Origin of the sequence: Caballeronia arationis, from assembly GCF_001544975.2 — a bacterium.
Taxonomy (GTDB): domain Bacteria; phylum Pseudomonadota; class Gammaproteobacteria; order Burkholderiales; family Burkholderiaceae; genus Caballeronia; species Caballeronia arationis.
The window spans coordinates 1-53,478 of the sequence record NZ_FCOG02000042.1 but is presented as its reverse complement, the minus strand read 5'-3'; the positions used below and the strand labels follow the sequence as shown (position 1 = coordinate 53,478).

The following is a 53,478-nucleotide window of genomic DNA, read 5'->3' as shown; positions in this document are numbered from 1 at the left end:
CTGCGCAAGGTGATCAAGACCCGCAGCTCGTTTCCGACCGACGACGCCGTGACCAAGCTGTTTTACCTGGCGCTGAACAACATCAGCAAGAACTGGACGATGCCAATCCGCGATTGGAAGGCAGCTTTGAACCGCTTTACTATCCAGTTCGAGGACAGGCTGATGCCCCGTTAAACCACAACCTGTTTACACAAAATTCGGGACACCCCCCCTTCTGTCTGCCAACCCGCCGCGATCCGAACCGCGTCGAATCAACCTGGGGTCACCTCACATCATCCCGCAAGCCACCGCCGCCGCAATCGACGCCCCCACGAGCACCAGCCCCACCGTCCGGCGCTTGTTCAACTCGGTCCACAGCAGCACCCCGGTCAGCGACAGCAAGATAATGCTGCCTGCGAGCGTATCGATCAGCAGCACCCAGCCCACACTTAGTCCCACGCCCTTATGCAGGTTGTTCATCGTCGCGAGGAAACTGTTCTCCGAACGCTTCACCGAAACGAAACCATTTCCCACCCAGTACTCCGCCGATACACCGCCACTCGGCGACGCAAGCATGACGGTCCATTGTTCGGGCTGCATCGTCGTCTGATCGCCCCAGGCGACCGGGCGTGCCGCTTCGCGCTTCACGCGTCCGAGATTCCCGTCGATCTTCAACTCGCGCTTGAGCCATCCGCCGAGTTCCTTCGGTGAGTGAAGTCCTCCAGCGGGCACGGCGAGCTGCATTTGCGACACCTGCGGTTCGCCGGTCGAAATCCTGAGCGGGCCGCCGCGATGGTTCAGCAGAAATCCCGTCGTGCCGAACAGAAGCCCGAGCACCGCACCCCACAGCCCGACCCAGCCGTGCACCTTGCGCAGCCACTTGATGAACGTCGCGCGCCGCGAGCGGCCGCGGCGCACGGCCTGCTCCGCGTCGTCGATGAGGCGATGCGTGCCCGGCTCGGTGTGTGGCTTGTACTGCTTCGCGGATGCATTCGATGGCGCTTGTTGCTTGATCTGGTCGGGCGCGTTCACGCGTCTCTCCGTTCTTCGGCGGGGAAAGGGAATGGGACCGGAGCGGTCGCCGCCGCCCCGGTCCTGATACGTAACAAATGAGAATCGTTATCATTACATGGCGAATGAGTTTGTTCAACCCGCTGAAATTCGCCGTAATAAAACGAAGGGAGGTGAAACGACAGGAAAGGGAGTCAGACGGGCCAGAGCGGCCCTTCGTCCATTGCGGCGACCTGCTCGCGCAATTCGAGGATGCGATCTTCCCAGTAACGCTGCGTGTTGAACCACGGAAACGCCGCGGGAAACGCGGGATCGTCCCAGCGGCGTGCCAGCCACGCCGAGTAGTGGATCAGCCGCAGCGTGCGCAGCGCCTCGACCAGATGCAACTCGCGCGGCTCGAAATCGCAGAAATCCTCGTAGCCGGCGAGCAGGTCGGCGAGCGCGCGCGATGCCTCCGCGCGCTCGCCCGGCAGCAGAAGCCAGAGATCCTGGACGGCCGGGCCCATGCGGCTGTCGTCGAAATCGACGAAATGCGGGCCGGCGTCGGTCCACAGCACGTTGCTCGGATGGCAGTCGCCGTGCAGCCGGATGGCGCGGATTTCGCCCGCCCGCTCGAAGCAGCGTTCGACGCCTTCGAGCGCCATCCGCACGACGCTCTCATACGCCTCGCGCACGTCGCGGGGTATGAAATCGTGCGTCAGGAGAAAGTCGCGCGGCTCGAAGCCGAAGCTCTGGATATCGAGAATCGGCCGCTCGCGATACGTCTCGATGGCGCCCACCGCGTGAATCCGCCCGATGAAGCGCCCGAGCCATTCGAGCGTTTCGCTGCTGTTGCGGCCGTCGATGTCGGGCGCGCGGCCGCCGCGGCGCTCGAAGATCGAGAAGCGAAAGCCGTCGAAATGATGCAGCGACGCCCCGTTCAACATGCGCGCCGGCACGGCCGGAATCTCGCGCCGGGCGAGTTCCGCGACGAACGCGTGTTCTTCGAGAATGGCATCGTCGGACCATCGGTTCGGCCGATAGAACTTCGCGACGACCGGCGGCCCGTCTTCCATGCCGACCTGATAGACGCGGTTTTCGTAGCTGTTGAGCGGGAGCATGCGCCCGTCCGTGCGTTCGCCGGCGGGCAGGAGGACGCTGTCGAGGGCGTCGAGGACGCACTCGGGCGTGAGGCCGGCGAAGGGCGGCACGGCTTGCGTGGACTGCGCGTCGCCGGGAGACGAGGCGCCGGGTGCTTCTGACTGGTCGTGGTTCATCCCGGCATTGTGCCGCGCATTGACGCGGCAGGCACGCACCGTCGAGTGCCGACCGGGCGCGGCTTCGCCTGCAAAAACTAGTGAACGACCGAATTCGCCGGCCGCACGACGTCGCCGGTATCGATGAGATCCTCCAGGAAGAACGGTTCCGTGTTGAGCAGCTGCGACACACCGGGCTCGCCCGCATACCACGCGACCATAGCCATGTCGCCAAGAATTCGCATCACGATGCCGCGCGCGCCCTGAGGCACGGCGATATGCACGGAGCGGACAATCGAACCGATTTGCATGATGAATCCCCGTCAGAGTGCCGGCTGCGGACGTCTCGCGCCGGTCAAATTATCGTTACCAAGCACGGGCTTTCCAGGGCCGGTGCACCAGACTGCGGCCGCTTGCGCGCGTTGCCATGCGCAACCGCGGGCGGCTTCGTTGCTCGTATTGCGCTTCTACTTTAGCGCATCGAGGTGCGCGCGGTCCAAGTGTCGCGTCTCCAGCATCCAACGAATCGCGATCCGGTTACGTGCGCGTGACAACGCGCGGCGTCATGAAAGGACGACGAAAGCGCATGAGGCCCAGCTCGGCACAATGCTTGCATTTGGCGTAAGGTAAGGGGCTTTTGCGTTCCCGGAGGTTTGTCGTGACAGCTTCGCCGGCGCCGCACCGGCCCTCGTCTTCCAGTACCCGCCATTCTTCTTCTCCCGATTCCCCGCCTTATCTCGAACGCGGTTCGCGCGCTTACTGGCACGCCTCGCTTGCGCTCTTGTTCGCCGGGTATGCGACTTTCTCGCTGCTCTATTGCGTGCAGCCGCTCCTGCCCGAATTCACCGCGGCCTTCGGCGTCAGTCCGGCGCAAAGCGCGCTGTCGGTGTCGGTCTCGACCGCGTCGCTGGCCATTGCCATCTTCGTCGCCGGCTTCGTTTCCGAAGGCTGGAGCCGACACCGCCTGATGACGATGTCGCTGACGGCGTCGTCGATCCTCACGATCGTCGCTGCGTTCCTGCCGAACTGGCACGCGCTGCTCTTCGTTCGCGCGCTCGAAGGGCTCGCGCTCGGCGGCGTGCCCGCCGTCGCGATGGCGTATCTCGCGGAGGAGGTCGAACCAGAGGGCCTCGGACTCGCGATGGGGCTTTATGTCGGCGGCACCGCGATAGGCGGCATGGCCGGCCGCGTGATCAGCGGCGTGCTCGCGGATTTCTTTTCGTGGCGCGTGGCGATCGGCGGCATCGGCGCCCTCGGACTGCTTTCGACACTCGCGTTCCGCGCGCTCCTGCCGCCCTCCCGACGCTTCGTGCCACGGCGCGGCATGGGTTTTCGCCATCACCGAAGCGCGCTTGCCATGCACATCAGGAACCGCGACCTGCCGCTCCTGTTCCTGATGGGCTTCGTACTGATGGGCAGCTTCGTCACGCTGTACAACTATGTCGGCTACCGGCTGATCGGCGCGCCGTTCAGGCTGAACCAGACGCAGATCGGCGCGATCTTCACCGTCTATCTGACGGGCGTCGTCGCCTCGCCGTGGTCCGGAAAAATGGCCGACGTCTTCGGGCGCGGGCGCGTCCTGATCGCGAGTCTCGCGCTGATGATGGGCGGCGTGCTGCTGACGATATCGACGTCGCTGCCGGTCATCGTCGCCGGGATTGCGTGTCTGACGTTCGGCTTTTTCGCCGGGCATTCGGTGGCGAGCGGCTGGGTCGGCCGCCTTGCCCTGCACGCGAAAGGACAGTCGGCCGCGCTTTATCTGCTCGCGTATTACATCGGGTCGAGCGTGATCGGCTCGTATGGCGGCCATTTCTGGACGGCCTTCGGCTGGGGCGGCGTCGTCGGATTGATTGCGGCGCTCCTCTTTGTCGGACTTGCGGGCGCGGTCTATCTCAACCGGCGCGAGCGCGGTCTGGCGGCGTGAACGCAATCGTCATTCGAAAGCGAATCGAAACCTGGGGAATCTAAGGGTTTTTCCGTGTCCGCTTAATTCGGCGTGCCGCAAACGCTTGACTGGCAAGGGCAAGCGTCCGTCGGGCCACACAGCGTGCGTCATATCGTGCGGCATGTCGCGAAAGCGCGGCCTATACTCGAATCGTCCGTACAGCGCCGAGCGAAAATCCGGCTCGGCGCTCATAAGACGAAGGGAGACGAGCAATGACGACGTACTTCACTATCGGCGACTTCATCCTGATCATCCCGATGGCGCTTGCCGGCGCACTTTTTCTCGGCGCCATTCCCTGCGCATCGCATTTCAAGAACAACGTGCTCCGAGCGTTCGGCGCGCTGGTTGGCGTGCTGGTTGCGTTCCTGCTCGTCGAAGGATTGCCAGCGCTTATATAATGCCCACGGCGGACGCTTTGTGCGTCTGCCGGATTGTCTTGCCTTGCAGTGCCGTCTGCCTGCGGCGCATCTACGCGCGGACACCTCTCTCGATGCGCGCGCGATTTCAACGTTCGCGTTGCGTCTGATCGCATCGGCTTTCCCCCGCCCCTGACATCCCCGACGCTCCTCCGCGCCGCTCTGGCACGCGCGATGCTCGCGCATGCCTCGCATCCGCCGCGATGGCGGCTGCGTATGCACATCGACGATCCATCGAGGCTTCCATGTCGCCACTAGCCGCAGCCGCTCTTGCGTTCGCCGCGCTCATCGTGGTGTTTGTCGCCGTGTGGGCGTGGCAACTGCAATCGCGCAACGCCGGGATGATCGATCCCGTGTGGGCCTTTTCGCTCGGCGGCGTCGCGGTGCTCTACGCCGCGGTCGCGAACGGCGATCCGCAGACGCGCCTCATCGCGGGAATCGGTGCGATGGTGTGGGGCGCGCGGCTCGGCGTTCATCTGTGGCGCCGCAACGCGGGCCGTGCGGAGGACGCGCGATACCGGAAATTGCGGGACGAGTGGGGCGCGGCCGCGAATCGCAAGATGCTGCTGTTCTTTCTGCTGCAGGTCGTGATTTCGATGCTGCTTTCGGTTGCGTTCCTCCTGCCGGTTTATCGCCAGGCGCCGCCTGCGGCCGGCTGGGTCGCGCTCGCGACGCTCGTCTGGGTAACCTCGATCGCGGGCGAAGCGCTCGCCGACCGTCAGTTGCGCGAGTTCAAGGCCGACCCCGCCAACGAAGGCAAGGTCTGCCGAGCTGGCTTGTGGCGCTATTCGCGGCATCCCAATTACTTCTTCGAGTGCGTGCACTGGCTCGCGTACATTCCGCTCGCCATCGGGCCGGGCGGCGCGGGATCGTGGACGTTCGCGATGCTGCTGCCACCCGTGCTGATGGCGTGGCTGCTGCTGCGCGTCTCCGGCGTGCCGATGGTGGAAGCGGAATCGGCGAAAAAGCGTCCGGGTTACGCCGACTACATGCGCACGACAAGCGCGCTGATCCCGTGGTGGCCGCGCCACTCCTCCTGAACCGGAACCCGCGACCATGAGCGAAGCCACGCTTGCGCAACGAACTTCTCCGGACGGCTTCCTGATCGACTGGTGCGAGCGCGGCCGGATTCCCGATTCGCTCGTGCGCCTCGGCATGCGCCAGTTGATACGCAGGCGTCTCGCCGACGAATCCGCCGGCGACGACGAAGCGCGCGCTCAACGTTTCACGCGGCTCGTCGACGAATTGCGCGCGAGCCCGATCGCAATCGAAACGCACGCCGCCAACGCACAGCATTACGAGGTGCCGGCGGAGTTTTTCCGGGCGCATCTCGGGCCGCACCTGAAGTACTCGTGCTGCCTGTACCGCGAAGGCACGATGACGCTCGCCGAAGCCGAGCGCGCGATGTTCGCGCTCTACGCTACGCGCGCGCGACTCGCCGACGGCCAGCGCATCCTCGACCTCGGCTGCGGCTGGGGATCGCTGTCGATGTGGCTGGCTGAGCGCTATCCGCGTGCGCGCATCGTCGCGTTGTCGAATTCGCGCGGGCAGCGCGAGTTCATCGAGGCCCGCGCCGCCGAGCGCGGCTTGAGCAATCTGCGCGTGGTGACGGGCGATGTCGTCGATTTCGAATTCGATCCGGCGCTGCTCGGCGAGGGCTTCGACCGCATCCTCTCGGTCGAGATGTTCGAGCACATGAAGAACTACCGGCTTCTGCTGAAGAGGGTCGCCGGCTGGATGCGCGACGACGCGAAGCTTTTCGTGCATGTCTTCGCGCATCGCACGCTGGCGTATCACTTCGAGGTGAAGGATGGCAGCGACTGGATGTCGAAGTACTTTTTCACCGGCGGGACGATGCCGTCGGAATCGCTGCTGCTGTATTTCCAGGACGATCTGGCGATCGACCGCCACTGGTGCGTGAGCGGCACGCACTACGAGCGGACCGCGAACGACTGGCTCGTCAATCTCGACGCGGCGCGCTCGCGCCTGCTGCCGCTATTGATCCAGACCTACGGCCCCGCCGATGCGCCGCGCTGGTTTCAGCGCTGGCGCATGTTCTATATGGCGGTGGCGGAACTATTCGGTTTTCGCTCGGGCGAGGAGTGGGGCGTCGCGCATTATCTTTTCACGCGACGCTAAAGCGGCTAGCGCAGATGCTCGCCGAGGAAGGTGAGCGTGCGGCCGTGCGCAAGTGCCGACGCACGTGCGTTGTACGACGCGCGATCTCCGCAGTTGAAACCGTGGTCGGCGTTCGGGTAGACGTGGACTTCGGCGTCGTTGCGGCCGGCGAAACGCGAGCGCACTTCACCCACCGCTGACACCGGAATGTGCGCGTCGAGTTCGCCGTAGTGGAACTGCATCGGCACCTTGATGCTGTCGGCGTGGTCGAGCTGGTTCTGGATGCCGCCGCCGTAATAGGCGACGCCCAGGTCGATCGATCCCTGCGCGGCTGCCAGATACGCAAGTCGTCCGCCGAAGCAATAGCCGATAGCGGCGACCTGGCCGCTCACTTCGGGCAAGGCGCGCAGCGCGCTCGCGGCCGCGCCGACGTCGGCGACAGCTTTCTCCAGGTCGGTTTTCTGCAGCAGTTCCATCGCCTTTTCACGGTCGGCGCCTGCATAGCCGAGCTCCACGCGCGGCTGCGTGCGCCAGAAAACGTCCGGCGCCAGCGCGACATAGCCATCGGCGGCGTACTGGTCCGCGACGCTGCGAATGTGCGAATTCACCCCGAAGATCTCCTGCAGGATGATGACGCCCGGGCCCTTGCCCGTCTTCGGCAGCGCGAGATAGCCCTGGAAGCTGTCGCTGTCGGCGGGAATGTCGATCCATCGTGAAGTCACGGTCGTGGTCACGTCGATGCTCCTTCTAGTGCGTGTGAGAGGTCGGGCCAAGGAGTTTGCCACCATTCGAGCGCCCCTGCTGGCGCGGCGCTCCGGCCGCTACGGGTGTCTTTCAGCACGGTCCGGACGTAGCGCAAACGAAAGAAAACGGCGCGTCGCGGGGAGCAGGCACGGCGTTTGACGGCGTCGCTGAATTAGAGCAATGCATCTACAAATAAGCTTTTAAAAACAAGCCAATAAGAATCGCGATCGGCGATTAACGGCGCGTAATCGAGAAACTTGAATCGATTAGCGTCCGCGCGGCGGCATCTGCTCCGGAACCCGCATGTACAGGGGCTTTGCACGAATGCCAGCACATTTGGCAAGGGTTCTCAAGAACACTTTGATCAGTAGTCGCACCAGTATCCCAAAAAACTTCCCTAAATTAATTTGACAACCCTACACTTGCGCGCAGTGCGGATGGCGGCTGCCAAAAGCGGCCGCGCTGAAGGACTTGCCAAGTGCATGACGATGCATCCGGCGTGGTCGTCCACGGGACTGAGCGATCGTGATGAAAGACGGGGCACAGGGCGATTACGTTGTTTTTGGGACCGAAACTGGAGACTTACATGAAGACCAAGCTTCAAAAAGTGTTGCCGATCAGCGCCGCAGCAATGATGTTCGCAGCGTTGGCAACATCCGCAGCAGCCGATGAAACCGTCAAGATCGGTCACGTCGCACCGTTGACCGGCGGCATTGCTCACCTGGGCAAGGATAACGAAAACGGCGCGCGACTCGCAGTCGAAGAAATCAACGCGAAGGGCCTCACGATCAACGGCCAGAAGATCACCCTGGCGCTGGACCCGCAAGACGACGCGGCCGACCCGCGTACCGCCACGCAGGTTGCGCAGAAGCTCGTCGACGACAAGGTCGTTGCTGTTGTCGGCCACCTGAACTCGGGCACCTCGATCCCGGCATCGAAGATTTACAGCGATGCGGGCATCGTCCAGATCTCGCCGTCGGCCACGAACCCGACCTACACGCAGCAAGGCTTCAAGACGACCTACCGCGTCGTCGCGACCGATGCCCAGCAAGGCCCGGCGCTCGCCAACTACGCCGCGAAGCAACTGAAGATCAAGAGCGTCGCGATCGTCGACGACTCGACCGCCTACGGCCAGGGTCTCGCCAACGAATTCGAGAAGACCGCCAAGTCGCTCGGCCTGAAGGTCATCTCGCACGACGCGACGAACGACAAGGCCGTCGACTTCCGCGCGATTCTGACGAAGATCAAGGGGGAAAATCCGGACGCCGTGATGTTCGGCGGCATGGACGCGACGGGCGGCCCGTTCGCCAAGCAGGCGAAGCAGCTCGGCCTGCGCGCCAAGGTGCTGGCCGGCGACGGCGTGTGTACCGAGAAGCTGTCGGACCTGGCGGGCGACGCCACCGACAACGTCGTGTGCTCGGAAGCCGGCATGGCGCTCGAGAAGATGGAAGGCGGCGCGGCGTTCGCGGCGAAGTACCAGAAGCGTTTCGGCCAGCCGATCCAGATCTACGCTCCGTTCACGTATGACGCGGTGTATATCGTCGTCGACGCGATGAAGCGTGCGAACTCGACCGATCCGGCCAAGATCCTCGCCGCGATGCCGAACACCGACTACAAGGGTGTGATCGGCCAGACGACCTTCGATTCGAAGGGCGACCTGAAGCACGGCGTGATCTCGCTGTACGACTACAAGAAGGGCAAGAAGACGCTGCTCGACGTGGTCAAGATGTAAATGCCGTGTGAGAAGCGATTCCTGACGGAGTCGCTTCGCGGTTCGAGAAAGGCACGCCTCGCGCGTGCCTTTTTTTATATCTTCAACCGCCTGAGAATGCGTGGCGCCACGAGCGCGATCAGTGCGCAGCACGCCGCCACCACCGACAAGCCGATCGGCAGCGTGCTCACCTGCGCCACCCCGCCGATCAGCACCGGCCCGATCAGCAAGCCGAAATAGGCGAGGCCCGCCACCTGCGCAAGGCCTTCGGCGGCGCTCACGCCCTTCACGTGCGTCGCGGCAGCGAACAGCACCGGCATCATGTTCGCGAGGCCGAGCCCCATCAGCGTGAAGCCGGTCATCGTCGCGAACGTGTTCGGCAGCAATAGCGCCATCAGCATGCCGACGAACGCCAGCGCCGCGCTGCCGAACACCAGTTGCGGCGCGCCGAACCGGGCGCGCACGAAGTCGCCGCCAAAGCGTCCCGCCGCCATGCCGCCGGTGAACGCCGCGTACGCCGCGCTGGAAAGCGCGGGGCTCGCGAGCACGACGTCGCGCATGTAGACGGTGGCCCAGTCGTACATCGCGCCTTCGGCGATCAATGCAATCAGCGCGACACCACCGAGGGCCCAGAGCGCAGACGAGCGCCACCGGTTCGACGACGACGCCTTCGCATGCGCCTCGTGATGCGGTACGTGCGGAAGCACCGCGGGGATGGAAACCAGCAGCACGATCACGCTCGCGATGGAAGCGAGCGCGAGATGCACGGCGGGCGCCATGCCGTGCGCGAGCAATGCGCCGCCCGCCGCGGCGCCCGCCATGCCGCCGATGCTGAACATGCCGTGCAGCGACGACATGATCGGCCGGCCGAGCGCCTGTTCGACCGCGCTCGCCTCGGCGTTCATTGCGACATCGAGCGTTGCCATGCCGAAGCCGAACACTGCCAGCACGGCGAGCAGCATCCAGTAGGACGGCGCGACGAGAATCAGCGCGCAGCAGATCGTCATCGTGATGCCGCCCGCGAGGCAGGCGGCGCGGGTGCCGGCGCGGGCGATCCACGAGCCGGTCGTGAGCATCGCGAAGATCGAGCCGCCCGCGACCGCGAGCAACGCGAACGAGAGCATGCCGGGACTCAACTCGAACTTGTCGCGCACGGTCGGCACGTGCACGCCCCACGACGCGTAAAGCATGCCTGCGATGAAGAAAATGGCCATCGTCGCGTAGCGGGCGCGTTCGCGCGCGGCAAGCGGCAACTTGCGATGCGCCGCGAGCGACGCGTTGTGGTCGATGGGAGTGGAGGCGGATGTCGATTCGGACACGTAAAGCTCGTTCGGAAGAGGCGGGTGGAAGCGCGAAACGCCGTTAAAGCGCCGCCGGGAAGCTTTCGATTCTATCGAACGGTCTGAAGACATGCTCAGGCGCGGTGCATTAAGATCGATCGGGGTAGACGGCGCTGCCGGCCGTCCAGCTGCCTGATCGCCCATCGCGAAAGAGGAATCGAGCCGTGAACATTCCGCCGCATGCGCCGCTGCATCTGCTGCATCGAGTGCCGGATGGCACGCTTGCCACGCATTCCCGCGATCCGTGCGGGTTTCCCTATCCCACCGCGCTGCCGTTCGTGCCGACCGCGCGCCACATGCCGATGCTGCTCATCAGCCATCTCGCCGAGCACACGCGCAATCTCCACGCGGATTCGCGCGCCGGCTTTCTGGTCGCGCATGCATCGGACGGCAACGTGCTCGAAGGACAGCGCCTCACGATGCTTGGCTCGTTTTCTCCCGCGCCGCCGGAGGAATCGTCTGATCTTGCGCGACGCTATCTGAGATATCACCCGGACGCCGAGCGCTATCTCGGATTAGGCGATTTCACGTTCTGGACCATGGTGCTGGAACGAATGCGCTTTATCGGCGGTTTCGGCGCGATGGGCTGGCTGGCTGCGGACGCGCTCGACCCATTGGAGCCGCTTTCGGCAAATGAGGAAACGCTGCTGTGCGCGTTTTTCGATGATTTTGACGAACGTCCGTCTACCCTGGAGTTATTGGGTTTAGACCGATACGGATGTGATTTCCGGCAGAACGGTCGTCGCAATCGTTTTACGTTCGATAAACCCAAAGTCACGGTAACGGAGTTGAAAGCCGCGTTGTTCGACTGGGTGGAGCGGCACCAGTAAAATCGCCGAAGGCACTGGGCTCGGAGAAATTTGTTGCGTCCCGAATATATTCGCGGCGGTAAGGAAAATGTTGCCGCGCGGCCAATTCCTGCGAAACTCTCACGCCATGAAATCTCGTACTCGTTCATATTGCGCCGCTTTCATGCTGCGGCAACTTGGCGTCCGTGTCCTTATCCGGAATTAAGAAAATTCGCCGGCGCGTGTTTCGGATTCAGCACCAATTGTTACGAGGAAAACTTCCAATTGGCTTTTTAGTGTTCGCGCCCACATGCATTCCTAAATCGATTTGTGTTAATCTGCGCTTCATCCCGAGGCCACACCGATAAATGGAAGCGAGCGATACGACTCGCATGTTTTGCAAACCACAAAGGGAATTACCATGTCTTCATACAAGGAACTCCTCGCCCAGCGCGAGAATCTGGAACGACAGATTGAAGAGGCCAAGTCGCGGGAATATGCCGAAGTACTTAATGAGATCAAGCAGAAAATGGCTGATTACGGCATCACTCTTCAGGAACTGGCTGGCGGTCGTAGTGCCAAGGGAGCAAAAGCCCCGCGCGCTCGCGCAGGCGTCGCCCCGAAGTACCGGGACCCGCAGAGCGGCAACACGTGGTCCGGGCGGGGAAAGCCGCCGAAGTGGATCGCCGGTCAGGAGCGCGACAACTTCCTGATCCAGAAATAAGAGAAGCTCGCTCCGGATGGAGGCCGCGCCTGATGGCGCGGCTTTTTTTTGGGCGCGCGCTCTGGTCTTTTTCGTTTCGCTCTCGGCGGAACCGGGAAAGGCGCAGAACGAGAACGCGTCCTGTTCATTAACTCAATGATTTTTAAGGAATTTCTCTTCGATTTCCGAGCACCTTTAGTGACCACTTGATAAAATGAAGTATTGGATTTAATCAGACACAACTCATGTCGCTCTCTGTCCCACGTCCGGCGGAAAAGCAGGGAATCGCTCGAAGGACGACGTTCGTGAGTATCGCGCTGAACGCGGTTCTCATGACGGCGCAGGTTTTGGTGGGAATAATCGCGCACTCGCAGGCGCTGATTGCCGACGGCATTCACTCGCTTGCCGATTTAGTGTCGGATTTTGTCGTACTGGTTGCGAATCGGCGGGGCGCCGCTGCGCCCGATGTCGATCACAACTACGGTCACAGTCGCTATGAAACCGTCGCTTCATTATTTCTCGGCGGATTGCTGATTGCCGTCGGTGTCGGAATGTTATGGCGTGCGGGCGAACGTATTGCGAACCTTCAGGATATTCCACCCGTCCATTCGACCGCGCTAATTGTTGCGCTCGTCGTGCTTGCTTCGAAAGAAGCCTTATTCCGATACATGCTGCGCGCGGCCGAGCGCGTCAGGTCGGCGATGCTCATTGCCAATGCATGGCACGCGCGATCGGATGCGGCGTCGTCGCTTGTCGTCGCGCTCGGCATTATCGGCAATATGGCGGGCTTTCAGGTGCTCGATCCAATTGCAGCGGCTATCGTCGGTTTCATGGTCGCCAGGATGGGCTGGATATTCGGCTGGGACGCCTTGCAGGATCTCTCGGACCGCGCGCTCGACCAGGCCACCGCCGACGACCTGCGCGCGCTCGTTCTTTCCACACCCGGCGTGCGCGAGGTGCACGAACTGCGCACGCGGAAAATGGGCGACCTCGCGATCGTCGATGCGCACATCCTCGTCGACCCGCTGATCTCGGTGTCGGAGGGGCACTACATTGCGGAATCGGCGCGCGCGCAATTGCTGACCGACTCGCGGGTCGTCGACGCCCTGATTCACGTCGATCCTGAAAATGACGAGGTCAATCCGCCGCCCGGGCAGTTGCCGATGCGTCCGGTCGTCGCCGAGGCGGTGCGTGCGGCGCTCGGCGCACAGGGGCTGTCGTTCGACGCGATGAACCTGCACTATCTGAGTCGGGGCTTCGACGTCGACCTGCTGCTGCCGGCGCTGGCAAGCGCCGAGGAAAGCGCACAGGCGGACGAGCGCCTCGCAAAGGTCGATTTCGAAGCGCTTCGGCGACGCCTCGGCGCGCGCGAAATACGCGTGGCACGCGCGGTGCGCTCGCCGGGCGGGTCGATTCAGGCGGCGCGCGGCGCGAAGGAAACGGCTGCGCCGCGCTGAATTCTCACAGCGGCAACTGCGTGTCGAATTTGATTTCCCGCAGCACGACGCTCGTTCGCACCTGGGCGACCGCCGGAATCTTGAAGATGCGGTCGTGCAGGAATGCGTCGTAGGACTTGATGTCGGGTGCGACGATCTTGAGGATGTAATCGGATTCGCCGGTCGTGCTGTAGCACTCGGTCACTTCCGGACACGTGGCGATTTCGCGCTCGAACTGCTCGACGCCGCCTTCCGTATGTCGCGTCAGGTGAATATGCGCGAGCGCGCAGACGTGCAGGCCGAGCTTCTCGCGATCGAGCAGCGCCGTGTAGCGCTGGATCACCCCGGACTGCTCCATGTCCTTGATGCGCCGCCAGCAAGGCGTGCTCGACAGCCCGACCTGGTCGGAGATTTCCTGCACCGAACGGCGCGCGTCCAGTTGCAGGAGACGCAGGATTTTTTGTGAGAATGTATCGAGAGTCAACTGCGCCTCCGGTTTGGTCGCGACCTGACTCTCATGGTAGAGGCGCCGGAAAATAAACGCAATGCGAAGCGCCCGAACTGAGGGAGATTCCCTAACGCACCGTCAAGACTGCGCGTTTTTACCTTCCGGATTCGTCTGCTCGCTGGCGTCGCCAGTGGCTTCGGCACTGTTTGCCGGCAACGGCGCTTTCGACGCCCGCAACTCCGCCAGCATGTTGCAGAAGAGGGCGCCCTGTTCGATGGCGTCGTCGAGCGCCACGTGCGTGTGCGGCAGTTCGTCGAACCAGTGCTTCGGCAGGCGCGGCTTGATCGCCTTGCGGTACGGCAGGCCGGTCATTGCAAAAGCGAGCGTCTTGATGTCGAGCGCGGACCACGAAAACGGGCAGCGCTCGGCGAAGCGCATCATGTACCAGAACATGTAGGTGAAGTCGAAACCCGCCGGATACGCGACGAATACCGGCTTGCCCGGCAGCGCCTCGACCCATTCGACATAGGCGCGCAGTGCGGTTTCCGGCTTCTGCAGGTCGGTGCGGCAGGCGGCCCACGCGTCGGGCTGCGTCTTCCACCAGGCGGCCTGCACCGGATGCGCCGTCGCACCGTCGAGCGTCTCCAGATTCGCGGAGAACGTGGCAACCAGTTCCTTGTCCGCCGTATAGGCCGCCGATGCGAAACTCAGCATCGAATGCGGGCCGGGAATGGGGCCGTCCGCCTCGACGTCGGTGCTCACATAGATCTCGGGGATCGCGTTCATGCGGGCACTCCGTCGCCGACGTAAGGGTTGGTGCGGCGCTCGTCACCGAACGTCGATGCGGGCCCGTGGCCGGGCACGAACGTGATGTCGTCGCCGAGCGGCCACAGCTTTTCGCGGATCGCACGGATCAGGTCCGCATGATTGCCGCGCGGGAAGTCGGTGCGCCCGATCGACCCGGCGAACAGCACGTCGCCGACGAACGCCAGCCGATGCTTGCGGCTGAAGAAGATCACATGCCCCGGCGTATGGCCGGGACAGTGGTAGACCTCGAGCGTCTCGTCGCCGAACTCGACCGTTTCGCGGTCTTCGAGCCAGCGCGCCGGGGTGAACGCCTCCGCCGACGCGAAACCGAAGCGCTTGCTCTGCTCAGGCAACTGGTCGATCCAGAACGCGTCGTCGCGGTGCGGGCCTTCTATCTTCACACCGTAGTGGTCTGCGAGCGCCTGCGCGCCGCCGCAGTGATCCAGGTGCCCGTGCGTGAGCAGGATCTTTTCGACGGTGATGCCCTGCCGCTCCACTTCTCCGATGATTCGCTCCAGATCGCCGCCCGGATCGACCACGACTGCGCGCTGCGTCGATTCGCACACGACGATCGAACAATTCTGCTGAAAAGGCGTCACAGGGACGAGGGTTACGTTCATGGGCTACAACCAGCGCGTAAAAATGTCCATTGTACCGGGGCCGGAGCAGGCTCGTTGCGCCGCCGCATCGGGGCCAAAAACGGCCTCGAAATCGGCAATTCTTGCGCTCATAGTGAAAATCAATGACGAAATTCACAGTTCCGGGTAGCCAACTAATGTTTTTGGCTATAATGGCATCACTTGTGCATGTGTTCTTCCATGCAATCAATGGGTGATTCGTCAGACGCCAGCGCGTTTTTACAATCACTATCAGTACGCTGTTGGGGGCCAGAAGCCCCCTAACTGCAACTCAAGCATCGACTCCGTTCGATGCGCACGTCTTGTCCAGCCAGGTGCGATGCGCCTGCTGCGGCCGAAGCTGCCGCGACGCTGGATGGGGCCTACGCCGCCGTTCCTGCGCTGTCTATCGCGCGAGAACGTGATTGCCACGTTCGATGGCGGCATGTGGGGTCTGGTCAGGCTGCCGGGGACAGGTTGCGCCAGACGTGAAAATTAACCGGGCAATTGTGGCGAGGTACGCCGCAGCCGTGCATCCATCGGCCGTTCGCAAGATCGAACGGCGCGTTGCTTTGCGCGGAAAAAAGCCTTGAGCTGCCATCAGGCGCGCGCTCTTCGCGTCCCGGGCGGCTCTGCAACCGTTGATACACGTCTATGAATGCTCGACTTACTCGACATATTGGGAGTCTCTTTGCCGTTGCGATCCTGGCTGGCTGTGCTGCGCCGGGTTCCAGCGACCAGAGCGCCTCCACCCAGCAGCCGGGGAACAATTTCCTCAGCAGTAATGGTGCCCACGCGGTCGCGCCGCTCGCCTACGAATCGAAGCTGAATTCGACGCCGGCGGCTCCCGCACAGACGGAAGATTCGAAGTCCCTCGCTGACGCGGAGCCGATCACCAGCGGCCCGAACGTCGGCAACTTCGAACAGCAGGGGCGCGCCTCGTGGTACGGTCGCCCGTTCCATGGTCGCAAGACCGCCAGCGGCGAACGCTACGACATGCACGCGCTCACCGCTGCGCATCGCACGCTCCCGCTCGCGTCGTGGGTTCGCGTGACGAACACGGCCAATCAGAAGGTGGTTGTCGTAAAGATCAACGACCGCGGTCCTTACGCACGCGGGCGGGTCATCGATCTGTCGTACGCGGCGGCGGCTGCCCTCGGCATGCGCGGCGCGGGTACGGAGAAGGTGAAGATCGAAGGTCTGACGCAACAGGAAGCGCGTGTCGCGCGCGCCCAGTATGCGTCCGACAGCCAGATGAACTAATCCGCGCAGCCGCGCAGGCGTCATGCCAAAACGGGCCGTTTCGACGGCCCGTTTTTATTCCTCTTCCGATTTGGCGAGATGAAGCGCCCGCGCATACAACGCGTTGCGCGGCGCCCCGGTGAGCGTGGCCGCGAGCCGCGCCGCGCTGCTCACCGACAACTCCTCCAGCAGCGTCGACAGCAATGCGTCGTGGGCATCCTCGGCGGCGTCCTGATGCGGCGCTCCTTCCACCACCAGCACGAATTCGCCGCGCTGCCGGTTCGGATCGCCCGCAAGCCACGTTGGCCCTTCGGCCAGGGTGCATCGATGCAGGCTCTCATGTAACTTCGTCAGCTCACGAGCGATCAGCAACTGCCGCTCGCTGCCGAGTGCATCGGCGAGCGCCTGCACCGTCTCGACGATGCGATGCGGCGCCTCGTAGAAAACGAGCGCACCGGCCTCTTTCGCGAACGACTGGAGTTGCGTCGCGCGCTGCTTCGGTTTGGACGCGAGAAAGCCCACGAACGTGAACGTCTGCACCCACGCGCCGGCTGCGCTCAGCGCGGTGGTGAGCGCGCTCGCGCCCGGCAGCGGGATCACGGGAAATCCGGCCTCGCGCACGGCATCGACGAGCTTTGCGCCCGGATCGGAGATGCCCGGCGTGCCCGCATCCGACACGCACGCGATGCGCTCGCCGTTGCGCAGGTGCTCGATCACGCGTTCGGCGGCGCTGCGCTCGTTGTGCTCGTGCACGGAGATCGACGGCTTCGAGATGCCATAGCGCGAAAGCAGTTGCGCCGTGTTGCGCGTGTCTTCGGCGGCGACGCGGTCGACGAGTCCCAGCACGTGAAGCGCGCGCAGCGTGATGTCGGCGACATTGCCGATCGGCGTCGCGACGATGTAGAGCGCGCCCGCCGGATAGTGCTGACCCTGTGCGAGGTCGGTCAGATGTTGCGTCATGAAGGCGTACGTGCGAGGAAGGACGTCATTGTGCCATGCGTGTTGTGAGGGGCAGCGCGCGACGCTTTCGCGTCCGCACAACTTTTAGGGAGGAGCAGTGTCCAAATCGGTCGGCGATGCTTTCGAAGCGCACGCGCTCGTGTACCTTCAGCGACAACGCATGCGGCTCGTGGCCCGCAACGTCACATGTCGCGGCGGCGAGATCGATCTCGTGATGCGCGATCGCGACGGTGCGCTCGTGTTTGTCGAAGTGCGCGCGCGCAAGAGCCGGCAGTACGCCGGTGCCGCAGGAAGCATCGGCACACAAAAGCGCGCGCGACTGGTTCGCGCGGCGCAGCACTATCTGAGCACATGGCGGGGCGAAGTGCCGCCGTGCCGCTTCGATGTCGTCGCGTTCGACACGGGCGCATCGTATGGCTTGCCGATGCGTTTCGCGCCGACGAAGCCTGAACCGGCTGCCCGCGTGCATGCATGCGGTAAACTGCGCGGAGCCTGAATTTCATGCCGACGTCGAGCGCGCCGCTCTCGAACGTCGCACGCAACGAACCGCCGCGCGCGACGCGGCACAACTCAAGACTCGATGTCCGTCGAACGTATCCAACAGCATTTCCGCGACAGCGCGGCAGTCAAACTCGAAGCACTCGAAACGCTGGCGGTCCCGATCGCGGCCGCCGTCGATGCGCTCTTCGGCGCGGTCGCCAACGGCTCGAAGATTCTGGTGTGCGGCAACGGCGGATCCGCCGCGGACGCGCAGCATTTCGCGGCAGGGCTCATCGGCCGCTTCGAACGCGAGCGCCCTGGCCTGCCCGCCATCGCGCTTACGACGGACTCGTCGATCCTGACCGCCATCGGCAACGACTATGCGTTCGAGGAGATCTTTTCGAAGCAGGTCCGCGCGCTCGGTCAGGCGGGCGACGTACTGCTCGCGATCAGCACCTCGGGGAACTCGGTCAACGTGCTTGCGGCGATCCAGGAGGCACACGAGCGGGAGATGATCGTGATCGCGCTGACGGGCAAGGGCGGCGGCGTGGTCGCCGAAGTGCTCGGTGAAACCGATATCCATATCTGCGTGCCGTCGGAGCGTACGGCGCGCATCCAGGAAGTGCATCTCTTGACCATCCATTGCCTGTGCGACGGCATCGACGCGATGCTGTTGGGCGAAGACTGACAGGCCTACCCAGATTCATTAAGACTGACCAACGAAGGGGAACGGATTTGATGAACAAGACACGCGTCAAGACGACGCTTGCGCGCGCCACGCTGATGGCGAGCCTGCTGGCGGGCGCCGCGCTGACGCTGCAGGGATGTCCGCTGCTGGTGGTGGGCGGCGTGGCGGGCGGCGCGCTCGTCGCGACGGACCGTCGCACGCTCGGCGCGCAGACCGAGGATCGCGAGATCCAGGTGAAGGCGGCTTCGCAGATCAACCAGAACCTGCCGGACCAGGCGCACGTCAACGTGACCGTGTTCAATCGCCGCGTGCTGCTGACGGGCGAAGTGCCCGACGAGGCGTCGAAGCAGAAGGCCGAAGAGGTCGCGCGCGGCATCAACAACGTGGGCGGCATCGTGAACGAGCTGGCCGTACAGGGCGCGAGTTCGATTTCGTCGCGTGCCAACGATTCGTATCTCGAAGGCCGCGTGAAGACCGCGATGGTCGGCGAGAAGGATCTGTCGGCGAACTTCTACAAGGTTGTGTGCGAGCGCGGCGTCGTGTATCTGATGGGGCTCGTCACGCCGGACGAAGGCGCGCATGGCGCCGATGTCGCTGCGCGCGTGCCGGGTGTCGCGCAGGTCGTGAAGGTGTTCCAGTACATCAAGCCCGAAGAGGCCTCGGCGCTGAATGCGGCTGCGGCATCGGGCGCAAGCGCGGCGAGCGCCGCGGCTCCTGTGCAGACGGAACCGACGGTCGGCGCTGTGCCGGATTCGTCGGTGAGTTCGCGTCCGCTCGAGCAGCAGACGCCGGCGCCCGTCAAGAACTCGGATGTGCATCCGGGCAATCCGTCGAAGCCCGCAACCAAATGAAGCGGGTGCGTTCGACAATGTGCGCCGGCCTGGCTGGCGCGTTGCTGTGTGGTGTGGCGGGTGCGCCGGCGTGGGCCGCGGACCAGCCGGTCGCGGCCGCCGATGCGAACGCGATCGCGCGCAGGAACGCCTGCATGGGCTGTCACGCGGTGGATCGAAAGCTCGTTGGGCCGTCGTTTCAGCAGATCGCGGAGAAGTACAAAGGCGACGCGTCGGCGCCGGGCAAACTCGCGCGGAAAGTGAAGAACGGCGGCGCGGGCGTGTGGGGCGCGATCCCGATGCCGTCGCATCCGGCGATGAACAGTGGCGACATTCAGACGGTGGTGAGCTGGGTGCTGGCGGGCGCGCCTTCGAAGTGAGCGCGCGTATTCGGGTCCCGACCACTTGTCAGGCCATCCAGGGGCTGTGCTAGAATCGAAATTCGTCGGGGGGGTAGCTCAGCTGGGAGAGCGTCGCGTTCGCAATGCGAAGGTCGGGAGTTCGATCCTCCTCCTCTCCACCACGGATAGCTTTAAATGCAACGCACTACGTCTAGCGACGTAATGCGTTGTTTTGCTTTCTGACGCACTTTTTTGCACCGTGTGTGTGAGAAATTTGTGGCACGCGGGGTGTCGGCGGCGAGCGACACTGCAATGCTTCGCAATGTTGTGTCATTGATCCTGCACCGTGCACGACCGAGCCATGAGGAAGCGAAATGCTCCGAAACTAGGTTCCCTAAGCACTGGCACCCAGGAGCGAGTTCGGTGGTCTTGTTGGGACTGAGGGTCTGGCATCGCATGTTCTACGATCACGCTTAGCAGCGTCCCCTTCACATCACTTTGTTCGTCAAGCCGACGCAAGGTCGGAACGCGTTGCAAATGTCGCGGTCGTCCTGCGCCGCTCTCACCGGATAGAAAAGCGTTTACACCATGAAGAAGTGGCAGCTTGCGGCAACTGGCGAACAGCTGTTGCGTGCCCCTTGATTTGTGAGCGAACAGCGGGTCGCAAAGTCGTCGATATTTTTCGAGAGAATATCGTTGTGAATTGGCGCCTTTCGTGTGGAGCATGCCGACTCACTAGACGTCGGTATATATGCCGATAAAAGGGTACAGCACAGCCTTCTTGTTGGTCTGTATTAAGCGATGCGCCAAGCTATCTCCAAGAGAATCTAGCTGCTAAATTTATGGCGTTTGATAAAAGACGTATTTGTCGCGCCCTAACCATCGAATTGGTTTAGCTAAGATGACGTCGAACGTTGGCTTGAACACCACACGTTTCGTGCTGCGTTACGCCTTCATCGGAATCCGGAAGGCCTGCGCATGACATTGAGCGGCGATAGCGAACTTGCGCGCAAGCTTTTGCTGGAAAAGGTGAAGACCGGCCGCCGCCTGTATTTTCGAACCGACGCGATCGCGCGGTTGATCGATCTGGCACAATCGTGAGCCGAGTCAGGGCGGTATTTGTGCTGCCGCCGAACACCCCTGATCAGCTCAAACTAAACAAAACGTAGCACCATTACGAAAAGCCCTGCGGGGCAAACTGGATACTAAATGGAACCCGCAAAAAAAATGCACTTCGATGTCGTTTCTGCATCCGAGAAGCGGTTACGGAATGCGTTTGTAGCATTGGTTGTCGTGATTCATTGCTTGATGGTCTTGCTCCCGTCTGTCAATCAGGAATTTGTGTTTGCCGATGGCGCGCAGTTTTTCACCACGCACGACCAAGGTTTGTTGGATCGATATTTCTCGTATCAGGCCAATACGTTGGGGTTGCCATGGTTAGCCCATATTGTGGCCTATGTGCTCCCTTTCCGAAAGCTTGCAGTAATTCGTCTGCTCTCTGTAGCCGGGATTGTCCTTTTAACTGCTGGTTTTATCCGTATCAGTCGATACCAAGGGCGGCCGGTAGGGATAAACATGCTCGCCTTGCTTCTTCTGAATCCGTTGATCTGGACCTACTCTGCAAGGGCGACCGCTGATTTTTTACCCGCAGCCCTCGCCATATTTGCGATCTCCCTCGCAATCGAAGCAGGTCGAAACGTTTTTTTGTTACTGCTCTCAGGAGCACTACTTGGCTTCGCTAGTATTTTAAAGCCACATGTTTTTTGCGTTTTCCTTGTTTTATTTGGATTGCTATGGACTGGGAGAAAACGGGTTTCTCCTTGGTCGCCGGCGGCGATCGTTTTTTTGGCAAGTATGGGTATGTTGGCGGCCTATCTTGCCAAGGTACACGAGGCGTTTGGCTTCTGGATTGCGCCACCGCGATTCCAACACATCCACGCACTCTCGACGACGAACATCGGAGGCAATTTTGTAGCCTACGTGGGTTTCCTGGTCATGTTGACGGCGCCATTGTCATTGATCATCCCGGGAATTGGGAAGTTTTTGCAAAGGCATTGGAAACTGCTTTTGCCTCTCGCGATCGGGCTAGTGTTGGTATTTGCAGTTGGTATTCACGGTGAAGGTGAGATGAATCTTGGCCCGCTTGATCGGTTTGTCCCGAAATCGGTTCAATCAGGGATATTCATTTTGCTCTCCATGTTTTTTTTGGCACCGGTTCTGGTTTCGCAAGGCGTAGATGATTCGAATGCTCATATGCGCAAGGCTGTGGGACTCGCTGTGTTGGCCGCACTGCTGGTTTTCTCGCTGAGCCGTCCCGCGCAACGTTATTTGCTGCCTTTGTTGCCGCTTTTTCTCTTGATTCTTCCTCGCGAGGCGTTGCGGAAGAAGACGTTGATCATGGTGACTCTTCTAATATTTGCCAGCATCAATGTATTCATTGGTTATAGCCAATGGTGCACGGGAACAGCTGCCATCAAAATGGTTCAGGCGCTCCAATCCGCAGGGCTTCTTGATGAGACCGACCCAGGCGCTATTGCGGGGGACGTTGGGAATTACTTCAGAGCAGAACACCTTGGCAACGCGCGCTATGTTGTTGTGCCCGGTGTAGTCAATAATTCTAGATTGACCGTCCGCAGCGGCGGGCCACTTGGAAAGGCATATTCACTTGTCGCCGTGGCTAACGGCGAACATCGGTAGTTTGTTTGCCCTCAATGACTTTTAGTGCGGCACGCAGGTGTTCAATGCAATGAATCGCGAGACCGTACGTTGTCTGCTCATGTACGCCCTTCCGCACGAGCCCGCCCGCATGAAAAAGCGCACTACATCTGCCGATATAGCGCGCTTTTTCTCTCGGCCTCCGATGCCGGTGCTTTTCAACGCGCTCGTAGCGTCGAATCGTTCCGTCCTCCCGAAGGCTCACGACTTCAACGCCGTCTCTAAAACGACAAAAACCGCCGCGCAAAAAAAAACCGCTCAACGCCGGGTGGCAGTGAGCGGACAAGATCGGAGAGTTACAACGACAACATGCGCATACATGGAATACGCATGCGAAGGAGCATACGTGGCCGCATTGCCCCGTCCCATACGAAAGCTCTAAAAAAACAAAAGCCTTACACACGCTGCCTTTCAGCCCCATTTCGGCACATATTTCTCGCCTCGTATTCCCATCATTCAACACTTAAGAATCCACTGGGTAAGGCCGTAAAACGTCTGTGCGCGATACATGAAGCGTGAGATTTATCCGACTCAATCCGTCGAATCCATCGACGGGGCGTCGGATCATGGGAGACATCAATGAAATGGTTTGACCGGCTGTCCGTGATGAACAAGCTGTTGCTGTCGTTCGCGGTCGTCATCGTGATTACCGCGTGCGTCGGCGGGACGGGCGTGCTGGCCCTCTCGAAGATGCACGCGCTTACCGAGGAAATCGGCGCCCGTCACATGGACGGCGTCTATTGGATCGAAGAAGCGAACAAGCACAAGCTGAACACGGACCTCGCCGCCGCCAACCTCACCTTCGCCGACGACGCCGGCAAGGAAAAGCTGAAGCAAGGCATGGCGGCGTCGCTCACGAGCATGCATCGCGCGCTCGAGAACACCCGCGCGACGATCCTCTCCGCCGACGGCATCGCCCTCTACGACGCCGCCATCAAGCGCGCAGCCACGTGGGAAGACATCGTGCAGATGCAGATCGGCGCGAAGCCGATGCCCGTCTCGCTCGACCAGATGGGCCTAATCCAGCAGGCGATCGCCGCAAGCGAAGAAACGCGCATGGCGTTCGAGCGCCTCGCCGACTTCAAGCGCCAACGCGCCACGGTCGCGCAACAGACATCGACCGCCGAATACGAATCGATGCGCCTCGTGCTGATCTCGCTCGTGCTCGGCTCGATCGTCGCCGCGGGATTGCTCGCGACGCTGATCGCCCGGCGTCTCTCGGCGCAGCTCGGCGGCGAACCGGGGTACGCCGCGCAGATCGCGGATCGCATCGCGTCCGGCGACCTCTCGACGCGCGTCGCGCTGCGTGAAGGCGACAGCCACAGCATGCTGCACAGCCTCGCGGGCATGAGCGTGAAACTGGCGGACATCGTCGGCGGGATCCGGCAGTCGAGCGACTCGATCCTGCTCGCCTCGCGCGAAATCGCGCAGGGCAACGTCGATCTTTCGCAGCGCACCGAGGAACAGGCGGCGTCGCTGGAGGAAACGGCGTCGAGCATGGAGGAACTCACCTCGACCGTGCGCCAGAACGCAGAGAGCGCAGAGCAGGCGAGCGGTCTTGCGCGCGGGGCGTCCGAAGTGTCGGCGAAGGGCAGCGAACTGGTCGGCGATGTCGTCGAGACGATGCGCGATCTGGCTGCCGGCTCGAAGCGCATGACCGACATCATCGCCGTGATCGAAGGCATCGCGTTCCAGACCAACATTCTGGCGCTCAACGCAGCCGTCGAAGCGGCGCGGGCAGGCGAGGAAGGGCGTGGCTTCGCGGTCGTCGCGGGCGAGGTGCGCTCGCTCGCGCAGCGCAGCGCGCTGTCGGCGAAGGAAATCAAGGAACTGATCGAGACGTCGACGTCGCGCGTCGACAGCGGCGCGGAACTCGCCGAGCGCGCGGGCCTGACGATGGCCGAAGTCACGCAGGCGGTGCAGCGCGTGACCGACATCATGGAGCAGATTTCGGCGGCGTCGCTCGAACAGAGCACGGGCATCGAGCAGGTGAACCGCGCGGTCGCGCAAATGGACCAGGTGACGCAGCAGAACGCGGCGCTCGTCGAGCAGGCCGCCGCCGCGGCCGGCGCGATGGCCGATCAGGCCGAGCAATTGAAGGGCGCGGTCGCGGTGTTCGAACTGGAGCGCCGTCGCTAAATCGGCCGGGCCGGCGCCGGGGCGCTCAGCTTGTCAGCGCGATGTGCACTCCGTACACTCGCGCCTATTTCCAAGACAAGCCAAGACGAGGCGCGCCGCGCGGACGGCGCAGCATCGACGAGAACCGAAGGAGTGCGCCCATGTCCGATTCCTACTTCCCGCGCTGGCGGACCCAGCCGAGCGCCGACGCGGGCCGCGTCGTCGCGCCCGACGAGCGGCTTCCCTGGCCGCAGATGTTCGCGATGGGCATCCAGCACGTCGTCGCGATGTTCGGCTCGACCGTGCTCGCGCCGCTCCTGATGGGCTTCGATCCGAACCTCTGCATCTTCATGTCGGGCATCGGCACGCTGCTGTTCTTCGTGCTGGTGGGCGGGCGCGTGCCGAGCTATCTCGGCTCGAGCTTCGCGTTTATCGGGCTCGTCATCGCGGTGACGGGCTACGGCGGCCACGGTCCGAACATGAACATCCCGCTCGCGCTCGGCGGCATCATTGCGTGCGGTGTGCTGTACGCAATCATCGGCCTGATCGTTGCGGTAATCGGCACGAAATGGATCGAAACGCTGATGCCGCCCGTCGTGACCGGCGCGATCGTCGCGGTGATCGGGCTGAATCTCGCGCCCATCGCCGTGAAGGGCGTGAGTGGCAGCAACTTCGATTCGTGGATGGCGCTCGTGACCGTGCTGTGCGTCGGCGGCGTGGCGGTGTTCGCGCGCGGCATGGCGCAGCGGCTCCTGATCCTGATCGGCCTCGCCATCGCCTACGTGATCTACGCGGTGCTCACGAACGGCATGGGAATGGGCGGCAAGCCGATCGACTTCTCGATCGTCGCGAACGCCGCGTGGTTTGGCATGCCGCACTTCACGGCGCCCGTTTTCGACGGCCAGGCGATGACGCTCCTCGCGCCCATCGCGATCATCCTCGTCGCGGAGAATCTCGGGCACATCAAGGCGGTGGGCGCGATGACGGGGCAGAGCCTCGATCGCTACATCGGCCGGGCGTTTATCGGCGACGGTCTCGCCACCATCGCGTCGGGATTCGCGGGCGGCACGGGTGTCACGACCTATGCGGAAAACATCGGCGTGATGGCCGTCACGAAAATCTACTCGACGCTCGTCTTCGTGATCGCGGCCGTCATCGCGATCGTGCTCGGCTTCTCGCCGAAATTCGGCGCCGTGATCCAGACGATTCCGGGCCCGGTGCTGGGCGGTGTGTCGATCGTCGTGTTCGGGCTGATCGCGGTGACGGGCGCGCGCATCTGGGTCGTGAACAAGGTCGATTTCTCCGATAACCGCAATCTGATCGTCGCCGCCGTGACGCTCGTGCTCGGCGCCGGCGACTTCACGCTGAAGCTCGGCGGCTTCGCGCTCGGCGGCATCGGCACCGCGACGTTCGGCGCGATCATCCTCTATGCGCTCCTGCGCCGGCGCGGTTCGGGCGTAGTCTGATCCGCAGGGAAACGCGCGGCACGCCTAACTGGCCGAGCCGCGCTTTCGCGTGACGATCGCCGTCTCCGACAAGTCGATCTCGCGCATCAGTTTGTTCAGCGTTTCGTCGTTGATCGTCTGGTCGGCGCGCATCTTCAGCAATTCGACGCGCTCGGCCCTGAGCGCCGACATCTTCAGTCTCGTCTCCACCACTTCGCTCTGCCGCGCGGCCTTGCGCGACGCCTCTTCCTCGCCGTACGCCTCGAGCCGCCGGCGATAGAGGTTCATCACGCGCGCGGTGGTATCCGCGCAGCGAGCCGAACCCGCTTCGTCCATTTCGCTGGTGAGCCTTTCGTGGGTGTCGTCGATCGCGCGGATCGCGGCCTGCGCCGCGCGAACCCGCGCGACGCGCTCCTCGGCGGCATTCGGATTGCGCCCGCGCGCGAGCCCGCGCAAGAGAACCGGCAAGCCGACGACCGCCACCAGCAAGGACACGAGAATCGCTCCCGACGCGATGAAGATCGCGAGATCGCGGCCGGGGAGCGGCGTGCCGTCGCCGAGCGTGACGGGCAGCGCGAGCACACCCGCGAGCGTCACCGCCCCGCGTACGCCGCCGATGGTCGTAACAGCCAGCGTGCGCGCGCCGCCGGCAGCGGCGCTTTCCATGCCCTGCTTCGCGGCGCTGCGGCTCGCGAACCAGCGCAGCAGATACACCCACACGAAGCGCAGCGCGTACAGCACGACCATCACCGCCACCACGTAGCCGAGCAGGAGGCCTACCTGCTCGTTGCCGTCGCGATGAGCCTCGATCAGCGCCCGTCCCAGGATGTGCGGAAACTGCAGCCCGAGCAGGATGAACACCATGCCGTTGAAGACGAATTCGATCATCGTCCAGGTGCTCGTCATGCGCACGCGCACGACCGTCGGAATGCCTTCGCGCAGGCTCTGCAGGTTCATCACCATGCCCGCGGAGACCGCCGCGAGAATGCCCGAGCAGCCCAGGTGCTCCGCGATCAGGTAGGCGGCGAACGGAATCAGCAGCGTCAGGACGACGCCGGCGGCGGGGTCGTCGTCTTCGGAAAACTTCAGGAGCCGCGACGGAATCTCGGTGACGATCCAGCTGATCGCCGCGCCGATCACGAGCCCGCCCGCCGCGATGATCACGAAGCTCACGGCTGCGTCGCGCAACGAAAACACGCCGGTCAGCGCGGCCGCGATCGCGAACTTCAGCGCGACAAGGCCGGACGCGTCGTTCATCAAGGCCTCGCCTTCGAGGATATGCATCAGGTTTGCCGGAATCTTCCCGCGCCCGGCGATGCCGGTGAGCGCGACGGCGTCGGTCGGCGAGAGCACGGCGGCGAGTGCGAACGCGACGGGCAGCGGCATCGCGGGAATCATCGCGTGCAGGAAATAGCCGAGCGCGCCGACCGTGATGAAGACAAGCCCGAGCGCGAGCATCAGGATCGCGCGGCGCTGCATGAAGAGTTCGCGCTTCGGAATGCGCCAGCCGTCCGCGAAAAGCAGCGGCGGAATGAAAAGCAGCAGAAAGATATCGGGATCGAACGTGACGTGCAGCCTGAAACCGGGCCACGCGAGCAGCGCGCCGAGCACGATCTGGATCAGCGGCAAGGGCAGCTTGAACGGCAAGAGGCTCAGGCCGACGCCCGACAGCGCGACCGCTAGCAACAGGATCAGAACGGTAAAGACAATTTCCATGTTTTTTTAAGATCCACGTGACGCGTGCATGGAAGTCGGACGATCCGGCGTCTAGGATTATTTCGAGACAAGCGCGAAGTTTAGCCCGACGAAGCAAGATTCCGCGCGTTCCACGAGGCGGCCGGCGCGTTCCCTTTTATCCGACCGATTGCACCCGAGTGGTGCGCACCGCCCGCGTGCCTGCGCACCGATGGCGTTCCGCGGTGCATAGCCGGTGCAAAAACCCGACAAAAGCACGTTGCTCTGCGAGCACGGAGCTTGCTTTATCGAAAGCCACGGGACGCCATGATCCCCGGTGAGATCAAAGAGGGCCGTTGCATGAACAGCGAATCGGTTGAAGCGGGCGCGCGTCGGGGCGCAGGCCCGGTTGCAGGCGAAAAACCCGGCATGACACTCGTCGCGAAGGCCCGGAAGGGACTTTGGATGGTGCTTCAGGCCCGGATGCAGGCGAGGATGCAGAGATGGTGATCGCGAACCCCGAAAAAACGACGATTTCCCAGCGCAATTTCGAACTTAGCGTGTCGTCGGGATTCGACCGCTACTCGGTCGAGCATGGGGAGCTGACGCTGTCCAGCGTGTTTCAGCCGGTTTTCAGCCTGTCGCACATGCGCGCGGTCGGTTACGAAGGGCTCCTGCGCGCGCACGACACGCTCGATCGGCCGGTGTCGCCGCTCGACGTGTTCGGCCAGGCGGCGCGCGTCGGCGAGGCGTTGCAGATCGACAGGCTCTCGCAGGCGCTGCATCTCGAAAATTTCAAGATGCTCGGCGCGCAGAACGAGTGGCTCTTTCTGAACGTGCATCCGGGCGCGTTGACGGAGCCGTATCACGCGGCCGCGCTGCTCGCGAACCTGAAGCGCCTGAAGATCGAGCCGCGCCGTGTCGTGCTGGAAGTGCTCGAACAGCGCGCGGAAGATATCGAACGCCTCGCTGAGGCCGTGCAGCAATTCCGCGAGCACGGTTTCCTGATCGCGCTCGACGACTTCGGCGCCGGCCATTCGAACATCGAACGCATCTGGCAACTCGATCCCGATCTCGTGAAGCTCGACCGCGTGATGCTTTCGCATGCGGGGCACAACGTCCACGCGGCCGCGACGGCGCGCTGGGCCAAGCAGCGGCGCAACATGGAGGCGGTGCTTTCGGGGATCGTCTCGCTGCTGCACGAGGCGGGCAAGCTGGTGCTGATCGAAGGCGTGGAGACGGAACACGAGGCGCAACTCGCGCTCGCGAGCGGCGCGGATTTCGTGCAGGGCTTTTTCTTCGCGCGACCGAGCCCCGGTCTCGCCGACAGCGTTCAGGCGCAGACAATCATCAGCGAGCTGACGGAGCGTTATCGCCTGCAGACGGAGGCACGCGAGCGGCGCGTCGCAACGCGGCTGCAACCGTATGTGCGCGCGTTCGAGCGCGCGGCCGAGCGGCTCGCCGCCGGCGAGCCGCTGGACGAGGTGTGCTGGAATTTCCTCGCGCTCGATAACGCCGCGCGCTGCTTCCTGCTGGACCAGAACGGCCGGCAGGCGGGGCGCAACGTGGTGCTGCGCGCGGACCGCGCGGCGCACGAGGCGCGCTTCATGCCCCTCGTCGATGCGCAGGGCGCGAACTGGTTGCGCCGGCCGTATTTTCGCGCGGCGCTCGGCGACCCCGAGCGCGTGCACGTGACGACGCCGTATCTGTCGATCAACGAGGCGCTGCCGTGCGTGACGCTCTCGGTGGAGACGCGCGCCGGCGGGAAGCGCTGCGTCCTGTGCGGCGATATCGACTGGCTCGCGGAGGACGACGAAGAGTAGGCAACGAATGCCTACTTCGCGACCACGACCGGAATCCCCTTCAGACTCGCCGCGCCCTTCATCTCGTCGAGCGACGCGCGCACGGCCGCGCCCGTCGCCGTTTCGATGCCGAGCGTAGCTGCCAGATCGCGCTCGCGGCGTTTCACCATCGCGAGGTTCGCGAGCTTCACATGACCGTAGCCGCGCACGCGCTCAAAGAGTGCGGCGAGCGCTTCCACGTTCTTCGTGTTGTCGGAGGTGAGCGCTCCGAGTGCGCGTGACATCGTCGTTTCGTAGTCGTCGGCGAGCTGGCGTTCCATGCGGCGTTCGAGCGTCTTGCCGAACGGATCGAGCACACCGCCGCGCAGTGCCCTGAACTTCGCCATTGTGCCGAGCACCGGCCACAGCCATTGGCCGAACGTCATCTTGCGCGGCGCGCCGCCATTCTTCGGCTTCGACAACACCGGCGGCGCGAGATTGAACTTCACCGCGAAATCCTGGCCCGCCGTGCCTTCGAACTGCGCTTCGAGCGCCGCGCGAAAAGCCGGGTCGGCGTGCAGGCGCGCGACTTCGTATTCGTCCTTCACCGCGAGCAGCTTGTAGAACGTCGTCGCGACCGCGCGGGTGATCGCGTCGTTCTGGGACGCCGCCGCGGCATTCACCAGCTTGCGATACCGCTCGACGTACTTCGCGCCGCCGTATTCCGCGAGACGCCGCTCGCGATCCGAGATCAGCGCGGGCAGCGGCATCGCGTTCATGTCGACGCGCGGCGCCTGCGCCGTCTTGCGCAGCGCTTCGAGCGCCGGAAGGTCGGCGGCGGCGAGGCGGCCGATCGCAAATGCGAGCTTGTTCATCGGCACGGCGACATTGTTCAGTTCGATCGCCCGCATCATCGCCGCGAGCGACACGGGCACCAGCCCGAGCTGCCACGTGTAGCCGAGCATCAGGATGTTCGCGCCGATCGTGTCGCCGAGAAAGCGCGTCGCGAGTGCCTGAGCGTCGCAGGTCTGCATCCGCTCCGCGCCGGCCGCGTGTGCCATCTTGTCGAGGAGCGCGTCGGCATGAAGGTTGGCGTCGGGGTTCGTCACGAAGCTCGCGTTCGGAATCGCATGCGTGTTCACGACGATCCGCGTGCGGCCGTGGCGCACCGTCTGCAGCGCGTCCGCGCCCGCGCCGACCACCATGTCGCAGGCGAGCAGCACGTCGGCCTGCTGGGTGTCGATGCGCACCTGGTTCAGGAGCGCGTCGGTGGCGGCGAAGCGCACGAACGACAAGACCGAGCCGCCCTTTTGCGCGAAGCCCATGAAGTCGAGCACGGACGCGCTCTTGCCTTCCAGGTGCGCTGCCATGCTGATGAGCGCGCCGACCGTCACGACGCCCGTTCCGCCGACACCGGTAATCAGAATGTCGTAAGGCGCGTTGTCGAGACGCAGCGCCGGCATTTGCAGTCCATCGACGCGCCGCGCGAGTTCTTCGGGATCGAACGCGTTGCCGGCCGCTTTTTTCAGCTTGGCGCCTTCGAGCGTGACGAAGCTCGGGCAGAAGCCGTTGACGCACGAATAGTCCTTGTTGCACGACGACTGGTCGATGCGGCGCTTGCGTCCGAGTTCGGTCTCGACCGGTTCGACGGACAGGCAATTCGACTGCACGCCGCAATCGCCGCAGCCTTCGCAGACGGCTTCGTTGATGAAAAGGCGCTTGTCCGGGTCGGGAAACTCGCCTTTCTTCCGCCGACGACGCTTTTCCGCCGCGCAAGTCTGGTCGTAGATCAGGACGGTGACGCCGGGCGTGTCGCGCAGGCGGCGCTGCACGGCGTCGAGTTCGCTGCGGTGATGGAACGTCGTGCCGCGCGGAAACTGGTCTTCGTGGCCTTCGTATTTTTCGGGTTCGTCGCTGGCCACGACGAGCAGCGCGATGCCTTCGGCTTCGACCTGACGCGCGATCTGCGGCACGGAGATGCTGCCGTCGACCGGCTGGCCGCCCGTCATCGCGACGGCGTCGTTGTAGAGGATCTTGTAGGTGATGTTCGCCTTCGCCGCGACCGCTTGACGAATCGCAAGAATGCCTGAGTGGAAATACGTGCCGTCGCCGAGATTCTGGAAGACGTGCGGCGTCTTCGTGAACATCGAGTGCGACGCCCAGTCGACACCTTCACCGCCCATCTGGATCAGGCCGGTCGTATCGCGCTCCATCCACGACGCCATGAAGTGGCAGCCGATGCCCGCCTGCGCGACCGAGCCTTCCGGCACCTTGGTCGACGTGTTGTGCGGGCAGCCCGAGCAGAAATAGGGCGTGCGCTTCACCGAATCGGCTATGTTCGAGAGAATCTGCGGCGCGACGAGATCGACCACTTTTTCGCGGCGATCGAGCGCCGGCTTGTGGCGCGCGAGCCAGCCGGCGAAAACCGGCAGCACGCGCGACGGACGCAGTTCGCCGAGCGACGACAGTAGCATCGCGCCGTCCTGCGCCTGCTTGCCGATGACGACCGGGCGCGCGCCGCTCGTACGGTTGTAGAGATGGTCCTTGATCTGCTGCTCGATGACCGGACCCTTTTCCTCGATCACGAGCACTTCCGACAGCCCTTCGACGAACGTATCGAGCCGCGTCATTTCCAGCGGGAACGACAGGCCGACCTTGTAGATGCGCACGCCCGCCGCGTCGAGATCCTCGACGGTCAGTTCCAGCCGGCGCAGCGCTTCCATCAGGTCCAGATGCGCCTTGCCGCAGGTCACGATTCCCACGTTCGCGTGCGCGCTCGGCGCGATCCACTTGTCGATGCTGTTCACGCGCGAGAAGTGGCGCACGGCGTCGAGCTTGGCGGCGAGGCGCGCCTCAATCGTGAGGCTCGGCAGGTCGGGCCAGCGATTGTGCAGGCCTCCCGCGGGCGCGACGAAATCTTCCGGCGCTTTCCATGTCGTCTGAATAGCGTCGAGATCGACGGTCGAGCCGGATTCCACCGTTTCCGAGATCGCCTTGAAGCCGACCCACGCGCCCGAGAAGCGCGACAGCGCCCAGCCGTACAGGCCGAATTCGAGCATGTCGGCGATATTCGACGGGTTCACGACCGGCATGCTCCACGCGATCATCGCCTGGTCGCTCTGATGCGGCATCGACGACGACACGCAGCCGTGATCGTCGCCCGCGACGACCAGCACGCCGCCGTGCGGCGACGAGCCGTATGCATTGCCGTGCTTGAGCGCGTCGCCCGCGCGGTCGACGCCGGGGCCCTTGCCGTACCACATCGCGAAAACGCCATCGACGGTGCGTTCTTCGTCCGATTCCACCCGCTGCGTGCCGAGCACGGCGGTGCCGCCGAGTTCCTCGTTGATCGCGGGCAGGAATCGCACGTCATGCGACGCGAGCAGTTTCTTCGCCTTCCACAACTGCTGGTCGACCATCCCGAGCGGCGATCCGCGATAGCCGCTGACGAATCCCGCCGTGTTCAGGTTCGCGGCGCGGTCGAGTTCGCGCTGCATCAGCACGAGTCGCACGAGCGCCTGCGTGCCGGTCAGGAAAATGCGGCCGCGCGTGGCCGAGAGGTTGTCGGTGAGCTTGTAGTCGGACAGGGCGGCCGTCAGGTCGCCTTGCTGAGCGTTGTCCTGCGTGTTCTGGATTGCATCGAGGGGAACGCGCGCGTTCATGAAGTCTCCGGCGTTGTTATGTGGCGTGGGTTTCGCAAGGACTCCATTTTTCGCCGACAAAACCGGAATTTTTTTGCGGACTTGCTGCTCGCTTCGCCGAGTCGAACAAGAATCCGCTTGTTTTCGGGATAGCGGAGTGAGATCGCCCTCCGCGCGCGGCGTCCTCGCGTAAACCCGAACCTTTGGCCGGGCGCGTTGCGGTAATCTGAACGCTGCCGATTCACCCAGGGACGACCCGCCGATGAAGCTCTACTACTGGCCGAAGACCCGCGCCTTTCGCGCGCTGTGGATGCTGGAGGAATTGCGCGCGCCGTACGAACTCGCGTTCGTGAACATCCGCGCGGGCGATCAGAACGAGCCGGCGTTCTGCCGCATCAATCCGATGTCGAAGCTGCCCGCACTCGACGACGACGGTGTGACGGTTGCCGAGTCGGGCGCGGTGCTGCTCTATCTGGCCGACAAATTCCCGGATTCGAAGCTGGGCGTGCCGCACGGCGAACCGCTGCGCGGTCGCTTCCTGCAGTGGCTGTTCTTTACGGGCGCGTGTCTGGAGCCGGCGATGGCCGAGCGCATGACCGGCGCACCGGGTAATACCGTGAGCTTCGGCTGGGGCGATCTGGGGCGGGTCGAGCACGCGGTCGAAGGGGCGTTGAAGGACGGCCCGTGGCTCGTCGGCGAGCGCTTCACCGCCGCCGATATTCTGGTCGCGAGCACGCTGCAGATTGCGTATATGGCAAAGCTGATCGAGCCGGGCGGCGTGCTGTCCGACTATGTCGATCGGGCGGTCGCGCGCGAAGGGCACGAGCGCGCGGCGGCGATCGATCACCGCGAGGCCGAGCGGCTCGCGCTGAAGCCGCATGCGGGGACGGTCAGTGTGAAAGTTTGAGCGGGCCGGCCGCGCGTGGCGACGTGGCCGTCTTACTCAGGGAAACGCGCGAGGCTTCGGAATTCCGGCGCCGGCTTCGATGTCGGCGATGGCCTGCTTGTGCGCCAGATCGATCGCCTCGGCGGCGTTCGACAGGCCGCCATCGCCGCCGACGGTCGTCCATGTCTTCACGGCCTTGTCGTGATGACGGATTTCGTACTCGGCGTCCCAGCGCGCGCCCTGCAGTTCGAGCGGGCGCACGTGGATCGCATAGACGCCGTAGAGGAAGAGCTGTTCCGCCATGATGTCCTCCGTTCGGGCCAGCGGCGCTCGCGCACCGCGCGCGACGCCTTCGCGGCCGGACTTGCCTAGAGTTCGATTTCGCCGAGAATGCGATGCGCGAGCGCCCGGGCTTCTTCGAGCGCCTCGTCCTCGTTTTCCGAGGTCGCCTCGACTTCGTAGTTCGTCGCGTCGGTCTCCTCGCCGTCGTCACGCGCGAGCGAAACGAGACCCTGGAACTGGCCGCCGTCGACGGCGCGCACGCCGATCGTCGCGGTGTAGAGGCCCTTCGTGTAGGTCGTGTCGTCCATGATGGGGCCTCAAGCGTTGACGAAAATTCATGCTAGCACGCGGATATGCAACGTGCGTGACCTCAGCGCCCGAGACCAAAACTATCGCAGCAGATCCTCGACCTCTTCCAGCGACGGCGAATGCGCGCCAGAGAAGCGGCACGCCGCCGCGCCCGCCGCAAGCGCAAAGCGCAGATGCTCGGGCCAGCCGCCTTCACGCGACATCAGGCTATAGAGCAGCCCGCCGATCGACGCATCGCCCGCGCCGACCGTATCGGCGACCTGCACCTGCGGCGGCTTCGCCCGATAGACCTCGTCGCCCACGTAGAGCGCCGCCTCGCTCGATCCGCGCGTGACGAGCACGCTCGCCTGCGGATTCATCGCGCGGACCTGCGCGAGCGCATCGGCTTCGGGGATGCCGCGGAACAGCATGTGCAGGTCTTCGTCGGAAACCTTGATCAGGTCCGCGAGCGACGCCATGTTGCGCAGGATCGGCTCGTAGCCGGTTTCCATCAGGTTGCGATAGTTCGGATCGAAGCTGATCTTCACGCCGTGGCTGCGCAGTTGCGCTGCGAGCGCGGCAAGCGTGGCGCCGAGCGGCTGGCGTACGAGGCTGATGCAGCCGAAATGCGCCCACTGCACCTGATCCATCCAGCCCTGCGGCAGCTTCGACGGATCGAAGGCAAGATCGGCGCCGTTTTCGCCCATGAAGTAGTAGGTCGGCGGCTGCGTCTTGTGGACGATCGCGAGCAGCGGCGGCCGCTCGACGCGCTGCATGAAACGCATGTCGAGGCCGGCCGCGACGCTCGCGTTCCAGAGGTCGTCGGAGAAATTGTCGACGCCGAGCGAGCCCGCGCAGGCGGTCGGCAGGCCGAGCCGCGCGACCGCGCGCGCGACGTTCCAGCCCGCGCCACCCGGACGCGAGAGCCATGACGCGACGTCGGTGCGGATCATGTCGGTGAGGATGTCGCCGGCGGAGACGAACTTCGGGAAGGTCTGCTGTTCTGCGGCCATGTTGTTCACCTTGCGGTTGTCTCCGGCGCGGGGAGGGCGTTCAGCACCTCGTAGCACGCGCCCATCGTGTGGTAATCGGTTTTGCCGGCGGGGCTTTTTTCGTCGCCGTACTTGCGGTTGTCGCACGTCAGGATGCGATACCACGCGCCGTATTCATGGTCGACGAAATGCGCCCAGCTATACCGCCAGAGTTCGTCGTAGCAGTCCCAGAAGCGCTCGCGGCCCGTGCGCGCGCCGAGCAGCGCGGCGGCGGCGAAGCTTTCCGCCTGCACCCAGAAGTATTTGTCGTGGTCGCAGACGGTGTCGTCGGGGCCGAAGCCGTAGTAGAGGCCGCCGTGGCGGTTGTCCCAGGCGCGGTTGAAGGCGGCGTCGAAGAGTTCGACGGCGCGCGGCGCGAGCCACGGCAATGTGCGATGGCGTTCGAGAATCAAGAGAAGCTTCGCCCATTCCGTCTGATGGCCGGGCTGGAAGCCCCAAGGCCGGAAGATGTTCGAGCTGTCGGATTCGTTGTAATGCCAGTCGACCGACCAGTCCGGGCGGAAATGCTCCCACACCAGCCCGTTTGACAGCTTCGCCTGCCGCAGCGTGATATTGCCCGCGATCTTTTCGGCGCGATCGAGATAGATCACGTGGCCGGTCGCCTCAAAGGCGGCGAGCAGCGCCTCGGTCGCGTGCATGTTCGCGTTCTGCCCGCGATACGAGGCAAGCTGCCAGTCGGGCGTGGCTTCGTCGGCGTAGAGGCCGGCTTCGGCGTCCCAGAAGCGGCGCTCGAGCAGATGGAACGTCTCGGCGATCATCGGCGTGGCTTCGTCGATGCCGGCCATCGACGCATGCGCGCACGCGAGCAGCACGAACGCGAGACCGTAGCAATGGCGCGTGCCGTCGAGCGTGCGTTTCGCCCCGTCGCGCCATTCGATTTCCCAGTCGTAGCCTTCGTGTTGTGCATCCCAGTGGGCGTCGCGCAGGAATCTGAAGGCGTGGCGCGCGTCGTCCTGATGGGCCTTTTCGCCGAAATGGCGGTAGGCCATCGCGTAGTTGAAGACGAAGCGCGTGCTGCTGACAAGATGGCGCGTCGTGCGGTCGTAGATGCGGCCGTCGTCCTTGAAGAAGTGGAAGAAGCCGCCCGACGGATCGCGCGCGGTGGGCGCGTAGAAAGCGAGCGTGTCGCGCACGTGCGAGAGCAGGAAGTCGCGGCTGCGGAAATCGATCTCGCGATTCTGCCGGGCCTCTGCGGCGGGCGTGGTCGAATGGGTCGAATCCGGTGGTGTGGCGACGGTTGAGGCGGTCGAGTTCATGTCGAGGTCGAGCCGGAGCTCGCGCGAGGGATGAAATGTACCGGCACCAGCGTGTCGGCCGGGTCGAGTGTGTTGGGGCTGTCTTCCAGCAGCAGTTCCACGCCGCGCCGTCCGAGCGCTTCCTTGTCGACGGTCACCGTCGACAGCGGCGGCGTGCTCTGCGCGGCGGCCGGAATGTCGTCGAAACCGACGAACGCGATGTCCTGCGGCACCCGCACGCCGTGTGCGAGACAGACGCGCATCGCGGCGAGGGCCGCTGCATCGTTATAGGCGAAAACGGCGTCGGGGAGAGGATTCGATTGCACGCGCGCCTGCACAATCAGGCGCTCCATCGCGTCGGCGGCGGCCAGATCGGCGGCGAGACCGGGCTGGGTGTTGATTTCGAGCATCGGATCGAACAGGAGTCCGGCCTGAAAATACGCGAGCCGGTAGCCGAGCGCGCGCTGCGAGATGCTGTGATGCGCGAGCGACCCGCCGATGAACGCGACACGCCGCCGCCCGAGCGCGAACAGATGCTGCATCGCGAGCGACGCGCCCTTGATGTTGTCGATGTTCACTGAACGAAAGCCGGGCGCGCGCAGGTCGATGAGCACCGTCGGCCGGTTGAGCGAATGCAGGTGCACGAGCAGTTCCGGCTCGACGAAGCCGGCGACCGCGATCGCGTCGGGCGCGTGCAGCCGCATTTGCTGCGCGAGATCCTGAGTGGGGCCGGCGGTCAGAACGGAGGGCACGAGCCGCCGCTCGCGGCACGCTTCCTCGAAACCGTTGAGTACATGCGAGAAAAACGGGCTGACGGCGAAGTTGTTGTGCTGCCGATGCAGAAGGAAGGTGACGCGGCGAATACGCGTGCGCAGTTGCGCGGAATCGTAGCCGAGTTGCTGCGCCACTTCGATGACACGCGTGCGCGTCGCCTCGGACAGGCCCGGCTGATTTTTCAACGCTCTCGAAACCGTGCCGATCGAGACGCTTGCCGCCCGCGCGACATCGCGAATGGTTGTGCCCATCGTGGTGTTTTCTGTCCCCGCTGTATGGCCGTTTTGCGCCGTGTTTATCGTCGCGCAGTGCGTTCTGCGATTGCGGCGATTGTATAGTAAAAATTCGGCGAAACAACCTGATCAGGGACTAGAGAAAACCAGTAGAGGCTTGTTGTGTATGGATTTTGTAGCCTTTACTGTGTTTAGTAAAAATACTTGAACAAGGGCATTATTTCGCCTCGCGACAATGCACGGAACCCGGATTCGACGACCAGACGTCGAGCAGCATATCCTCGTCCTGATAATGCGACAGGCGAGCAAAGGGCAGCGTCGCGCGCAATTCCTCGTGAACGAAATCGCCCGAGTGCGGCCAGCCTTCTATTGGCTGGCGCCAGTGGCACGCGACGATTGTCCCGCCTGGCGCGAGCGATCCGGCGAGGCACGCGGCGAGACGCGCCAACTGCGGCTCGTCGAGGTAATACGCCAGTTCGCTGATGACGATCAGGTCGAAGTGGCCGTTCGGCCAGTCGTCGGGGATCGCGCGCTGCTCGATCTTCACGTTGCCCAGATGCGCGACACGGCGCCGCGCGAGAGCAACCGCATCGGCGCTCAGATCGGCGGCGAGAAGTGTGTCGCAGCGCGATGCGAGTTCTGCCGTGAATTCGCCGGTCGCGCAGCCGGGTTCGTAGGCGCGCGCGTAGCGCGGGTCGGGCAGCATCGCGAGCGTCAGCGCGCGTTTGCGCCTTTCGTACCAGCGCTCGCGCAGCAGCCACGGATCGTCGCTGCGCTCGTAAAGACCGTCGAAATAGCGCTGTGCCTCGGGCTCTCCGCTCATATCAGGACGACCTCGTAGGGCCGGGTGAGCCGCGCCAGAACGTGCTCCGGCAGGATCGGCGCGCGTCCGGTCGTGGTGTCGGGTTCCAGTTGGCTTCGAAACGCCTCGACGGCGTGCAGCTTGCGCGAGTGCGTGCCCGTATCGAGCACGATGCGGCGCGCGCGGCTCCACGGTACGCGCGAATCGTCGGGCGATGCCCAGTGCCACGTCCAGATCGGGATCTCGACGAACGGCAAATCCAGCCGTGCGGCCTCCGACGATACCGCCCGTCCGACCGCCTCGTGATCCGGATGACCGTCGTGGCGCCAGGTGCCGAAGACGACGTCGCCGGGACGCAGGTGCTCGGCGAGCGCGGCGGAGAGCTGCATTTCGAAGCGCTCGCCGCCGCCATCGGGCAAGCCGAGGCGCAAGGTCTGGACGTATCGCATGTGCAGTCGCTGCAAGGCTTCGCGCGTCTCCTGCGGACGGACATCGGCGAGGCGCGCGGGCGGCCACGCGGGCGATTGCGGATGGCTCGCGGTGCCGTCGGTAACTGCGACGATCAGCACCTTGCGGCCCAGCGCGGACAGATTCGCGAGCAGGCCGCCGGTGCCGAGCACTTCATCGTCGGGATGCGGCGCCACGATCACAGCGCGTGCGCCGGCCGGCACCAGCATCGCCGGTTCGACTGCCGGTAGCGTTGCCAGCCGCGCCCAGCTTTGCCAGACGTTTTCGGGCGTGCCCGACCCGGCGATCGTCCGCCGGACGCTCTCGTTCGCGGTCAGAGTTCCCATGGTCCGCGCTCCTCGTTGACGACGCATTCCGCGAGCGCGGCTTCATCGCGTTCGGCATGACTTTGCCGGACGAACACGGGAAGGTCTGCCATCAGGCGGGCGAAATACTCGTTGCGGCAGAAAGGCCCGGCGCCTAGCGCCCGCCCCGCATGGTCGATCACGCTCGCCGCCGTGCGTTCTACCGCGAGCCGCGCACGCAGTGCGGCGGGCATCGCGTCGGCATGCGGCTCGCGATCGAAGCGGGCGGCCGTTTCCCTCAGCACGCTCGCTGCGCTCGTGAGCGCGATATCGATCGCTCCGAGGTGCGCCAGCTTGTGCGGGTCGGCGCGCCGCGAGGCGTCACGCCGCACGAATTCGCCGATAGCCGCTGCCGCGCCGAACCAGCATGCCGCAATGCCGCCGCCGCCCTGCCAGAATCCCGGCCGCTTCAGATACGCAAGCGGCGCGCCGATCTGCACGGCGCTGGCGTCCTCGAATCGCACGTCGACGCTGGCGCTCGCATGCATGCCGACCGCTACCCAGCCCTCGTTCGTCACACGCACGCCCGGCTGACGAAGGTCCACCGCCGCGAGGATCGATTCGTCGCGTTCATTCCAGGCCGTGACCAGCGCGTGTGTGATTTGAGCGGCGCCCGAACACCATGCCTTCGTCCCGTTCAATTCGATGCGGTCGCCCGAACCGGTTCGTGCAGCGAGCCGGGCCGTGGGCGGTTCCGCAGCCCAGACGCCCCACGCGGCGCCTTCGTCGGGTTCGACGCCGCCCAGTTCGGCCAGAATTGCGAGCGCGTCCGTGTGGCCTTCGAACAGCTTGACGAGCGCAAGATCGAACCCTGCGACCGCGGCGAGCATTCGCCATCGTTCGAGCGTTGCGCCACTTCCTGGCAGCGGAAGGCGATCGAAGCCCGCGCCGACGAGCGCGCGAAGCACGTCGGCCGTTTCTGCCGCCGAGCCGCGTCGAAAGTTCAGTTCATGCAGGAAGGATTTCAATTCGGCGCAGCCGCCAGGCGTTGAACGGCTCATGACCATCGGCTTGGCGCCCCTCGGAGGCGGGTCTCGGAATTTCGGATCGACATGTTTTTCTCCCTTGCGACGTTCTCTGGACGTAAGTGTGGCAAGGCACATGCCCGGGCACCAGTCGGCCGGATGGCTTAGGCGAAACGCACGAACTTTTTTGCATTTGCGCTCCAGGCCTACATCGACTGGCCGAATCGACGTTCGCCGGCAGACAGGCTCAAATAGCAAAAAAGCCGCACGAGGCGGCTTTCGAATCGGGGAGAGCAAGTGCTACTTCGTTACGACTTTCGGCAGCACGTGGTTCAGCGACGCGCCGCAGCCGCTGCGCCCTCGCGCTCGCGACTCTTCTCCTTGGCCGTGCGCCGCGCGCCCCAGCGTTGCGCGAGCACCGCGCAAACCATGAGCTGGATCTGGTGGAACAGCATTAGAGGCAGGACGACCGCGCCGACCGTATGGGACGCAAAGATCACCTTTGCCATTGGAATGCCGGACGCGAGGCTCTTCTTCGATCCGCAGAAAATGATGGTGATCTGGTCGGCGCGGCTGAAGCCGAGCCGCTTGCTGGCAAAGGCCGTCGCGAAAATTGCAAGCGCGAGCAGCACGATGTTGGCGGCGAGCAGCCCGGCGAGCGTGGCGAGGGACATCGAATGCCAGATGCCTTCATTCACGGCTTCGCTAAACGCGACGTAGACGACGAGCAGGATCGAGCCCTGGTCGACGAACTTCAGCATGGCGCGGTTGCGGTCGATCCATTTGCCAATCGCCGGGCGCAGCAACTGACCGGCGATGAACGGCACGAGCAGCTGCAGCACGATATTGCCGACAGTGTGCCAGGGCGAGCCGGTGGCGGCGCCGTGATTATTGACGACCAGTCCCACCAGCGCCGGCGTGATGAAGATGCCGAGCAGGCTCGACGCCGACGCACTGCAGACGGCTGCGGGCACGTTGCCCTTGGCCATCGACGTGAACGCGATCGACGACTGAACTGTGGACGGCAACGTGCACAGAAAGAGGATGCCCATGTAGAGCTCGGGTGTGACGAGCGGCGTGAGTACGGGCTTGAGCGCGAGGCCGAGCAACGGGAACATCACGAACGTGCTGAGCAGGACGACGAGGTGCAGCCGCCAGTGCGTCGCGCCCGACACGATGGCTTCGCGCGAGAGCTTTGCCCCGTGCAGGAAGAACAGCAGCCCGATGGCGATGTTGGTCAGCCAGTTGAAACCGACGGCGACCGTGCCCCGGCACGGCAGGAGGCTCGCCAGGACGACGGTGCCCACGAGGGCAAGCGTGAAGTTGTCGGGAAGAAATTTGGGGCGCGCCATCTGAATCTCGCACTCGAACGTGCAGGGTTGCAAATCGGGTTGCAGGACGACTCGGCGTCGCGAATTGGCTGGCAAACGTCAAGGCCAGTCAAACGTCAAGTCAGGAAAACCAGTATTTTCGCCCGATTACGATTCAATAGGCAAATTCATTTAAATGATCGATTAATGTCGTATCGGTATGAGGCCAGTCCTAAATGGCGGAATGGCGAGCAACCTTCGAGCCAGCTCAAAACGCTCCTCTTGTCACACGATTCAGCGTTTTCACTCACCCCGAAAACTGCAAAAAATCCAGTAGTAACATGGTGTTACAACCATTGAGCAGGTCTAACACTTTTTGGCTCGACTAGCGCGGCGCGGCGCCATAAATTGTCCGTAGACCGGTTGAAGGGTGCACACGCGTGTTAATGCGGTGCACCGCGATGCTCCGACAACGACCGGTCGCTTGCACCCGACCCGCTCTCCGTTGGCCGCCGCGCAAGCCGAATGACGTCGGACATCCCGCAGTTTCGTTTCGACATGGCGCGCACAGGCTTCCGGAAGACTACTCGATATTTAATCGCCACCGCGATCGGCTCGATTGCGGTGGCGGGTTCGCTTGCGCTCGCCGGTACACCCGACGGCGTGTGGCTCAAGTCGGGCAATGCAGCCGAGCGTGCCGCGCTGGATCGCGATCTCGCGCGCAACGGCCAGCCGCTGCGTTACACGCAGGTGGGCGCGAAGGACGGCATGACGCCGATCAGCGCCGAAGTTCGCGGTGTGCCGCGCCCCGAACAAAACACGCCGATGCGTGGCGCTGGATCGATCCGCGCGGACATTACCCGTTACAACGAAGAACGCGGCATGCCCCGGCCGCCCGGCCGTCCCGGCGACGACCCGCGTTCCGCAGCGAACTCGAATTACCGCAACTGAAGCAACTGAAACAACCGAGCTATACGCGATGATCGACGCCCGTCGATCATCGCGTATCGCTGCCGGCGCGCACCGCGTCGAGAACGAAAAAATATTGGTCCGTCCATCTCTCCCGCTTCGGTGACGTAAGCACACCACAGTCGCGCGTCAAACGTTCGTAACATTTCCCCTCTTTTTTGCGCGCACCGACAATTGCGACCGGCGCGCGTCACGACATTTTCACGAACCGTGTGTGGCATCAAAAACCTCACCGTGGCCCGCGAAGCCTTGCGGCGCGGACACGACGACGTGCCGGACCGGCGAATGTCAGGACTCGCTGATTGCACGTGAACGAGAGCGATATAAGCACGGACTATCCGAACCGCTATACCCGCAATAACCAAAAACATTTTTGACCGGAAAAATGATCCGTAAAGATGGTCCCGCTCCGAAAGAGGCGCGAGCCCAGCGCGAACCCAATCATTACGCCGGTCTGACGAGGCAAGCCATGAGTCTTGCCCGCCAACGCTTTAACTTTTGACAAACAACAGGAGAGTTCATGAAGCCAACCGTCAACCGTGCGCTGAAGGCAACGGTCAAGGCCACCGCAGTCGCTGCCCTATTCGGCTTCCTTGCCGCCGGGTCGGCACAGGCGCAGTCGAGCGTTTCGCTATACGGTCAGGTCGACGAATGGGTGGGCGCAACCAAGTTCCCCGGCGGCGACCGCGCGTGGAACGTGAGCGGCGGCGGCATGTCGACGTCCTACTGGGGCTTGAAGGGCGCTGAAGACCTCGGCAACGGCTACAAGGCGATCTTCACTCTCGAGAGTTTCTTCCGCGCGCAGAACGGCCAGTACGGCCGCTTCACCGGCGACACGTTCTTCGCCCGTAACGCGTATGTCGGCATTCAGGCGCCCTACGGTACGTTCACGGCCGGCCGCCTGACGACACAACTCTTCGTCTCGACGATTCTCTTCAACCCGTTCGTCGATTCGTACGTCTTCTCGCCGATGGTCTATCACGTGTTCCTCGGCCAGGGCACGTTCCCGACCTACACGACGGACCAGGGTGTTGTCGGCGACTCGGGCTGGAACAACTCGGTTCAGTACACGTCGCCTGACTTCAGCGGCCTGTCGGGCAGCGCGATGTACAGCTTCGGCAACCAGGCGGGCGACGGACGCTCGAAGAAGTGGAGCGCGCAGTTCCTGTACTTCCACGGCCCGTTCGCGGCAACCGGTGTCTATCAGTACGTGAACTACAACAACACACCGGGCGACCTGTCGACGCTCGTCGCGGGCTACAAGAGCCAGAGCGTGGCGCAGGCCGGCGTCTCGTACGACCTCAAGTTCGTGAAGTTCTTCGCGCAGTACATGTACACGAACAACGACATCGAAACCGGCAGCTTCCACGTCAATACCGGGCAAGGCGGCGTGACGGTGCCGCTCGGACCGGGCATTGTGATGGCGTCGTATGCGTACTCGCGCAGCAATGGCGGCCTCGATCAGACGCACAAGAGCTGGGCGCTCGGCTACGACTACCCGCTCTCGAAGCGCACCGACGTCTACGCCGCATACCTGAACGATAAGTACACGAGCCAATCGTCGGGCAACACTTACGGCGTGGGCCTGCGCGCGAAGTTCTGAGCGTAGCGAGTCCAGGCCAATGCGCTGCGTTCAAACGCAGCGCAAAAACGAAAACGCCGCGTTCCCTGGGAACGCGGCGTTTTGTCTTCTGCGCCGTGAATGCCGCCGCCGGTCAGTTCAACCTGATCCGCGCCCGTGCTTCCTCGTATTCCTGCTTCAGGCGCGCGACCAGTTCCGCGACGCTCGGCACATCGTTCATCAGCCCGACGCCCTGGCCCGCGCCCCAGATGTCCTTCCACGCCTTCGCCTTGCTCGAACCGTCGCCGAAATTCATGGTGGCCTTGTCCGATTCCGGCAGCGCTTCGGGGTCGAGTCCCGCGGCGACGATGCTCTGGCGAATGTAGTTGCCGTGCACGCCGGTGAAGAGGTTCGTGTAGATGATGTCGGCGGCGCTCGAATCGACGATCGCGCTCTTGTAGCTCTCGTGCGCGTGCGCTTCCTGCGTCGCGATGAAGCGCGTGCCCATGTACGCGAGGTCCGCGCCCATTGCCTGCGCGGCGAGGATCGAGCCGCCGTTCGCGATCGAGCCGGACAGCACGATCGGGCCGTCGAAGATGCTCCGGACTTCACCGACGAGCGCAAACGGCGACGTCGTGCCCGCATGTCCGCCCGCGCCGGCCGCGACCAGGATTAGTCCGTCGACGCCCGCTTCCAGCGCCTTCTGCGCGTGGCGGATGTTGATCACGTCGTGCAGCACGATGCCGCCGTAACTGTGCACCGCGTCGACCATCTCCTTGACCGGCGCGCGCAGGCTGGTGATGAAGATCGGCACCTTGTGCTCGACACACACGCGTACGTCCTGCTCGAGCCGCGCATTCGACTGATGAACGATCTGGTTCACGGCGATGGGGCCGATCACGGCATTCGGGTTTGCGGCCTTGTGCTCGGCGAGCGACGCCTGTATCTGCGTGAGCCATTCGTCGAGCAATTCGGCCGGCCGCGCGTTGAGCGCAGGAAAGGAGCCGACGATGCCCGCCTTGCACTGGGCGATCACGAGTTCGGGATAGCTGACGATGAACATCGGCGAGGCCACGACGGGCAGCGCGAGATTTTGCAGGACGGCGGGCAATGCCATGGTGTGAGTCTCCTGATGCGTGCGATGTCCGGTCGATGAATTCTAGGATTCGAACGGTAGTCGTCGCGCGAAAATATTTTCGAGAAACCGGCGTCAGTTTCGGACGCCGTTCTCGGAGCTATAGAACGGTCGTTCGATTATAGGTGATTTGCCGGGGCACCGATGTCCGGGTCGATCCCGAGGAACTCTTCGGTTTTGTGGAAAGTCCCGTCCAGCAAGCGTCAGGCCGCACGCGTCCCGCATACAATGTTTCGCACCCTTCACGACGAGTTCGCCACCATGCCCTTTACGGACTACCAGCCGTTTCGCGTCGATGCAGCCGGCGTCGATATTTTCGGGATGAAGGGCGGCAGTGGTCCGCCACTGTTGTTGCTGCACGGACATCCGCAGACGCACGAGATCTGGCACAAGTGCGCTTCGCAACTCGCGCAGCATTTCACCGTGATCGCGACCGATCTGCGCGGTTACGGCGCGTCCGCGAAACCGAAGAGCGATGCCGAGCACACGCCGTACTCGAAGCGCGCGATGGCAGCCGATCAGGTCGCGGTGATGTGTCACTTCGGCTTCGAGCGTTTTCTCGTCTGCGCGCACGATCGCGGCGCGCGCGTCGCGCATCGAATGGCGCTGGACTTTCCCGAGGCCGTCGACCGTCTGATGCTGCTCGACATCGCGCCGACGCTCGCGATGTATGAAGCCACCGACCGCGAATTCGCCACCGCGTATTTCCACTGGTTCTTTCTGATCCAGCCGTCGCCGCTGCCCGAGCTTCTGATTGGCGGCAACACGAACGCCTACATCGAGCGCGTGATGGGCAGCCGCCACGCCGGGCTCAAGCCGTTCGCGCCGCACGCGTTGCAGGCGTATCGCGATGCGCTCGCATCGCCCGGTGCGGTCTATGCGATGTGCGAGGACTACCGCGCGTCGGCTTCGATCGACCTCGAACACGATCGCGCCGATCTCGAATGCGGTCACAAGATCGCGTGTCCGTTGCGTGTGCTGTGGGGTGCGGAAGGCGTGATCGAACGCTGCTTCGATGCACTCGATGAATGGCGCCGCGTCGCGCGCGATGTGAGCGGACGCGCGCTGCCTTGCGGACACTACATTCCCGAAGAAGAACCTCAGGCGTTACTTGAGGAAATGCTGTCGTTCTTCGAAGCAAGCGAGCGATGAGGCTCGCGTCGTGCGCAGCATGCGCAGCCGATGTTCGGTTAGCTGCCGTACATGTAGCCGTTAAAAGTTTGTAGGGAAAGCACCGATGCATGCTATTTTGGCATCGCGTTACGATGCAATCGACGCTGATCACGTCTATAAAATTACGCCGCTTGTCGTAGCTGACAAGCGGCTTTCTTTTTGTCCTTCTTGATCGTCGTATCGCCTCATCGGGCGAAAAGGATCCCGTCTTCGACCCGTACCGCGCCATTGCGCGCAAGTTCATCGACACACTGTGCGAGCAACGCATGCCGCCTGTCCGCCGCGACGAGCATGTCGGCGGCGCAGCGCATCGCACGCGCCGATTCGCACAGGTTCGACAATGCATCGAACGACATCGAGCGCGTCTCCATCAGCTTGAAGACGATCAGCACTTTCAGCGCGTTCTTCGCATTGCGCGCCGGATCGGCAACGAGATAGTCGAGCCGCGACGATGCCGTTTCAAGTGCACGCGACACGTCGCTGAACGGCGCACCGTGACCCGGGATGACCGCGCGCACATCGAGCGTCGCGATCAGGTCGAGCGCACCGCGCTGCTCGGCAAAGCCGCTTTCGCCTTCGAGCTCCGGGAAGATCACGCCGAAGCCGTTCTCCCAGAGCGCGTCGGCGCTGATGAGAATGCGTTCCTGCGCGCAATACAGCATCAGCGAGTGAGGATCGTGACCGGGCGCGCCGAGCACCGACCAGTCGAGTCCACTTAGGCGCACGGTATCCCCGGGCGCGATCGTGCCGGTGAAGCCAAAGCGCTCGCAAGCCTGACCGGTTGCGCGAAACGTGAGCGCTTCTTCATCCCAGTTGCGCACGGCTTCGGCTTCGCTGGCGGGAATCAGCGTGTCGCATTGATACGTGGCCTGCAGCAGCGCATTGCCGCCGCAGTGATCCGAATGCAGATGCGTGTTCACAATCAGATCGAGCCGGCGCGCGCCGAGTACCTGCTCGACGAGCGCACGCGTTTGCGGCGCGTGCGTGGCATAGCCGGTATCGACGATTGCAGCGCGTTCATCGTCGACGAAAAGCACGTTGTTCGACGACAGCCAGCCGCGTTCGAACACGCGCATCGATGCAGGGAAGCCGATCATGCCGCCGGCTCCTTCGGCATCACGACGATCGTCGCGCTTGCCTTCATCACGAGCTCGCCGTGCTGGTTGCGCGCCTCGCCTTCGAGCGTCACGAGGTCGCCCTTGAGGCTTGCTTTCCACTTCGCATCGGTGACTTGCCAGCTCATCGCGAGCACGTCGTTCGCCTTCACCGCGCGCGTGAGCTTGATGCCGAACTCCAGGCCGAGCGGTTGCGCATACTGCGAGAAGTGCGTGGCGAGCATCGCCATCATGTGCGCGGTCGGCTGCGTGCCGGACGCGATCAGCGAACCGAAGCGGCTCGCCTCCGCGTAGGTCTCGTCGTGATGCAGCGGGTTCAGGTCGTTGACGAGCGTGGCGAACGACCTGATCGAATCGGGCGGCAACGTGAGCGTCGCCGTGAAGCGTTCGCCGATGCTGACGACCCGCGCACCCTTGCGGCGGCTCGCGCTACGCAACAGCACGGCGTGCTTTTGCGTAGCGTCGAACGCGGCCCAGGCCGCGATCTCATCGATCGTGCGCCAGCAGCCTTCGCAGAAACCGGTGGCCGGATTCATCCGGCACACGTCGATGCAGGGCGACGGCGCGTCGTCAGCCGGCGTCGTCATGCAGGCTCGCGCAACGCGACATCAGCGACGGGCGCGCCTGTCAGCGCGACGAGATCCCGCGGCGTGAGATTGAACACCGCGTGCGGATGGCCGGCGGCGGCCCAGAGACTGTCGAGCGCGAGGAGGTCTTCGTCGATCAGCGTCACCGGTTCTGTCGCGTGGCCGATCGGACACACGCCACCGATCGCATAGCCCGTCTTCTCGCGCACGAACTTCGCGTCCGCGCGCGCGAGATCGCCGACGCGCGCCGCCACTTTCTTCTCGTCGACGCGATTCACGCCGCTCGCGATGACGAGCACGGGCGCGTCGTCTTCGCGACGGCGAAACAAAATCGACTTCGCGATCTGCGCAACCGAACAGCCGAGCCCGGCCGCCGCTTCCGCCGAGGTCTTGCCGGTTTCCGGCAGCATCACGACCGGCATCGAGTGGCCGCGCTCCTGCAACAGGCGGGCGACGCGCCGTGCCGAATCGGGCAGCGTGTCGAGGTTCTGCATGTCGTTCATCTTGTCCTGTCCAAATGATTCAGATCCGAGCGTCAAACGCACGCGCCGACGCCATCGCGCTGCTTCGCGAGCAGTGCCTTGCCCGCACGCGAAGCGCTCGGCTTGCCGATCGCGCGCGAAATAAAATCGCCGATCTCGATCAGCTTGCCGAGATCGACGCCCGTTTCGATGCCGAGTCCGTTCATCAGGTACACGACGTCTTCGGTCGCGACGTTGCCCGTCGCGCCCTTCGCATACGGACAGCCGCCGAGCCCCGCCACCGAAGCGTGAAAGATTTCGATGCCTTCCTGCAGCGCCGCGTAGATGTTCGTGACGGCCTGTCCGTAAGTGTCGTGGAAATGGCCTGAGAGCCGCTCGCGCGGAAATACCTTCGACGCCGCCGCGAGTACTTCGCGCGTGCGCTTCGCCGTGCCGACGCCGATCGTATCGGCGATATCGATCTCGTCGCAGCCGAGCGCCGCCATGCGCTCGACGACATCGACCACCGAAGCCACCGGCACTTCGCCTTGATACGGGCAGCCGAGCGAGCAGGAGATGCTCGCGCGCAACCGCACGCCCGCGTCCTTCGCGGCTTTTGCGACCGGCTCGAAGCGCGCGATGCTTTCCGCGATGCTGCAGTTGATGTTCTTCTGCGAAAACGCCTCACTCGCCGCGCCGAAGATCACGACTTCGTCGGCCTTCGCTTCGAGCGCTCCTTCGAAGCCGCGCATGTTCGGCGTGAGCACCGAGTAGATCGTGCCGTCGCGGCGCGCGATGCCGGCCATGACGGCGGCGCCGTCGGCCATCTGCGGCACCCATTTCGGCGAGACGAACGAGGTTGCCTCGACGTTCTGCAAGCCGGCCTCCGACAGCCGGTTGATGAGTTCGATCTTGGTCTCGGTCGAGACGAATTCCTTCTCGTTCTGCAGACCGTCGCGCGGTCCGACTTCGACGATCTTCACCTTGGCGGGAATCATGTGTGTCTCCTCTCTCCAGCTTGTGTGTAGTCAATAGCCGCGTGTCATATGGACGATGCCGCTGATGGATTCGCCGCGTTCCAGCGCCGCGATCTTCCGCGCGATCTGCTCGACGCTTTCCTCGCGAAGCGTTTCGGCGGAGACATGCGGCGTGATGGTCACGCGCGGCGCATGCCAGAACGGATGATCCTTCGGCAACGGCTCGGTGTGAAAGACGTCGAGCATCGCGGCGGCGATCTGGCCGCTGTCGAGCGCGCCGAGCAGATCTTCATCGACGAGATGCGCGCCGCGCGCCAGGTTCACCAGATACGCGCCGTGCGCGAGCTTCTCAAACACGCGGCGGTTCAGAATGCCTTCGGTGTCCGGCGTGTGCGGGAGCAGGTTGATGAGGACCTGCACGCCGTCCAGAAAGGCGTCGAGTTGCGGATCGCCCGCATAGGTCGACACGCCTTCGATCTGCTTCGCGCTGCGGCTGAAGCCGCGCACCGGCACGCCAAGCGCTGTCAACGCACGCGCGACTTCCGTGCCCAGCACGCCGAGCCCGAGCACGCCGACGGTAAAACTCTCGCGAGGGTGCGCGCGCAGTTTTTCCCAGCGGCCCTCGCGCTGCAACGCTTCGTATTCGTCGAGGCGGCGCATGTAGCGCAGCACCGCGTGCATCGCGTACTCGACCATCTGCTGCGCCATGCCGGTGTCTTCGAGCCGCACGAGTTTCGCGTTTGGCGGCAGCGTGCCGGGTTCCTTGCGCTCGACGTCGAGAATCGCATCGACGCCCGCGCCGAGGTTGAACACCGCCTTCAGGTCCGGCCGGTTCGCGAACAACTCGCGCGGCGCGCGCCAGACGATCGCGTAGTCGGCGGGCGCGGTGTCGCCGGGCTGCCACTCGCGCAGGTCGGCTTCGGGCAGCGCCCGCGCCAGGTCGTGCAGCCACAGGGAGGCGTCCGTGTTCCGCTCGTAGAAGATGATCCTTGTCACGTCGCGCTCACTTTGCAAACAGATTGCCGATGTCCCTGAAGGCCTTGAATTCCAGCGCGTTGCCGCACGGATCGAGGAAGAACATCGTTGCCTGCTCGCCGACTTCGCCCTTGAAGCGGATATGCGGCTCGATGATGAACTTCGTGCCGACGCCTTTGAGTCGCTCGGCGAGCGCGTGCCAGTCGTCCATTGAGAGCACGACGCCGAAGTGGCGCACCGGCACGTCGTCGCCGTCGACGGCGTTCTTCGCGGGCGGCCGCACTTCATCGGGCGCGAGATGCGCGACCAGCTGATGGCCGAAGAAATCGAAGTCGACCCACTCGGGCGAGCTGCGTCCTTCCGCGCAGCCGAGCAGTTCGCCGTAGAACGCGCGCGCGTTCTTGAGGCTCGTGACAGGAAACGCGAGGTGAAAGGGTTGCAGCGTGGCAAGGGTTCGCGAACGGTCCGACGCGGTCGGTTGATCGGTGGACACACCTGGCAAGTCAGACATACGGCCTCCGTGGGGTTTGCGTTCATTTTACGGTTTTGGCCGCGCCCGCGCGCGATGCAGGAGCCGCATCGCCTCCTGCGACGACCGCGGCACCATAAACAAATGACGAAATATTGGTTCGTTCGCAGCGGACGCCACCTGACAATGCCTCATGGAAAGCGCCGGCCCGATGCCGGCAGCGAGGTCGACATGAAGACATGCAGGTCAGGCTGGCCGACGCGGCTCGTCACCGTGCCCGGCTTGCACGGCAGCGAAGGCGCGCACTGGCAGACGTGGCTGGAGCGGCAATATGCGCGTTCGGCGCGCGTCGTGCAGGACGACTGGGACGCGCCGCATCTCGACACCTGGGCGAACGCGGTGCGCGCGTTGCTCGCGAACGAGCGAGGACCGGTCGTGATCGCCGCGCACAGCTTCGGATGTCTTGCGACGGCGCATGCGTTGTCGAAGAGGGATATGGTTGCGGAGGTGGCGGGCGTGCTGTTCGTCGCGCCCGCGAGCCCGGACAAGTTCCGCTTTGCCGGCGCTTTCGAGGCGCGGCGCCTGGACGTGCCGTCCATCCTGGTCGCAAGCGAAACCGATCCGTGGATGCCTTTCGACCGGGCAAGGCAATTCGCGCATGATGTCGGCAGCGCGTTCGTGAATCTCGGCGATGCGGGCCATATCAACACGGCGGCGGGTTTCGGTCCGTGGCCGCGCGCGAAGTATTTCGTCGATACACTGATCCACCTTGCCGCGCCACGTCATGTCGGCGGCGCGCACGATCCTCGCGCGAGTCCGCTCGAACTGCTTGCGTACGGCTGACCGTGCGCGTTTGGATAGAATCCCAACACGGCCGCTTCGACGCGGCCTTTTTTGTGTTCGACAACCAGGAGAAAACATGGCGGCATCGAAGAAGGCGCTCGTGGCGGCGCTCGGGCTGATAGCGGGGCTCGCGCACGCGGACACGACGCTCCTGAACGTTTCGTACGACGTCACGCGCGAGCTGTACAAGGACATTGACGCGGCTTTCGTCGCGGACTACAAGAAGAAGTCGGGCGAGACGGTGTCGATCCGCCAGTCGCATGGCGCGTCGAGCGCGCAGGCGCTTTCGGTGACGCAGGGCCTGCAGGCGGACGTCGTGACGATGAACCAGCCGAACGACATTGACCTGCTGGCCGAACGCGGCCAGCTCGTTCCCGTGAACTGGCGCACGCGCCTGCCGGACAACAGCGCGCCGTACACGACGACGATGGTGTTCCTCGTGCGTCAGGGTAACCCGAAGAACATCAAGGACTGGAGCGATCTCGCGCGACCGGGCGTGCAGGTGGTGATCGCCAATCCGAAGACATCGGGCAACGGGCGCTACACGTATCTCGCTGCGTGGGGCTACAAGAAGCAGCAGGGCGCGACCGACGCGCAAGCGCAGGACTTCGAGAAAGTGATCTTCAAGAACGTGCCGGTGCTCGACACGGGCGGCCGAGGCGCCACGACAACCTTCACGCAGCGCGGCATCGGCGATGTGCTGGTGACGTTCGAGAACGAAGTGGCGCTGATCGATACGGGCGTCGGCGCGAAGGATTTCGACGCGGTGTATCCGTCGATGAGCCTGCTCGCGGAGCCGCCGGTGACAGTCGTCGACAAAGTCGTGGACAAGCGCGGCACGCGCAAGGAAGCGCAGGCGTATCTCGACTATCTGTATTCGCCGGCTGCCCAGGAGATCATCGCGCAGCATCACCTGCGGCCGCGCAACGCCGAGGTATTTGCGAAACACGCCAGCGAGTTCAAGCCGCTGAAGACGTTCACCGTCGAGCAGATATTCGGCAGCTGGCAGAAGGCGCAGCAGACGCATTTCGCCGATGGCGGGACATTCGATCAGGTAGTCGTCGATAAGCGTTAAACGCGCGTTTTGTGGCTGGTGCTTTGGGGTTGGTCGTGTTTAACACCGTCTGATAGTTCTGGGCTTCTGTGGAACTTGCTTTGGTGTTGGTCTATTAGCACTGCCCCTGTCCGGGGCGGGACTTACTTTCTTTGCTGCTGCAAAGAAAGTAAGCAAAGAAAGCAGCTAGACTCCTTGACTGAATTGATCTTGTAGCAGTCGAGTCAAGTTTTCTACGCGGCGATTTTGACCTGATCGCACCAGGTGTTAACGGCCTTCTCAGCGGTGCGGAAGCTGCGCTGCAAAG

The 53,478-nt window shown here is 63.6% G+C and carries 51 protein-coding genes, 1 tRNA gene and 1 pseudogene; 26 read left to right on the top strand and 27 right to left on the bottom strand.

All coding sequences use genetic code 11. The features are described 5' to 3' along the window. Positions 1–174 (top strand): annotated as a pseudogene (locus AWB81_RS23280) (IS256 family transposase); the annotation flags it as partial. A gap of 93 nt (positions 175–267) precedes the next feature. Here the strand turns inward: AWB81_RS23280 and AWB81_RS23275 are convergent. The 3 genes from AWB81_RS23275 to AWB81_RS23265 all read right to left on the bottom strand — a co-directional run bounded on the left by AWB81_RS23275 (position 268) and on the right by AWB81_RS23265 (position 2,536). Continuing rightward, positions 268–1,011 (bottom strand): PepSY-associated TM helix domain-containing protein, encoded by a 744-nt coding sequence (locus tag AWB81_RS23275; RefSeq protein WP_062638906.1) that lies wholly within the window; start codon positions 1,009–1,011, stop codon positions 268–270. A 173-nt stretch (positions 1,012–1,184) separates the two neighbouring features. Beyond that, the gene (locus AWB81_RS23270) at positions 1,185–2,246 is read right to left on the bottom strand and encodes an SrkA family protein kinase (RefSeq protein WP_062638905.1); all 1,062 of its coding nucleotides are present in this window, start codon (positions 2,244–2,246) and stop codon (positions 1,185–1,187) included. Positions 2,247–2,323: 77 nt separating this feature from the next. Continuing rightward, positions 2,324–2,536, bottom strand: coding sequence for a hypothetical protein (locus AWB81_RS23265; protein WP_062638904.1), 213 nt, complete (start codon positions 2,534–2,536; stop codon positions 2,324–2,326). A gap of 347 nt (positions 2,537–2,883) precedes the next feature. On the opposite strand from AWB81_RS23265, the gene AWB81_RS23260 reads away from it, so the two are divergent. The 4 genes from AWB81_RS23260 (at position 2,884) to AWB81_RS23245 (ending at position 6,725) form a co-directional block, all read left to right on the top strand. Further along, positions 2,884–4,149 carry an MFS transporter gene (locus AWB81_RS23260; RefSeq protein ID WP_062638903.1) on the top strand — a complete coding sequence of 422 codons (1,266 nt, stop codon included), beginning with the start codon at positions 2,884–2,886 and terminating at the stop codon, positions 4,147–4,149. A gap of 233 nt (positions 4,150–4,382) precedes the next feature. Continuing rightward, entirely contained in the window at positions 4,383–4,568 is a 186-nt protein-coding gene (locus tag AWB81_RS23255) for a hypothetical protein (protein ID WP_035936571.1), read from the top strand. 263 nt (positions 4,569–4,831) lie between these two features. Then, the gene (locus AWB81_RS23250) at positions 4,832–5,626 is read left to right on the top strand and encodes a DUF1295 domain-containing protein (RefSeq protein ID WP_062638902.1); all 795 of its coding nucleotides are present in this window, start codon (positions 4,832–4,834) and stop codon (positions 5,624–5,626) included. A gap of 16 nt (positions 5,627–5,642) precedes the next feature. After that, positions 5,643–6,725 carry an SAM-dependent methyltransferase gene (locus AWB81_RS23245; protein WP_062638901.1) on the top strand — a complete coding sequence of 361 codons (1,083 nt, stop codon included), beginning with the start codon at positions 5,643–5,645 and terminating at the stop codon, positions 6,723–6,725. Positions 6,726–6,730: 5 nt separating this feature from the next. Here the strand turns inward: AWB81_RS23245 and AWB81_RS23240 are convergent, their stop codons facing one another. After that, positions 6,731–7,438, bottom strand: a complete 708-nt coding sequence (locus AWB81_RS23240; RefSeq protein ID WP_062638900.1) for a dienelactone hydrolase family protein — start codon at positions 7,436–7,438, stop codon at positions 6,731–6,733. A 596-nt stretch (positions 7,439–8,034) separates the two neighbouring features. On the opposite strand from AWB81_RS23240, the gene AWB81_RS23235 reads away from it, so the two are divergent. Next, a complete protein-coding gene (locus AWB81_RS23235) occupies positions 8,035–9,180 on the top strand; it encodes a branched-chain amino acid ABC transporter substrate-binding protein (protein ID WP_062638899.1) in 1,146 nt (381 codons plus the stop codon). 74 nt (positions 9,181–9,254) lie between these two features. Here AWB81_RS23235 and AWB81_RS23230 read toward each other — a convergent pair whose 3' ends face one another. Further along, the gene (locus AWB81_RS23230) at positions 9,255–10,478 is read right to left on the bottom strand and encodes an MFS transporter (RefSeq protein ID WP_062638898.1); all 1,224 of its coding nucleotides are present in this window, start codon (positions 10,476–10,478) and stop codon (positions 9,255–9,257) included. A gap of 185 nt (positions 10,479–10,663) precedes the next feature. Between AWB81_RS23230 and AWB81_RS23225 the strand changes: the two genes are divergently transcribed. From AWB81_RS23225 to AWB81_RS23215, 3 genes are all read left to right on the top strand, one after another. Then, a complete protein-coding gene (locus AWB81_RS23225; protein ID WP_062638897.1) occupies positions 10,664–11,329 on the top strand; it encodes a HugZ family pyridoxamine 5'-phosphate oxidase in 666 nt (221 codons plus the stop codon). 379 nt (positions 11,330–11,708) lie between these two features. Beyond that, positions 11,709–12,011: an H-NS histone family protein gene (locus AWB81_RS23220; protein WP_062638896.1), complete on the top strand. Its 303-nt coding sequence runs from the start codon at positions 11,709–11,711 to the stop codon at positions 12,009–12,011. 224 nt (positions 12,012–12,235) lie between these two features. Beyond that, positions 12,236–13,447, top strand: coding sequence for a cation diffusion facilitator family transporter (locus AWB81_RS23215; protein ID WP_062638895.1), 1,212 nt, complete (start codon positions 12,236–12,238; stop codon positions 13,445–13,447). Between the two features lie 4 nt (positions 13,448–13,451). Here the strand turns inward: AWB81_RS23215 and AWB81_RS23210 are convergent, their stop codons facing one another. From AWB81_RS23210 to AWB81_RS23200, 3 genes are all read right to left on the bottom strand, one after another. Then, complete coding sequence (locus tag AWB81_RS23210; RefSeq protein ID WP_062638894.1) at positions 13,452–13,910, bottom strand: Lrp/AsnC family transcriptional regulator; 459 nt, start codon at positions 13,908–13,910, stop codon at positions 13,452–13,454. A gap of 102 nt (positions 13,911–14,012) precedes the next feature. Continuing rightward, positions 14,013–14,660, bottom strand: coding sequence for a 3'-5' exonuclease family protein (locus AWB81_RS23205; RefSeq protein ID WP_062638893.1), 648 nt, complete (start codon positions 14,658–14,660; stop codon positions 14,013–14,015). After that, positions 14,657–15,301 carry an MBL fold metallo-hydrolase gene (locus AWB81_RS23200; protein WP_062638892.1) on the bottom strand — a complete coding sequence of 215 codons (645 nt, stop codon included), beginning with the start codon at positions 15,299–15,301 and terminating at the stop codon, positions 14,657–14,659. The genes AWB81_RS23205 and AWB81_RS23200 overlap by 4 nt, the downstream gene beginning before the upstream one ends. Positions 15,302–15,952: 651 nt before the next feature. Between AWB81_RS23200 and AWB81_RS23195 the strand changes: the two genes are divergently transcribed. After that, positions 15,953–16,561: a septal ring lytic transglycosylase RlpA family protein gene (locus AWB81_RS23195; protein ID WP_062638891.1), complete on the top strand. Its 609-nt coding sequence runs from the start codon at positions 15,953–15,955 to the stop codon at positions 16,559–16,561. A 54-nt stretch (positions 16,562–16,615) separates the two neighbouring features. Here AWB81_RS23195 and rsmI read toward each other — a convergent pair whose 3' ends face one another. Then, positions 16,616–17,500 (bottom strand): 16S rRNA (cytidine(1402)-2'-O)-methyltransferase, encoded by an 885-nt coding sequence (gene rsmI / locus AWB81_RS23190; RefSeq protein WP_062638890.1) that lies wholly within the window; start codon positions 17,498–17,500, stop codon positions 16,616–16,618. Positions 17,501–17,597: 97 nt separating this feature from the next. Here rsmI and AWB81_RS23185 point away from each other — a divergent pair, with 97 nt between their 5' ends. From AWB81_RS23185 to AWB81_RS23150, 9 genes are all read left to right on the top strand, one after another. Further along, a complete protein-coding gene (locus AWB81_RS23185) occupies positions 17,598–17,996 on the top strand; it encodes a YraN family protein (RefSeq protein ID WP_374730508.1) in 399 nt (132 codons plus the stop codon). An 84-nt stretch (positions 17,997–18,080) separates the two neighbouring features. Further along, a complete protein-coding gene (locus tag AWB81_RS23180) occupies positions 18,081–18,668 on the top strand; it encodes a phosphoheptose isomerase (RefSeq protein WP_062638889.1) in 588 nt (195 codons plus the stop codon). A 50-nt stretch (positions 18,669–18,718) separates the two neighbouring features. Beyond that, positions 18,719–19,519: a BON domain-containing protein gene (locus tag AWB81_RS23175; RefSeq protein ID WP_062638888.1), complete on the top strand. Its 801-nt coding sequence runs from the start codon at positions 18,719–18,721 to the stop codon at positions 19,517–19,519. Further along, positions 19,516–19,878, top strand: a complete 363-nt coding sequence (locus AWB81_RS23170) for a c-type cytochrome (RefSeq protein WP_235025878.1) — start codon at positions 19,516–19,518, stop codon at positions 19,876–19,878. Before AWB81_RS23175 ends, AWB81_RS23170 begins: the two co-directional genes overlap by 4 nt. Positions 19,879–19,945: 67 nt before the next feature. After that, positions 19,946–20,021: transfer RNA gene (locus tag AWB81_RS23165), tRNA-Ala, on the top strand. 796 nt (positions 20,022–20,817) lie between these two features. After that, positions 20,818–20,940, top strand: a complete 123-nt coding sequence (locus AWB81_RS48320; RefSeq protein WP_268811760.1) for a hypothetical protein — start codon at positions 20,818–20,820, stop codon at positions 20,938–20,940. Between the two features lie 108 nt (positions 20,941–21,048). Continuing rightward, entirely contained in the window at positions 21,049–22,536 is a 1,488-nt protein-coding gene (locus tag AWB81_RS23160; RefSeq protein WP_062638887.1) for a hypothetical protein, read from the top strand. A 597-nt stretch (positions 22,537–23,133) separates the two neighbouring features. After that, a complete protein-coding gene (locus tag AWB81_RS23155) occupies positions 23,134–24,693 on the top strand; it encodes a methyl-accepting chemotaxis protein (protein WP_062638886.1) in 1,560 nt (519 codons plus the stop codon). A gap of 140 nt (positions 24,694–24,833) precedes the next feature. Beyond that, positions 24,834–26,138, top strand: a complete 1,305-nt coding sequence (locus tag AWB81_RS23150; RefSeq protein ID WP_062638885.1) for a solute carrier family 23 protein — start codon at positions 24,834–24,836, stop codon at positions 26,136–26,138. A gap of 24 nt (positions 26,139–26,162) precedes the next feature. On the opposite strand, the gene AWB81_RS23145 is transcribed toward AWB81_RS23150, so the two are convergent. Continuing rightward, a complete protein-coding gene (locus tag AWB81_RS23145; RefSeq protein WP_062638884.1) occupies positions 26,163–27,833 on the bottom strand; it encodes a Na+/H+ antiporter in 1,671 nt (556 codons plus the stop codon). Positions 27,834–28,294: 461 nt separating this feature from the next. Between AWB81_RS23145 and AWB81_RS23135 the strand changes: the two genes are divergently transcribed. After that, positions 28,295–29,614: an EAL domain-containing protein gene (locus tag AWB81_RS23135; RefSeq protein ID WP_062638882.1), complete on the top strand. Its 1,320-nt coding sequence runs from the start codon at positions 28,295–28,297 to the stop codon at positions 29,612–29,614. An 11-nt stretch (positions 29,615–29,625) separates the two neighbouring features. Here AWB81_RS23135 and AWB81_RS23130 read toward each other — a convergent pair whose 3' ends face one another. Continuing rightward, positions 29,626–33,234, bottom strand: a complete 3,609-nt coding sequence (locus AWB81_RS23130) for an indolepyruvate ferredoxin oxidoreductase family protein (protein WP_087135137.1) — start codon at positions 33,232–33,234, stop codon at positions 29,626–29,628. Between the two features lie 241 nt (positions 33,235–33,475). Here AWB81_RS23130 and AWB81_RS23125 point away from each other — a divergent pair, with 241 nt between their 5' ends. Beyond that, positions 33,476–34,120 (top strand): glutathione S-transferase family protein, encoded by a 645-nt coding sequence (locus AWB81_RS23125; protein WP_062638881.1) that lies wholly within the window; start codon positions 33,476–33,478, stop codon positions 34,118–34,120. A 36-nt stretch (positions 34,121–34,156) separates the two neighbouring features. Here AWB81_RS23125 and AWB81_RS23120 read toward each other — a convergent pair whose 3' ends face one another. The 9 genes from AWB81_RS23120 to AWB81_RS23080 all read right to left on the bottom strand — a co-directional run bounded on the left by AWB81_RS23120 (position 34,157) and on the right by AWB81_RS23080 (position 41,894). Continuing rightward, complete coding sequence (locus AWB81_RS23120; RefSeq protein WP_062638880.1) at positions 34,157–34,402, bottom strand: hypothetical protein; 246 nt, start codon at positions 34,400–34,402, stop codon at positions 34,157–34,159. A gap of 65 nt (positions 34,403–34,467) precedes the next feature. After that, the gene (locus AWB81_RS23115; protein WP_062638879.1) at positions 34,468–34,689 is read right to left on the bottom strand and encodes a hypothetical protein; all 222 of its coding nucleotides are present in this window, start codon (positions 34,687–34,689) and stop codon (positions 34,468–34,470) included. 81 nt (positions 34,690–34,770) lie between these two features. Further along, complete coding sequence (locus tag AWB81_RS23110) at positions 34,771–35,682, bottom strand: carbohydrate kinase family protein (protein ID WP_062638913.1); 912 nt, start codon at positions 35,680–35,682, stop codon at positions 34,771–34,773. Positions 35,683–35,687: 5 nt separating this feature from the next. Further along, complete coding sequence (locus tag AWB81_RS23105; protein ID WP_235025877.1) at positions 35,688–36,977, bottom strand: AGE family epimerase/isomerase; 1,290 nt, start codon at positions 36,975–36,977, stop codon at positions 35,688–35,690. Then, positions 36,974–37,981 carry a LacI family DNA-binding transcriptional regulator gene (locus AWB81_RS23100; RefSeq protein WP_062638878.1) on the bottom strand — a complete coding sequence of 336 codons (1,008 nt, stop codon included), beginning with the start codon at positions 37,979–37,981 and terminating at the stop codon, positions 36,974–36,976. Before AWB81_RS23100 ends, AWB81_RS23105 begins: the two co-directional genes overlap by 4 nt. A 199-nt stretch (positions 37,982–38,180) precedes the next feature. Then, on the bottom strand, positions 38,181–38,786 hold the full coding sequence (locus AWB81_RS23095) for a class I SAM-dependent DNA methyltransferase (RefSeq protein ID WP_062638877.1): 606 nt from the start codon (positions 38,784–38,786) through the stop codon (positions 38,181–38,183). Further along, entirely contained in the window at positions 38,783–39,559 is a 777-nt protein-coding gene (locus tag AWB81_RS23090; RefSeq protein WP_062638876.1) for a PIG-L deacetylase family protein, read from the bottom strand. Before AWB81_RS23090 ends, AWB81_RS23095 begins: the two co-directional genes overlap by 4 nt. After that, positions 39,547–40,578: an acyl-CoA dehydrogenase family protein gene (locus AWB81_RS23085; RefSeq protein ID WP_374730507.1), complete on the bottom strand. Its 1,032-nt coding sequence runs from the start codon at positions 40,576–40,578 to the stop codon at positions 39,547–39,549. The genes AWB81_RS23090 and AWB81_RS23085 overlap by 13 nt, the downstream gene beginning before the upstream one ends. Positions 40,579–40,874: 296 nt before the next feature. Next, positions 40,875–41,894, bottom strand: a complete 1,020-nt coding sequence (locus AWB81_RS23080) for a bile acid:sodium symporter family protein (protein WP_062638875.1) — start codon at positions 41,892–41,894, stop codon at positions 40,875–40,877. A gap of 483 nt (positions 41,895–42,377) precedes the next feature. Between AWB81_RS23080 and AWB81_RS23075 the strand changes: the two genes are divergently transcribed. Both AWB81_RS23075 and AWB81_RS23070 read left to right on the top strand, forming a co-directional pair. Further along, complete coding sequence (locus AWB81_RS23075; protein WP_235025876.1) at positions 42,378–42,803, top strand: hypothetical protein; 426 nt, start codon at positions 42,378–42,380, stop codon at positions 42,801–42,803. Positions 42,804–43,341: 538 nt separating this feature from the next. Further along, positions 43,342–44,424, top strand: coding sequence for a porin (locus tag AWB81_RS23070; protein ID WP_062638874.1), 1,083 nt, complete (start codon positions 43,342–43,344; stop codon positions 44,422–44,424). Positions 44,425–44,536: 112 nt separating this feature from the next. Here the strand turns inward: AWB81_RS23070 and AWB81_RS23065 are convergent, their stop codons facing one another. Further along, positions 44,537–45,499 (bottom strand): NAD(P)H-dependent flavin oxidoreductase, encoded by a 963-nt coding sequence (locus AWB81_RS23065; RefSeq protein WP_062638873.1) that lies wholly within the window; start codon positions 45,497–45,499, stop codon positions 44,537–44,539. A 279-nt stretch (positions 45,500–45,778) separates the two neighbouring features. On the opposite strand from AWB81_RS23065, the gene AWB81_RS23060 reads away from it, so the two are divergent. Continuing rightward, positions 45,779–46,669, top strand: a complete 891-nt coding sequence (locus AWB81_RS23060; protein WP_062638910.1) for an alpha/beta fold hydrolase — start codon at positions 45,779–45,781, stop codon at positions 46,667–46,669. Positions 46,670–46,875: 206 nt separating this feature from the next. Here AWB81_RS23060 and AWB81_RS23055 read toward each other — a convergent pair whose 3' ends face one another. From AWB81_RS23055 to AWB81_RS23030, 6 genes are read right to left on the bottom strand one after another with little or no spacing between them, the layout of a single operon-like run. After that, complete coding sequence (locus tag AWB81_RS23055; RefSeq protein ID WP_062638872.1) at positions 46,876–47,787, bottom strand: MBL fold metallo-hydrolase; 912 nt, start codon at positions 47,785–47,787, stop codon at positions 46,876–46,878. Beyond that, the gene (locus AWB81_RS23050) at positions 47,784–48,392 is read right to left on the bottom strand and encodes a DUF1289 domain-containing protein (protein ID WP_087135135.1); all 609 of its coding nucleotides are present in this window, start codon (positions 48,390–48,392) and stop codon (positions 47,784–47,786) included. The genes AWB81_RS23055 and AWB81_RS23050 overlap by 4 nt, the downstream gene beginning before the upstream one ends. After that, a complete protein-coding gene (locus AWB81_RS23045) occupies positions 48,389–48,895 on the bottom strand; it encodes a YbaK/EbsC family protein (protein WP_062638871.1) in 507 nt (168 codons plus the stop codon). Before AWB81_RS23045 ends, AWB81_RS23050 begins: the two co-directional genes overlap by 4 nt. A gap of 32 nt (positions 48,896–48,927) precedes the next feature. Next, on the bottom strand, positions 48,928–49,851 hold the full coding sequence (locus tag AWB81_RS23040; protein WP_062638870.1) for a hydroxymethylglutaryl-CoA lyase: 924 nt from the start codon (positions 49,849–49,851) through the stop codon (positions 48,928–48,930). A 30-nt stretch (positions 49,852–49,881) separates the two neighbouring features. Next, on the bottom strand, positions 49,882–50,826 hold the full coding sequence (locus tag AWB81_RS23035) for a 2-hydroxyacid dehydrogenase (protein WP_062638908.1): 945 nt from the start codon (positions 50,824–50,826) through the stop codon (positions 49,882–49,884). Between the two features lie 7 nt (positions 50,827–50,833). Beyond that, complete coding sequence (locus tag AWB81_RS23030; RefSeq protein WP_167306347.1) at positions 50,834–51,316, bottom strand: VOC family protein; 483 nt, start codon at positions 51,314–51,316, stop codon at positions 50,834–50,836. A gap of 189 nt (positions 51,317–51,505) precedes the next feature. On the opposite strand from AWB81_RS23030, the gene AWB81_RS23025 reads away from it, so the two are divergent. After that, positions 51,506–52,117: an RBBP9/YdeN family alpha/beta hydrolase gene (locus AWB81_RS23025; RefSeq protein WP_062638907.1), complete on the top strand. Its 612-nt coding sequence runs from the start codon at positions 51,506–51,508 to the stop codon at positions 52,115–52,117. Positions 52,118–52,193: 76 nt separating this feature from the next. Beyond that, entirely contained in the window at positions 52,194–53,192 is a 999-nt protein-coding gene (locus AWB81_RS23020; protein WP_062638868.1) for a sulfate ABC transporter substrate-binding protein, read from the top strand. Positions 53,193–53,478 lie beyond the last annotated feature (286 nt).

Excerpts from the sequence above, each read along its gene's own strand:
- AWB81_RS23265 (WP_062638904.1), bottom strand. The coding sequence starts at position 2,536 with ATGCAAATCGGTTCGATTGTCCGCTCCGTGCATATCGCCGTGCCTCAG.
- AWB81_RS23020 (WP_062638868.1), top strand. The coding sequence starts at position 52,194 with ATGGCGGCATCGAAGAAGGCGCTCGTGGCGGCGCTCGGGCTGATAGCG.
- AWB81_RS23180 (WP_062638889.1), top strand. The coding sequence starts at position 18,081 with ATGTCCGTCGAACGTATCCAACAGCATTTCCGCGACAGCGCGGCAGTC.
- AWB81_RS23080 (WP_062638875.1), bottom strand. The coding sequence starts at position 41,894 with ATGGCGCGCCCCAAATTTCTTCCCGACAACTTCACGCTTGCCCTCGTG.
- AWB81_RS23270 (WP_062638905.1), bottom strand. The coding sequence starts at position 2,246 with ATGAACCACGACCAGTCAGAAGCACCCGGCGCCTCGTCTCCCGGCGAC.
- AWB81_RS23070 (WP_062638874.1), top strand. The coding sequence starts at position 43,342 with ATGAAGCCAACCGTCAACCGTGCGCTGAAGGCAACGGTCAAGGCCACC.
- AWB81_RS23250 (WP_062638902.1), top strand. The coding sequence starts at position 4,832 with ATGTCGCCACTAGCCGCAGCCGCTCTTGCGTTCGCCGCGCTCATCGTG.
- AWB81_RS23205 (WP_062638893.1), bottom strand. The coding sequence starts at position 14,660 with ATGAACGCGATCCCCGAGATCTATGTGAGCACCGACGTCGAGGCGGAC.
- AWB81_RS23110 (WP_062638913.1), bottom strand. The coding sequence starts at position 35,682 with ATGGCCGCAGAACAGCAGACCTTCCCGAAGTTCGTCTCCGCCGGCGAC.
- AWB81_RS23235 (WP_062638899.1), top strand. The coding sequence starts at position 8,035 with ATGAAGACCAAGCTTCAAAAAGTGTTGCCGATCAGCGCCGCAGCAATG.
- AWB81_RS23075 (WP_235025876.1), top strand. The coding sequence starts at position 42,378 with ATGACGTCGGACATCCCGCAGTTTCGTTTCGACATGGCGCGCACAGGC.
- AWB81_RS23105 (WP_235025877.1), bottom strand. The coding sequence starts at position 36,977 with ATGAACTCGACCGCCTCAACCGTCGCCACACCACCGGATTCGACCCAT.
- AWB81_RS23100 (WP_062638878.1), bottom strand. The coding sequence starts at position 37,981 with ATGGGCACAACCATTCGCGATGTCGCGCGGGCGGCAAGCGTCTCGATC.
- AWB81_RS23085 (WP_374730507.1), bottom strand. The coding sequence starts at position 40,578 with ATGAGCCGTTCAACGCCTGGCGGCTGCGCCGAATTGAAATCCTTCCTG.
- AWB81_RS23170 (WP_235025878.1), top strand. The coding sequence starts at position 19,516 with ATGAAGCGGGTGCGTTCGACAATGTGCGCCGGCCTGGCTGGCGCGTTG.
- AWB81_RS23040 (WP_062638870.1), bottom strand. The coding sequence starts at position 49,851 with ATGATTCCCGCCAAGGTGAAGATCGTCGAAGTCGGACCGCGCGACGGT.
- rsmI (WP_062638890.1), bottom strand. The coding sequence starts at position 17,500 with ATGACGCAACATCTGACCGACCTCGCACAGGGTCAGCACTATCCGGCG.
- AWB81_RS23245 (WP_062638901.1), top strand. The coding sequence starts at position 5,643 with ATGAGCGAAGCCACGCTTGCGCAACGAACTTCTCCGGACGGCTTCCTG.
- AWB81_RS23215 (WP_062638895.1), top strand. The coding sequence starts at position 12,236 with ATGTCGCTCTCTGTCCCACGTCCGGCGGAAAAGCAGGGAATCGCTCGA.
- AWB81_RS23060 (WP_062638910.1), top strand. The coding sequence starts at position 45,779 with ATGCCCTTTACGGACTACCAGCCGTTTCGCGTCGATGCAGCCGGCGTC.
- AWB81_RS23115 (WP_062638879.1), bottom strand. The coding sequence starts at position 34,689 with ATGGACGACACGACCTACACGAAGGGCCTCTACACCGCGACGATCGGC.
- AWB81_RS23025 (WP_062638907.1), top strand. The coding sequence starts at position 51,506 with ATGAAGACATGCAGGTCAGGCTGGCCGACGCGGCTCGTCACCGTGCCC.
- AWB81_RS23095 (WP_062638877.1), bottom strand. The coding sequence starts at position 38,786 with ATGAGCGGAGAGCCCGAGGCACAGCGCTATTTCGACGGTCTTTACGAG.
- AWB81_RS23030 (WP_167306347.1), bottom strand. The coding sequence starts at position 51,316 with ATGTCTGACTTGCCAGGTGTGTCCACCGATCAACCGACCGCGTCGGAC.
- AWB81_RS23155 (WP_062638886.1), top strand. The coding sequence starts at position 23,134 with ATGAAATGGTTTGACCGGCTGTCCGTGATGAACAAGCTGTTGCTGTCG.
- AWB81_RS48320 (WP_268811760.1), top strand. The coding sequence starts at position 20,818 with ATGACATTGAGCGGCGATAGCGAACTTGCGCGCAAGCTTTTGCTGGAA.
- AWB81_RS23125 (WP_062638881.1), top strand. The coding sequence starts at position 33,476 with ATGAAGCTCTACTACTGGCCGAAGACCCGCGCCTTTCGCGCGCTGTGG.
- AWB81_RS23255 (WP_035936571.1), top strand. The coding sequence starts at position 4,383 with ATGACGACGTACTTCACTATCGGCGACTTCATCCTGATCATCCCGATG.
- AWB81_RS23065 (WP_062638873.1), bottom strand. The coding sequence starts at position 45,499 with ATGGCATTGCCCGCCGTCCTGCAAAATCTCGCGCTGCCCGTCGTGGCC.
- AWB81_RS23200 (WP_062638892.1), bottom strand. The coding sequence starts at position 15,301 with ATGAACGTAACCCTCGTCCCTGTGACGCCTTTTCAGCAGAATTGTTCG.
- AWB81_RS23055 (WP_062638872.1), bottom strand. The coding sequence starts at position 47,787 with ATGATCGGCTTCCCTGCATCGATGCGCGTGTTCGAACGCGGCTGGCTG.
- AWB81_RS23195 (WP_062638891.1), top strand. The coding sequence starts at position 15,953 with ATGAATGCTCGACTTACTCGACATATTGGGAGTCTCTTTGCCGTTGCG.
- AWB81_RS23050 (WP_087135135.1), bottom strand. The coding sequence starts at position 48,392 with ATGACGACGCCGGCTGACGACGCGCCGTCGCCCTGCATCGACGTGTGC.
- AWB81_RS23145 (WP_062638884.1), bottom strand. The coding sequence starts at position 27,833 with ATGGAAATTGTCTTTACCGTTCTGATCCTGTTGCTAGCGGTCGCGCTG.
- AWB81_RS23090 (WP_062638876.1), bottom strand. The coding sequence starts at position 39,559 with ATGGGAACTCTGACCGCGAACGAGAGCGTCCGGCGGACGATCGCCGGG.
- AWB81_RS23120 (WP_062638880.1), bottom strand. The coding sequence starts at position 34,402 with ATGGCGGAACAGCTCTTCCTCTACGGCGTCTATGCGATCCACGTGCGC.
- AWB81_RS23220 (WP_062638896.1), top strand. The coding sequence starts at position 11,709 with ATGTCTTCATACAAGGAACTCCTCGCCCAGCGCGAGAATCTGGAACGA.
- AWB81_RS23130 (WP_087135137.1), bottom strand. The coding sequence starts at position 33,234 with ATGAACGCGCGCGTTCCCCTCGATGCAATCCAGAACACGCAGGACAAC.
- AWB81_RS23175 (WP_062638888.1), top strand. The coding sequence starts at position 18,719 with ATGAACAAGACACGCGTCAAGACGACGCTTGCGCGCGCCACGCTGATG.
- AWB81_RS23160 (WP_062638887.1), top strand. The coding sequence starts at position 21,049 with ATGGAACCCGCAAAAAAAATGCACTTCGATGTCGTTTCTGCATCCGAG.
- AWB81_RS23150 (WP_062638885.1), top strand. The coding sequence starts at position 24,834 with ATGTCCGATTCCTACTTCCCGCGCTGGCGGACCCAGCCGAGCGCCGAC.
- AWB81_RS23135 (WP_062638882.1), top strand. The coding sequence starts at position 28,295 with ATGGTGATCGCGAACCCCGAAAAAACGACGATTTCCCAGCGCAATTTC.
- AWB81_RS23045 (WP_062638871.1), bottom strand. The coding sequence starts at position 48,895 with ATGAACGACATGCAGAACCTCGACACGCTGCCCGATTCGGCACGGCGC.